Below are 40,991 nucleotides of genomic sequence, written 5' to 3' on the forward strand. Positions count from 1 at the left end.
CGGTCCCCGTACCAGCTCGCGATCGGCGCGATCAGGTCCCACGCCCAGAAGGTGAGCGTGAAGCCGATGGTGGCCATCACCACTCCCAACGGCGCTACGCCGCTGCGCGGCGCCGGGCTGGCTGCCTGAGGGGCAGCCACCTGCGGTGACTGTGGGGTGGCGGGGTTGAGTTGAGGGGTGCGGGTGCGGGGTGGGGGTTGATTGTGGTGCGGCACCCGCCTGCGGCGGGTGGTGGTTGCTGTTAAGTGGGTTGTTTTTGTGGGTGATTGATGGAGTGTTGGGTGGGTGGGATTCCGGGGTGCGGCCCCTGCGGGGCCGACTGCGCGGGTGTGCCCTTCGTGGGTGTTCTGTCGGGGCGCGCCGGGTGGTGTTCCTCGGGACTTCAGGGCTCTGGAGAGGTATTGCTCTACGTGATGATAGAGGGAGGTGCAGATTAAAGGCGTGGTCTAGACCGTTTAAATGTGAGGGTGAGCCGGGTCCGGGTGCCGCACCTGCCCCGCCACACCGGGAAACCCGAACCACACTGGCCGCCAACCACCCAACTCACACAGTCATATGACGAAAACGCAAAACCCAGACCCCCAAGGAGCCCTGGCACGCCATCAACACCCCATACAGAAAACGCATAAGACGAACCACCACACACCCCTCCCCCGCCGCTCAACACCAGGGGCCGCCAGCCCCGCCCCACACCACCCCCCAGACCCGGCACAGCACAGCAGCCGTGACCGCCACAGACACCGCAATGCCCACCCTCCGAAGAACAGGGCGCAGCAGCAGGCTCCCGGGCCGGCGGACGGGCACCGGCACGCCTCGCTGCCGGATGGGAGGCCTCTCTGCCCACCCCGGCAACACGGCCGACCCCCATCGCCAGACCATGGTCAGTCCACCGGCTCACAGCCCACCCATCCACCTGGGACAACAGCCTGAGAACCTCGCAAGACCCCACTCACCACCACCCCCACACCACGAGGCAACATGTCCCCTTGGCGTCGGCCCCCGAAGGCCCAGCAGGCCGTCAGAGACACCAGGCAACGGGGCGCAGGCGCACCGACGGTACACCCGCTGCCGACCGGACAATCACCGGTCAACAGAGCCCAGACGCCGCCCGGGCGCGGAAGCCGGAGGGAGCGGGAACCTGCGGCTCTCCGTCGGCACAGGGCAACGGCGGCAGTCACACGAGCGCAGCACCATTCAGCATCAGGAGCCGCTCCATCGTGTATACGGAAAACGCATAATGCATACACAAAATGCCCCGTATGCAGAAACTGCATCACCTGCACAGGAACTGCAAGGCCTCAGGGCGATAGCACGGTGGTAAGAGAGGCTCCGCGGCTGTCATCCAGCCGGCACCACAGCAGCCGGCCCGGCCCCGGGCTCAACCGTCATACAGCCCAGCAACCCCCACAGACACCGGGAACCGCCCCACGCACCGCCAACACCTCGAGCATGGTGGGCCATCCCCGCGCAAGCGAGGAACAGACTCTGCGGTGCAGCCGGCTGTCGGCATTCGCTGCATCCCCGCGGCCGCGGGGAGCGGCCGGGATTGTTCGATGGCTGGCACCCTCTGCAGGGACCACCCCCGGGGGCTTCGTTGTCCATCCCCGCGCGGACGGCCCATCAAGCGGCCCTCTCGGCGCCCGTCCCCTTCAAGTACACGACGTTGCCGCTGGCAGAGTTACCGGAAGAGGCCTGCGCTCTCGCAGCAGCGATCGCCTCAACAGCGGACTGGTGGGCCCTGGCCCATCCCGCACCGTACTCGTGCGCACGACCTGCGGCCTGAAGCCAGGGCTCCAGTTCCACTAGTTCGAGTACGTAGCAGGCTCTCAGGAACGCCGCGGTCTGGTGGGGGTCGACGGGAAGGGTGTCGCCCGCGATGACGCGGCGGGCGGTGCTGGTGGGCAGTGACCACGAGCCCGCGATTCGTTGCATCTCCCCGGGCGTGGGGTAGCCGGCCCAGATGTGTTGCCGACGCAGGGCACGGCTGAGACCTGCCCGGGAGGAGATCAGGGTCGGGTCGGGGGCTTTGTGGACGTCGTACGGCGCGCGGGTTGCACGGCGAGCCCGAATCCACAGTTCCAGGCCTTGGTGGAGGCCGCTGGTGAGTCCGCCGCCGAATTCCTCGTCCTTGGTGAGGGTCATCAGGATGAACTCCTCGACGGTTTCCCAGGAGGGGACTTTTTCACCTGCCGCGGCGCGCTTGAGCGTCGCTGCGGACGGGGTTTCCTTGGTCTGCGGCAGCCGCGCCATCTGTTCGTAGGTGAGCCCGGCGGCGGCCTTGCGGCGGCGCAGGAAGTCCGCGAGCTTCGCGCGTGCCGGAACGGCGCGGTTGACCGGCTTCTCAGGGCGGCCCATTGCGGTCGCCTCAGTTGCGCGAGCTGAGGTAAGCGCGCACGAGGCGGCTGGCGCGACCGGCTCCTCGGGGCCTGCCAGCAACCACCACCGCAACGATCGTGGTCCCGATGCCGCCGGCTCCGCCGATGAGGAGCCGGACGTCCTGAACGATCATGCCGAGGCTGGCGAGGATCGCAGCCGTGACGATGCACGCGATGATCACGAGTGCATGTGGCATGCCGAATCGGCCCGGGCCCGCTGTGGAAGCGGTCCCGCCGCCGTCGATCGTGAGTGCATCTGAAGTGTTCGCCAGTACGGCGTCCGCGCCGGACGCCGTCAACTTGGTGGCCGCGGCGTTGGTCGCGCCGCCGAGGAAGCGTTGTTGCAGGTAGGGCTTGAAGCGGTTGATGTGGCCGTTGGGGCGGCGTTCGCGTGCGGAGGCGAGGATCTGGTCGAGGTCGGTGGTCAGGTAGTGGCGCACCGTCTTGCGGTCCCGGCCCAGGCGGTCGGCGATCGTGCTGATCGTCCAGCCGCGTTCGCGCAGCTGGTGGATGTCTGTGTGCCACTGGCGGACTCGGGCCAGGAGCTGCCCGCCTGGTGGGTCGCTCGGCTCCGGTGGTCCGATCAGCGCCGTCAGGGATGCGGGGTCGGACGGCGCCTGGCGCTGGTCCAGATCGTCGATCCCGGCGTCTTTGCGCAGGCAGACGCGGTGCTGGTGGGCGGTTCGTTCGACTGCACGGACGAGCGAGTACAGCAGGTGCCACCTGCCTGCGACCTGGATTGCGTCGGGTGCCGCGCGGGCACCGGCCCGGCCGCCGAGGGCCAGCCCGATCGCCTGCACCATCCGGGCCAGGGCCGTCGTCCGGCGCCGGTACCGCGCGGTCAGGCTCGAGACCTGTTCCGCCATGGTCCGGCGGGAGCACGGGCCGTTGTCGCGGAAGAACCGGCGGACCCGCAGACGCAGCAGCACCCGCCGACCGTCCAGCGGGCGGTCGGCCAGGCGCCTCATGTACGTGCTGTGTACACGCGACGCCGACCCGCCGCACGACGGGCATGACACCGTCGGCTGCCGAGCACGCGGGGCGATCCACACCACGCCTCTCCCTGCTGAAGTTCAAGAACCTCAGCGTCCTGGGCCGCTACGGCATTGAAGGGAACTGTCGGGAAGATCGGAGGGCAGGGCCAAAAGAGCGAGAAGAAGGGGCAGGGGTGGGATGTTCCGGCCCGGTCGCTGTCGGCGCTGGGGTGCGAACTTCGGGTCATCGCGGAGCTGTGAGTGAGGTCAGTAGCGCTCGGCCAGACGTTGGTAAGCGGGAAGTCCCCCGATCCAGTCCCGCATGGAAGCAATCATGGTCATGGCAGCACGGCGTTGTTGGAGATCCAGCTCGAGCCGCGGCAGTTCGAGGTGGAGGTCCTGCTCTGCCGCGAGAAATCCGGCCACGGCTTCGTGTACGTAGCTGACCGCTTGGGCCATGGCCGCGGCGAGGGAGGAGCCGTTCTCGTGGGCCAGCATCATCACCAGGTTCGTGGATTCGCGGGCCGCGAGTTCCTTGGGCAACGAGTAGATGTCATTGATGAAGTCCACTGCGTCCGTCGAGGTCCTGACGCAGCGCCGGTAGGCATCGCTGGCCCTGACGATGTCAGGGACCTCGCAGTTCAGGACGATCTCGTTAAGGTCGTACAGGAGCGGAAGAGCGCCGTTGACACGACGCCGGAGCACATACGCTTCGACGCTCACCCATTCTCCGGCGTCGTTGGCATGCCGCTCCTCCAGCAGAGAACCGATCAGCTGGTTGAGTGTTTCCCCAAAGCGTTCACGCCAGGCAGCGGAGCCGCGCGCGCAGGTCTGATCGAACAGATCCGCGAAGGCGGCAACAAGGGCGTCTCCCGGAGGCACCGGCCGGGCGCCCAGTACCTCCTGCAGTCCGCGCGTGGTGACCGTGAAATCGATGGTGCGATCGACGGAGGTGTCATCGAACACCAAGCACCATGCGAACCAGCGTGTCATGAGAGACAGCCCGCTGCGTGACGCCTCCGGAACGCTCACCGCGGCGGCTAGATCGGGCGCCGAGACGGACAGACAGTCTCCGGCTTTGGGGAGGTCGATCAGTCCGACCCGCTGGATCCACCAGCGCACGTCCTGCGCGCAGTAGTCGCGGTAGGGATTCATGCGGGTGGGGAAGGGCAGAGCGAGATCGGGAATTGCCACTTCCTCCGATGCCCACGCGTCCCACGGGCCCCGGTCAACGACCACGGTCGAGCCTCCTACTCCTCTTCATCCGCTGCGGAAGATCTAGGCGACGACGTAAGGACTGAGGAGGGCGGCGGTGCCGCATTCTGATTGGCCATCATGGCCGTCCTTCCGCCGGGGCTGCTGGTCGGGAGTGAGGGTGGTGGCTGCGGGAGTGGTGACGCGAAGCCGTAGCCCCCGCGGCTGGAGAATGGTCAGTGGCCTGGGGGCGCGGAAGGCGGCTCGGCCGGGCGTTTCCAGGTGCCAGCGGTTCACGATGGCGGCCAGTGCGAGGACGGTTTCGGCGAGCGCGAACTGGTCACCGATGCATTTGCGGGCGCCGGCTCCGAAGGGCACGAAAGCATCACGCGGCGGTGCCGGGCGTGTCGTCCCGGTCCACCGCCCGGGGTCGAACAGCTCGGGATCGGGATACAGGTCGGGGCGGTGCTGGATCAGGTAAGGGCTGAGCACGACGGTGGTCCCGGCCTGGACGTGATGGCCGCCCAGGGGCGTGTCGGTGGTGGTGGTGCGCATCGAGAGCCAGACCGGCGGGTACAGGCGCAGGGTTTCGGTGATGACGGCGCGAGTCAGGGGCAGTTGCCGGGGGTCGGCGGTGTCCGAGGCGCGGCCGGCTTCGCGGCGCAGTTCGCGTTCGAGGTGGGGGTGGGTGGCGAGCAGGTGCATCGCCCAGGCGAGCACCACGGCGGTGGTCTCGGTACCAGCGAGGAAGAACGCCGTGGCCTGGTCGACGCACTCGGCGTCCGACAGGCCCTGCCCGTCGCCCTCGTTGTCGCGGGCACCCAGGAGCGTGGAGAGCATCGGGCCTGCATCGCCGCGGCCGCGCTGTTCGGAGACGTAGGCGGTGATGGTGGCGCGAATGCGTCCGACGGCCCGGCGGCAGCGGAGGTTCGCAGGCGTGGGCAGGGCATTGGCCCAGGACGGCTGGATCGCCTGGCGGTAGGCACTGGCGACCAGAGTGGCGGTGTCGCAGGCGAGCAGATCCCTGCTGGCGGGATCCGGTCCATTGCCGAACAGGGTTGCGATCAAGGCCTTGGAGGCGAGCTGCTGGGTCTCGTGCAGGACGTCGATGACCTGACCCTCGCGCCAGGTGCTGACGGCCTCGGCGAACTGGACGGTCATCGTGCGTGCGTAGCCGGGCAGCAGAGCGGGGTGGAAGGCGGGTTGCACCAGCCTGCGCTGGCGGCGGTGCTCGGAGTGCGGGCAGCTGATCAGGCCGTTACCGATGAATTCCCCGATCCGTTCGTAGAGGGGGCCGCCTTTGTCGAAGGCTTTGTCGTTGACCAGGACCTGGTGCAGCAAATGGGGGTCGCCCAGGACGAGGGCGGGGTGGGGGCCGATGCGGATGGCGACGAGGTCGCCGTGCTGCGGGAGCGAGCGCAGGAAGCTCAGTGGGTCTCGCAGCAGCGGCACGGCGTGTCCCAGCAGCGGCAGCGCTCCGGGCGCGCGGGAGATGGTGGCGGGTGTGTCGGCCATGGTTACGGCTGTGCCTCCAAGCTCGTGGTGCGAGCGAGGCCAGTGCCCGCCCTGTGCCCGGCAGCGGGGACGGGCAGGGATGGACCTTGAGGGGGTGATCGGTCCGGGCCGGCCAGACGGGCGGCGACCGTACGCAGAACGTTCACCGCGGCCGGGGGCAGGGCGGCTTCCTCCAGCGCCCGCAGGGCACGGCGGCGGCGCTCCTTGATCATCGTCTCGACCTCAGCGCGGGCGCCGGTGCCCTCCAGCACCGCGCGGATCCGCGCCACCTGCTCTGTCCCGAAGGCCGCCTGCCGGCCGCAGCAGGCGAGCAGCTCGCGCTCGACGGGGGCGGCCCGGCGCAGAGCCAGGGCCATTAGCGGGGTGTGCTTGCCCGCCTGCAGGTCCTCTGCCTCGGGCTTGCCGGTTGCGGCCGGGTCTCCGAACGCGCCGAGCAGGTCGTCGCGCAGCTGGAACGCCTCGCCCAGCGGCAGCCCGAACGCTGCGAGCACCGTGCGCACCTCGGCGCCGGCGCCGGCCAGCACCGCACCCAGCTGCAGCGGACGCTCCACCGTGTACTTGGCGCTCTTGTACCGGGCGATGCACAGCGCCACCTCCAGGTCGGCACTCGGTTGGCCGGTGGCGAGCAGGTCGAGGTATTGGCCGTACATCAGCTCGGTGCGCATCTCGTCCAGCAGCGTCGCTGCGGCGGCCAGGTGGCCTGCGTCCAGGTCAGCGGTGTGCAGCAGTTCGTCCGACCACGCCAGCGCGAGATCTCCGAGCAGCACGGCCGCACCCACTCCCAGCCACGCAGCGCCGGGACGGTCCGGGTGGCGGGCGGCGACGGCCCGGTGGGCGCTCGGGCGGCCCCGGCGGGTGGCGCTTCGGTCCATGACGTCGTCGTGGATGAGCGCGAAGGCGTGGAACATCTCCAGCGAAGCGGCCGCCTGCAGCACCGGGCCCTGGTCGCCGCTTCCCCCGCCCGCGTGCCAGCCGGCCATGCACAGCACCGGGCGGATCCGCTTGCCGCCGCAAAGGAGCAGCTCCCTCAGGACGTCGGTGACCTCCCCCGGAAATCCCTGTGCGGCCGCCCAACGCGCCTTGGCATCCAGGAAGGCGGCCAGGCGCTCATCAACGGCGCTCCGCACACCGGCAGGATCGAGCACTGAGGCGGGGAGCGGGACTGTGGTCTTGGACAATGGTGCCCCCTTCGACCGGCAAACGGCGGGCACACTCCCAAACCGGCTCAACCTGCCCCTTACCCTGGAACAGGACACGGCTCGCCTGACCGTGCAGGGCGCACAGAAGCGGTCCACCGCCCCAGAAGGCGCCGGGAAAGTCACCCCTGCGCCGGTGCGCGTCTCACACAAACGGTCCTTTGCCCGAGCAAGATCAAGGATGGGCCGCCGAACCCTTGCTGATCTCGGATCGGCTCGCACAACCCGTTCTCACTCAAAAGTAGGATGAGCCCTTCTGAGACTTGCGTTGTGCGAGAGTCCGGTCCTGTGACGGGCCCTCAGCAGCCTTCTCCGGCCGGCCACTCAGACGCGGACGACGTCGAACGGCACCCCTGTCCGAGGTGCGATGCGCAGCCCGGCTCATCGTGCCGCTCGCGCTCCGGCGCGGTCACCTCCGCCTACCACAGCGGCCGCTTCACGCTGGTGCCCCGGCCGAAGAAGGCACTGCGGGTGCCGACCCCCGCCGGCCGTCGGCCGGGCCAGCCGTGGCGGCCCGGCACCCCGCCCCCCGGCGCCGATCAATCCGGACCTGCCGAGCACGGACATCCGCATCGCCTACGCCCGCTGCTCGACGCTCGGGCAGGAACTCGGCTCCCAGCTCGACGCACTCGCGGGGCACGGCATCCCCCGAGACAAGGTCTTCAACGAGAAGATCAGCACTCGTATCCGCGTACGGCCCAAGTTCGAGGAGGCGCTGCGGACCGCGCGGGAGGTCAAGGCCCACGCCCCGCACTGCCGGGTCGTCTTCACCGTGTACGCGATGAAGCGGCTCGGCCGCGACGCAGCCGAAATCACCGCGCTCGCCGACCACCTCACCGCCCACGGCCTCATCCTGGAGATGCTCGCCGGGCCCCTGCCCGGCATCTACGACCCCACCGGGCCCGGGAAGTTGCTCTTCGCGTTCTTCGCGGCGATGGCGGAGACCGAGCGAGAGAACATCCGCGAGTCCACGCTGGAGGGGCTCGACACCGCGGCCCGCAAGGGCAAGCACGGCGGCCGGCCCCCGGTCATCACCGACGGCATGCTGCACACCGTGCTGCGCCGCCGCGCGGGCGGCGAGTCAGTCAAGCAGATCCAGCCCGGCCTGATCATCCCCACCGGCAAGTGCAAAGGACACAACCCCTCGGTGGCCAGCCTCTACCGGACGCTCGCCGAACACGCCAAGCGCGAGGCGTACCCCGAGGCCGTCGAACAGGCCCGCGCCGACTTCACCGCCCTCCAGGGCGACGACATCCCTCGGCCCGTCCAGACGCCCCGGCACTCAGCTCATGACCATGACCGTTCTCAGCGCCAACTGCTGTACCGATGTTCTCCGAGCCCGGGATGCGCCCGCCTCGCGCGGAGGGCTGTTCGCGGCGGACCCCGTACGAGATGCTGGCGGCGGGGTACCGACTCCGCGGCCTCTGACGCCTCTACTGTGCGTCCCGTGCCGCCGACTCGATTCCCCCTCTCTCCCCGGCTCCGCCCGCCCGTCCCGGCCGGATACCAGGCCTGCACCGAGGGGCATCCGGTGGCGACCGAGCCGCGCAGCCCCGCGCTTGCCCGGCTCGACAAGATCTGGACCGGGCGATATCACCTGTGGGACCCGGGCCATGGAGTCTCCAACGTTCCCTGCCCCCGCATCTCCAGGTGTGAAGGGCTGCCCGACGAGTACCCCGGCGAGCCAGTCGTCCCGGCGGCGGCGTCAGACCCGCCGCGTCACCGGTCTTACGGGCAAGATCACCCCGTGGCGGGTTTCTGGCGTATCCGGGTCATGCACATGGGGCCGGTCGGCTGCGACACCGCCGGCCGCCCCTGGTGATCTTCCCGGCGGTCCTCTACGAGGCGGCGGCCGCGCTACGGGGCGGACGCCCCACGCCGGAGCTTGTCGGCCGCGCGAACCCGATGGAGGTGGATGAGCGCGTCGTAGGCCCGGCCGAGGGCGAGGGACGGCAGGGGATCGGCGATGAAGGTCGAGCCGGCGTCGTAGACCGGCCGGGCACGGTCGAACCAGGCGCGCGCCGCGGCGGGCACGGTCCGCAGGTCCAGACAGAAGTCCCGGTACCCGACCCGGTCCAGGAGGTGCTCGTTCATCCCGGGGCGGGCCGCGGGGACGGTGACCGGCTTCCAGTCCCCGTCCAGGGCGGCGTCCTTGGTGAGGAAGGAGCCGCCGGCAAAGGAGAAGCCGATCGCGGCGTAGCCGCTGCCCAGGGTGGTCGCGCAGCACGGAGCCCTGGGTCCGCGGGTACATGTCCGGGTGGGTCGAGAGGTATCCGACGTGGCCGTTGTGGGCCGACAGCAGCATCCTGTGGCCGGTGTGGCGCTGCCACCACAGCACGTTGTCCGCCATGGCCCGGTCGCGCAGCTGCTCGGCAGCGGTGACCGAGGCCGGGTCGGCGAGGTCGACGGTGGCGAAGGCGAAGGTCTCCGCGATGTTCCGGGCGTGCCGCACCGTCCATGCGTGGTCGTCGTCGGCTGTCCGGTGCCCGGCGACCAGGTCGAGTGCCTCCTGGGCGCGTACGGCGTTCGCCTCGCGTTCCGCGACCGGTGTGCGCAGGTAGTCGAAGATGTCGTCGAGGGGGCGCAGCCCGGCGTACAACTCGGTCAGCCGGGACAGGGCTTCCGGCCGAGTCCTGCCGACGGACGACAGCACGCGCTCGAAGATGTGGTCGCCGAGCTTCGGAGCCCCGAGGTCGTCCCCCATGAAGTGGACCCGGTGGCCGGGGCGGCGGCGGTTGTGCTCGCGCATCCAGGCGATCAGACTGACGAACTCCTCGCGCTCCCAGGGAGAACCGGCCAGCGTCTTAGTCGCGATCCGCCTCGGATCGCCGGGGCCGCCCTGGAGGTACTCGTCGATCCTGAGCCCTGCCGGCCAGCTCATCTCCAGGGCGAAGGTGGTGAAGCCGCGCTCCTCGACGAGGTGCCGGAAGACGCTTTCCTTCATGGCAAAGAACTCGTGCGAACCGTGCGTGGCCTCGCCGAGGCCCACCACCTTCGCGCTGCCGACCATGGCGCTCAACGCCCTCAGGTCCCCGGCCCGGCCGCCGGGCTTTGCGGAACGCAGCGGGTGAGCGGCCCGTTCCAGGGACCGTACGATGCCGGTCTCCCGGTGCTCAGAGCCGGAGCCGGCGGGCACGGCCGAGGCGGCGGACCCGGCAGATCGGGTCGAGGACGCTCGGACGGCCGGTGGTGCGGCGGACGCGGGAGCGGTCACCGCCGTGGCAGCCAGCGCTCCCGTGAGCGCGAGGAACCCTCGCCGACCGGTCGTCCCTGTGTACTCCTGCATTGCGATCACTCCTTGCGCACGACGGCTCCCCGACCCGATGAAGTGATCTTCGTGTGCCGGGGCGCGGACTGCGCTGGGGTGCCCCACCGGCTTCTTCGGGGGACAGCCCCACCGCGTTCGCACCCGCTGGCGGGATGGCCCGGCGGATCCCTGACCAGCAGGGTTGATCGGGCACACCAGGATTCACGAGGAAGGGAACCTCCCCTGTGTTCAGCTTGAAGCCGGCCGGCCGCCGCGCGGCGCGCACCACTGCCGTCGGCGCGCTCGCCGTCGCGACCTGCGCCACTGTGATGGCCGGCAGCGCCGGAGCGATCGTCAACGGGACCGATTCCACGCAGCGTTATCCGTTCATGGCGTCGATCCCCGAGTCGGCCCCGACGCAGGGGGTGAACGACGGCAACTGCGGGGCGTCGCTGATCGATCCCCAGTGGGTGCTGACGGCGGCTCACTGCGTGACGGGCGAAGGCCCGGTCCTGGAGGGCATCGTCCGGATCGGCAGCGAGACGCGGAAGTCGGGGGGAACCGTCCGGGCCATCGAGCGGACGGTGGTTCACCCCGGCTTCGTCAGCGGTGACGGGAAGGCAGCCAACAAGCACGACATCGCGCTGGTCCGTCTCGACCGCCCGGTCTCTGAAAAGCCCATCAGGATCGCGGAGCGGGCCGGACGGCCCGGGACCCCGACGCGCATCCTGGGGTTCGGCACCACCGCCGACACCGAGTTCAGGTACGCGGAGCGCCTGCAGGAGCTCGAGACGCGTACGGGTGCCGTCGGCGAGTGCGCGCCCGGCTACGCCGACCGGGCCCGGCTGTGCACGATCAGCCGGGTGCCCGAGGCCATGGCGTGCTTCGGGGACTCCGGCGGGCCGCAGCTCCAGAAGGGCAGGTACGGGCGGTGGGAGCTGGTCGGGGCCACGTCGGGCCCCGGCGCCCCGGGGGTCGCCTGCTCGGCCGGTCCGGGTCTCTACGTCAACGTACCCGTGTACGCGGACTGGATCCGCGCGGCCCTCAGGCACGCCTCCTGACCCCGGTCACGGCTTCCCCTGGGCACGACGCAGCCCCGGGCTCCGTCAGACGTCTGTCGGGATGGAGCCATGGTGCGGGGCGCCGGGAGCCGCCCCCGGCGCCCCACACCATGGCAGACCGTTTCGCTCACGGCCTATGAAAACCGACTCTCGAACCACGCCGACACCCCGCCGACACCACCACGGCCGCCCGCCGCCGCCCGGTACGAGCCTGCGCTCTCGCCGCGTCCACGGCGGCCCTCCTCGTAGCGCAAACCCTGACGGAAAGCCCCGCGGCCGCCGCCACCCCCGACGCCGCCCAGGGCCCGCGGGGCGTCGCCGCCGTTACCTACAACCTGGGTGACCAGGCCCATCGGCTGCCCGGACCCGGCGAGCACAAGGTCGAACTCGGCGCCGTCACCCAAACCGCCCCCTCCCGCGCCCGCTACGTCACCGTCCCTGGCCCCCGCGGCGAACCCGGAGCCCTCGGGGCCACAGGGACCGAGAGGCCCCCAGGCGACCGACGCTGAGACGACTGCGGCACGCTCGAGAAGATCGCCGCACACGCCACAGCCCCCGATCCGCACGACGACCACGCCTGGCCGTCGACCAATTCCACCCGCTCGCCGCGCGCGGGCCCGCGGTCTCGATCCCCGGGCGGTCGCGACGCAGATGACGGAGCCGACGTCGGAGTCGACGTCGGAGTCGTTCGGCTTCGACCTCGCCATTTTCAGATCCTGGCTTCTTCCGGCGGAAAGGCACTGATGTTCCCGTGGCCGCAATTCATTGCCGCCACGGCGCCCTCGTCGAGCTGCTCGGCCGCCGGCACTGGACGGGAGCAGGACGCCCGGCGGCTCTCACGCCAGGCGCGGCTACCGGGCGGGGGTGCAGGGGACGACAGTGGTCTCGCAAAGGGCCCTCGGCGTAGACCTTCAGGGCGTCGGCCTCGCCCGGGTCGCCACCAAGTTCCAGCGGAGCCTGGTGGCGACCCACGCGGAGACGTACCGGCAGTGCGCCTCCGGCAGCGGCAGCATCCACTCCCGCGGGCCCTGGTCCGCCTTCGACCGGTTCGTACAAGCGGTCACCGCAACGAGCAAGGCCGGCACTGGCGGGCGCGAAATGGGGCCGGCGCCCCAACAACAGCCCGCCCCGCCCGCTCAGCCAGCCCCACGGGGCCGGTTCGTAACTCACCACGGTTTTCGTAACTCACCACGGTTGCGGGGCAATCCTCGGCAAGACCGAGGAGCGCCTGGCGCTCGTCCACGTCGGCGGCCAGATTCCAGCGCAGCTGGTGTGTGCGGGGCGGCGGCGTTCAGGCTCCGATGCCCGCCGAGGAGACGCAGGAGTAGGCGTTGAGCCGGAAATCACCCCGCCGGGTGCCGGACTCGCCCGGCCCGGCTTGACCCGCGCGGGTGTCATGGGCGAGTCATCCGGGTGGGATCGCCGCACTACAGGGCGCGTCTGTTGCGGGGACGGGCAAAGACGGTGCGAACACGCCCCGCCGGGGCGCTGTCTCCATCGTCCGTCCCGCCCAGGAGTAGATGTGATGTCCTCAAGGCCGACCGACTCGGCCGGCCGTACCAGCTGGTCGCTTCCTTGCCACTCGTCAGCCGGCCGTGGCCGGCGGAGCCGAGCGCTGACCACAGCGGTCGCGGTGGTCTGCGCCGGGTTCGCCCCGGTGACGCTCGCCGGCACCGCCCACGCGCAGGGCAGCTGCACCACGAGCGGCACCACCACCACCTGCGTCTTCACCAACCCCGGCGAGCATACGTTCGCCGTCCCCAGCGGCGTGACCAGCCTGTCCGTCACCGCCACCGGCGCCGCCGGCCAGAACGGCAGCACCCCGGCCAGCCTCGGCGGCACAGGCGCAACAGTCACCGGCACCCTCACCCCTCCCACAGGGATCACCACGCTCTATGTCAACGTCGGTACCGGTGGCGGCCATGGCGGCGCCACCGGCTTCGGCACCTCCGGCGCCGGCGGCGGCGCGAGCGACGTCCGCACCTGCAGCACCACCACAGCCGGCTGTGTACTCACCGGCAACACCAGTACCGATCCCCGTCTGATCGTGGCCGGCGGAGGCGGAGGCGGCGGAGCCGCCAGCGGCTTCGCCGGCTTCGGCACCGGCGGGGCGGGCGGCGCAGCCGGGGATGCCGGGCAGGCCGGCGGAAGCCGCGGCCCCCAGAGCGGAGGCGGAGGCGGCGGTGGCACCGCCACCGGCGGCGGGGCAGGCGGTACGGCGTGCAGCGCCGGCGCCAACGGCGCAGCCGGCGCCGGTACCGAAGGCGCAGGCGGTGTCGGCGGCGACGCGGGCATCTCGGGAGGCGGCGGCGGCGGGGCCGGCTGGTTCGGCGGCGGCGGTGGCGGCGGCTGCAACCTGGAAGGCATCAACAACCAGGGCGGCAGCGGAGGCGGCGGAGGCGGCTCGAACCGCGTTCCCTCAGGCGGCAGCTCCGGTGCCGGGACCGGACCGGCACAGGTGACCATCACCTATGAACGGCCCGTGACCTGCGCGACAGTGAACCCAGCGGATCCGCCTGCCGGGTACACGGTCATCACCGGCAACGACCGCAGCAATGTCCTCATCGGTACGAACGGCAACGACATCATCCTCGGGCGCGGCGGCGATGACGTCATCGAAGGCCGCGGCGGAAACGACGTACTGTGCGGCGAGGCCGGGAACGACGTACTACGCGGCGGCGACGGCAACGACCGCCTCGAAGCCGGCACCGGCAACAACGTCCTCGACGGCGGGCCCGGCACCAACACCAACATCAGCGGACCCGGAATCAACATCTGCACCCGACCCGCCTGCACCACATGACACCACCACCTACCCCACCGGTCCCCGCAGTGACGTTATGCAGGCCCGGCGGGGGGTGACGACACCTCGCGCCACCCCGCGGAACCCGCACGGACAGGTGCAGACAAGTACAGACACGTGGGGACGGGTAGGGACGGGTAGGGACGGGTGCGGACAGTCTCAAGTCCCTCGCCCGGTGACCGGGCCGAACCCGCCCGGCCGCCAGGCCAGACAACCCCGTCGACCACCACGTCCACCACGTCCACCACGTCCACCACGTCCACCACGTCCACCACGTCCACCACAGCAACGAACCGGTGCCGTACACCGACACGACCACCCGGACGCAACAGAGGCCGACATACCGCAAACGCCGCCGCACCCACTCCGCCTGACACGCGGCGCAGGCAGATCCCAGGCACATACGCGCGCCGAAACCGAGGCAAGGAGGCATGCCCACCCCACAGGCCCCCACCCACACAACCAACGGCTATAGCGGCGTAACGGCCAACACTCAGACCCGACCCAGGCGGGGAGCAGGAGATCGGCGGCATGCTCACACTCGTGACCCGAGAACCATCCCCACACGAGCAGGGAGCATGGAGCAGGATTCATAGGCTCGATGGGCCCGTAGGTGGTCCACAACATCAAACGATGTATCGGGACCGTCCTCGTACGAGTGGGGAGCAGAGGACGCTCTCCTGGGGCAGCGCGTACAGCTCGCGACCATTCCCGCGGGAGCGGGGAACAGGAGTAGGGGGCGAGCTTGCCCACGGCGAGCTTGGGACCATCCCCGCGGGCGCATGGACCGCTCCGGTCGGGGGAAAGCCGGCCGGAGCGGTCTACGCGGGAACCACGAACCCGCGAGTGGGTCGCTGGCGGTCTGCGGCTGCCACGCGAGTGAGGACGTCGTCTGTGATGTCCCGACCGTCGTCCGGGTCGGCCACTCGCCAGGCACCCGCACGATGTGTCGGGTCCACGGGCTCGAGGACGCCGCGGATTCCGTACTTTCGCATCGAGTCGTGCAGAGACGAGACCTCGCTCGCGTCCATGGCAGCGCTCCTTACGTCGGCAGGCTGCCGAGACTATTCGCTGAGGTCGGGCAGTGAAGTGCAGTTGCCGGGGTTGATCGGGCCACACCCGCCAGGCGGGGTGTGCCGGAAGACGCCGACCAGCTCACCGACACGGCCGGTCCAAGGTTCGGTGTCGGGAGAGCCGCAGCTGCGGCCGTCCCTGCGGGCGGGAGGCTGTCCGTCGTGTCTGAATCAGCCGACACCACCGACGTGGATGACCACAACAGTGCTCCAGGGAACCGTACTCCGCACTGCCCTCCGGGCGCGGCCGGCCGGCAAGCAGGACGATGAAGCCCATCGGGTGCCGCAGCCCGTCCGGATCACCCTCCATCAACCGCGCGGCCGCGTCGATCGCGACCTCCTCCCAGGCGATCTCGCCCGTCACCCGCGCTCCAGGCCCAGCGGGGAGCCAACCTCGTCGGGACAGACACCGACGCAGGCCTGCAGGTGACGATGAGGGTGCTGCCTGGCGCGGTCGCGTAGCAGGTCCCACGGACGCCTTCGTGCCCGCTAGTCGTACAGGGCCGAGGCGGTTGCGTGCTGGGCCGGCCACGGTCGCGTCGGGCGTGCTGTCCAGGAGCGCGGTGTGAGCAGCGGTGAGTATGCGGACGTTGCGGGTCGGCCGGTGATCTCGTGGCCGCCCCGCGTACGGCAGCAGTCGGCCGGCGTGCGGCTTCTTCGCGGGCGACCGATGAGTCCGCGGGGTGGGCGGAGTCCTGCCCTGGCAGGCCCCCGTCACCCTGACGAAGGAGAAGCCGTGACGCAGGACGTCTGGCCGCTGGTGCACGCCGAGCGGGTCGCACTGATCGAGGACCTGGCCGGGCTCGACGACGAGCGGTGGCGGGAGGAGTCCCTCTGCGCGGGATGGACCGTGCACGACGTCACCGCCCATCTGGTCGACACCGCCCTCACCACACGTACCGGGTTCCTGCTCGGCCTGGCCCGGGCCCGCTTCGACTTCGACCGGCACAACGCCGCCGGGGTAGCACGCCAGCGCGGTAACGACCCCCAGGAAACCCTGTCCCGGCTCCGCATGGTCGCGACGAGGACATCGACCCCTCCCGCCCCGCTCGACAGCCGCCTCGTTGAGGAGATCATCCACGGCGAGGACATCCGCAGACCCCTGGGCCTCAAGCACCACTACCCCACCGCAGCCGTCACCAGAGCCCTGCTCCACCAGACCCGCACCACCACAGCCTTCGGCGGCGCCAAAGAACTGCTGCGCCAGGTCCGCCTGACAGCGACGGACACAGAGCTGGAGATCGGCAACGGCCCCGCAGTGACCGGCCCCGCCCTCTCCCTCCTACTCGCCGTGTCAAGACGCACAACAGCCCTCGACGACCTCACCGGGCCAGGCATACCGACACTGGCCACAGACGAACAAGCTCGGCACCTACCTCCGCCCCGGCGTCCTCGCGGTCGATGAGGTCGGCTACCAGCCCCTCGAACGCGCGGAAGCGAACCTGGCCTTCCAGGTCATCTCCAAGCGCTACGAGAAAGGCTCGATCATCCTGACCTCGAACAAAACCTTCCATGAGTGAGGCCAGGTCTTCGGCGACGAGGTCCTGGCCACCGCGATCCTCGACCGCCTCCCCCACCACTGCGAGGTCGCCCCGATCAACGGCACCAGCTACCGCCTCAAGAACCGACTCGCCGCCATCGAACGGGACCGAAACGACGCAGCCTGAACAAACATCCGGTCCGGCGACAGGGAAAAAGCGTGCTGCCGACAGGACTCAGGACATTCCGAACGCCCTCACGCCCGTTGCTGCGAGGAAGACGACACCGAGCACACCGGCAACGACTCTCATGACGTCGGGCGAGAACCTTGGATCAACCCCGCCACCAGGTGACTTCTGCACCATCAGGTCATATGCACGCATCCCAATGTTCCGGCAGTCGAGCGCGAAAACCATCGCGCCAGCACCCACGACGCCTCCCCAGATCAAGCTCAGCCAGTCACTCATGGCTCACTCCCTGCCCCCAGCGGATTGCCCTGAACGGAGCATCCCAGATGCCTGCCTCATCCCTCCAGGAGCAACGACCCATGGGTCGACACTGGCGCACTTATCTCCGTACTGCGTGGAGCACTGAGAGAAGTACGCCGACAGCTGGTGGCCGCGGACGATGGTGGAGTCGACCGCAACGACCCAGTCAAAGTCGCCTTCGGCGTCGGCCCGGGCCAGCAGGCCGGTAAAGACCTTCTCCCAGGTCGTCGGATGCCCAGTTCCGGGTTCTGGCACACATTCCGTAGGGGCAGCGGTCAGGAGTGCGTGGGATTGGTGTCGTCCCATTTCCACCCGGTTTGAGGGAACTGATCCAGCAGTGCGGAGAGCGACGCAGCCTGGCGGATGGCCGATGACCAGTCCTCCGCGGAGACGTCGAGTGTCACCAGAGGCGGGGCGTCCTGGCGGAAGTCGTAGGCAAGCAGCTCGCGGCTTCCGTCTCCGCCGATGACGACGGCGCCGGGGAAGCGCTTCTGGAATTCACCGGCCTCGTTGATGCCGATGAGCTCGTCCAGCGCGTCGATCACCAGGAAGTCGTCAGCGGGAGGAACGAACTGGCTCAGACTCCCGGTAGTACTCAGGAAGTCCCGGTAGTCCTGGGGAAAACGGACTCCGAAGTGGTGCTCGACCCGCACGATCTGGGCATCGTTCGAACTCATGAGGAAGTTCTATCAAGGACAGAGCGGGTGACGGCGGCCGGCTTGTGCCGCGGTGAGGAGGACACGTTTGCGGAGTAAGGGGAGCTTGGCTCGTCCGAACATCTGGCGTTTGATCATCTTAATGTGATGGACACGGCCCTCGGCGGGGCCGGAGTTCCAGTGAGTTCTCAGGCCCTGGACGACGGCGTCCCAGTCTTTCTCCAGACCTGTGGCGAACGCGTGCAGCCGGGACAGGTCCGCGGTGCGGGTGGCGGCGATCCAGTCCTTGAGGTGCTGGCCGGAGCGGCTTTGAAGGATCTCCGCGAAACCGCGGACGTGCGCGTGAAGGGCCTTCAGCTCAGGGCAGCGGGCGAGGACAGCGGCGAACTGCTCACGTTCCTCGTCGCCCAGGCGCTCGGGGTGTCGCATCATCCAGCCGGTGACCCGGCGGATTCCCGGTGGCGGGGGTGGGACGACACGGATGCGGCGCCGGCGCCTCGGTCGCAGGTAGTCACTGATGATCTGGTAGCTCCCGCGATGGCCGAGGGCTTGGAGTTCGGCATGCAGCTGGATGGCGTTGGTGTGTCCTACGGCCCAGCGTTCGTCCAGGTGGGACTTGTAGGGGTCGAGCTGACTGGGCCGGGGCTGATGCCGACCGGTCAGCAGCTGTTCGGGGACTGCCGCGCGGGCATTGCGGCGGACGGTGTTACCGCCGATGCGTAGTTCTCTGGCGATCTCGCGGATGCCGTGTCCCTGGGCCAGCAGGGCGCGGATGGTCGCGTGGCGCTCTCGGATGCGGGCCTCGATCGGCGACATCGCTTTCGTGGCATCCACACTGTCGCCATCGTTCGTCGGGCCGTCAGGGCCGGCGGCTGACGTCTTGAGGCATTTGATGGGGAGCCGGATGCTGGCTTCGACGGCGGTGCCGAGGTTCTGCCAGAGGTGGAACCGGTCGGCCACCTGGACCGCGTTCGGGGCACCGGTGCGGGCGCCATCGGCGTAGCAGCCGGCCCGGTCACGGCAGATGATCTCGGCACCGGGATGCTCGCGCAGCCAGCCCGCCAGGGTGGCTGCGTCCCAGCCGGTCAGCAGGTCGAGAGACTGGCCAGTCTCGCAGTCAATGAGGACGGTCCCGTAGTGATGCCCGCGGCGGGTGGCGAAGTCGTCGACTCCCAGCACGTTCGGGACGGCCCAGGCGGGATCGGACAGGGCCATGATCGCCCGCAGGAGCGTTGTCCGGCTCACCTTTATGTGCAGGGCGGCTGCCAGACGGGCACCGGCACGGCCGGCGAGCGCAACGGCAACCGCCTCCAAGAGGCGTCGGGAGGAGGGGGTTCGACGCCCATAGCGAAGGGTCAGCCCATCGACCTGTTCGGCGAACGTACGACGCGTGCAAGCGACGTTCTCGCAATACAGACGTCGCACCGTCAGTTCGATCACGACTGGCCGATCACCGACTGGCGTGTCCTCAAGGCGCCTCACGTACACGCTGTGGACTCGAATGGACACTGCCCAACACGCGTGGCAAGCGACCCCGATCGGCTGCGTTCTCGCGACCAGCCGGACCACCCCGCACTCGAAGAACACCCGCTCCAACAGCAACGCTCTGACATGCGGAAACAGGTCACCAACGAGGTCATGACACCGCACCACGGTCCCAGACAATGCGACACCACCAAGGCGAAACCTTGCAGATCGTTCTCACGGAATGTGTGCCAGAACCGCTCTCGTGTACAAAGCCAGACGGGCGCACGGCAGCGAGCATCGGCACTCAGGTGAAGCTTGGTCGTGAACCCACCGCGCGAGCGGCCCAGGCCCTCACCTCCAGCACCACCTCCACCAGGCGGGCGACGAGACTCTGCCACGGCGTATCGTCCTGGCGTTCTGCCGGAGCGTCCCCCTTTGAAGAGGGAGCCAGCGGCGGTGCGGTGCGGGCACCGGCGGCATGCTGATGGGCGCGCACAATGGTGGCGTCGACTGCGATGTCCCAGTCGATCTCCCCGGCCGCATCGGCCTCGGCCTGGACCTGCTGGAGCAGCCGTTACCAGGTTCCGTCGGCCAGCCACAGGCGGTGGCGTTCATAGACGGTCTTCCACGGGCCGAACCGTTCGGGCAGGTCACGCCACTGAACGCCGGTCCGAACCCGGTGCACAATCCCGTCGATCACCTGCCGGTGATCCCGCCACCGGCCGCAACGACCGTTACTGACCGGCAGGAACGGCCGCAGCCGTTCCCACTCGGCATCCGTCAGATCACCCCGACCCATGACCATGTGAACGACTCGACAATGGAGTAGTCACATGATCAGCCGGACGGCGACAACCTTGCCGGCCTCGGCCACCGGGGCCGCGTGGTCATCGGCCGGAATGGCTGACAGCACTTGGTGCTCGGCCCGCGAGCCATATGGCGATCTGCTTCTGCAACTCGCGGTCAGCGAGACGATCGTCCCAGGTCGCGAACCAGTCCAGCTGCCGCAGGATGTTCTCCGTACGATCCGGGTGCCGCACCGCGACGACGTCGACACCGATCTCGCCCGTCGAGCAGCTGATGTACACACTGCTGTCGAGGGCCATCATGCCGAAGCCAGGATGGCCCACGCGGATGCCGAGGAACGCCGATGCCGCACCCCGGCCCATGATGTCCCAGCGGTCCAGGAGCCGGACCCTGTTCCAGGCCGTCGGTGCGGCACGGCGGCCCCAGTGCAAGTCCTGCAAGGCCGCTCCGTGCGTGCGGGTGCCCTGGGGAAGCATGACGAGGAACTCGCGCCGGTGGTCGAGGAGACCTGACGAGACCGCCAGGTCGTACCAGTCCTCGTTAAGACGTTCGACGAGCCGCGGGGTCTCGTACCGGTGCGAGAAACCGTCGACGATGTCCTCGCGGCCGTATCCCCAGACGACCGGCATCGTGCCGTCCGGCACGGCGTCCGGGATCACTTCGAGCCCGGCCCGCCGCAGCGGCCGGTACATCTTGCGTTCGCGCTCCTGGATACCCACAGGTCAGTGTTCTACCAGGCCCGGCGCGCCAGAATTCCCCGGGACAGCGCCTTCCCGTTCCTCGACCTCCCGGCTCGGACCGGTGCTCGGATCAGCCGCGTGATCGGCCGGACAGGTCCCAGCCGCCGGGGCGCGGTCCCAGCTGTGGCTGAACGCGGACATAATCACTGACGGTTCGTAACTGACTGCGCGGTACAAATAAGTACGCGCCACGGCATCACCCAGACCGCACCGACCGCACCGCATCCCGGGGGAATCATGCTGCACACCCGCAAGGCCGTCGCCGCCGCCATCGGCCTCGTAGCCGCGCTCTCGCTCACCGCCTGCAACGGCGACGACAACGCGTCGGGCAGCACGCAGCCCAGCCCCACCGCGTCGGTGGACAAGGCGGGCGGCACCGGCGGGGCGGACCAGGCGGACCCGAGCGCCGACACCAGCACCGGCGGAAGCGACCAGAGCGCCGGCACCAGCACCGGCGGGAGCAGCCAAAGCGCCGACACCAGCACCGGTGACAGCAGCGACGGCAAGGTCGACATCTGCCGCACCGACAAGCTCGAGGTCGCCGCCGCCGACAACACCACGGACAAGACGGAAGGCGTCGTCACCGTCTCCTTCAAGAACAACGGCAGCAGCAACTGCCGCATCAGCGGCTTCGCGGGTGTCGACCTGAAGACGTCCCAGGGCGACACCTTCTCCGTGGACCGCAACGGCGAGCAGGCCCTGCCGCAGATCCTCAAGGAAGGCGAGACCGCCGCCTTCAACATCACCTTCCCGGTCAACAACAGCGGCGGCTCTGGCGTGCAGCCGACCCACATCGTGGTAACGCCCCCGAACGAGACCAAACACGCCACCCTGAAATGGCCGGCCGGCACGCTCCCCGTCACCAACGGCGAGGACACCGGAAAGCTGCAGATCAGCCCGGTGGGCAAGGTCAGCAACTCACCAGCCGGCTGACCCCACCCCCACCCCACCAGCCCCCACTCAGGAACTGCTGCGGGCAGGCACCACCGTGATGCTGAACGCGTGCGCCCCCAACCCCCTCCGCCACCCCGGAGAACAGCAGCGCAAAGTGCTCCTGCCCACGTGCGGTCCCGATGCCTCCCACGTCGAACCGGGAAGCATCAGGTCACCCCAGGTCACCGAGCGGACGGACGGCCGATCGGCCGCGGCACCCGTAAGCGGGCCATGACCTCGGGGAACGCGGGTGCGTCACCGGCCTGGCCTGGCATGAGGACGAACGCGAGCGGACGGCATCGACTGTCAGCGGCGAGGTGGACCTTGGTGGTCAGCCCGCCGCGGCCGTCCGAGTGCATGGTCGTCCGGCTCGCCGACTGGGGCCCCTTTTGACGGGCCCCGGCGGCGTGTTGATGAGCCCGGACGATCGTGGAATCGACCCCGAGGACCCAGTCGAGGTCGCCTTCGGCGTCGGCCTGAGCCAGCAGCGCCGTGAAGACCTTCTCCCAGGTGCCGTCGGCGGCCCACTTCCGCAACCGGTTGTGAGCACCCCTCCACGAGCCGAAGTGCTCGGGCAGATCCATCCACGGCGTCCCCGTGCGGTACTTGAACGCGATCGCGTCGATCACCTGCCAGTGATCACGCCACCGGCCACCCCGCCGAGGCGTCCGGTCCGGCAGCAACGGCTCGATCCTCGCCCACTGGGCATCCGTCAACGACACGCCCGATCAACGCTCAGATGATCTGAAGACTACTGCTCAACTTCCTGGTGCTGCTGAGCATCTCGAAGTCGCCGCACGTGCCTGGTGTACTGCCCAGCCTGCGACCTTTGGGCGCGTTCGATCGAAAGCACCTGGGGATCTGCCGCACGCTCGTATAGCTCAACCTCGAAGGAGTCCGCGTCGACCTCGACAAGCCGGGCCAGGGCATCCCGATCCTGCTCAGCTGTCAGGCGTGCTCGAACCTCGCCCCTCCACACCTGCCCGCTCGCCTCGGCTTCGTCCATCTCGCCAATATATGCGCGGACAGCAGCGTCGGAGTCCGCCTCCAAGATCCGGAAGAAGCGCCCTAGGTCAACGAGAAGGCAGCAGCCAGGACGGCACCCGCGAAGAAGAAGCGGGCAAAGAAGACCGCAGCGAAAAGGTCTACTCCGCGTCGGCGGGAGTCGGCCCGCCGGCAGAAGGACCGGATCGCCGTCCGACGGCTACGGGATGGCCTTGTGCTTCTTGAGGCACGCCACGTCGTAGGCCTGGACGGTGATCACGCCCGCCTCTCCTTCCTGGGGAAGCTTCCGGTACTCGACGTGCATCTTCCAGCCGCGCTGTGAGAGCCAGACCTCCGCCACGCCGATCACCCCGCCGCCCTTGCGGTCGGTGCGTGGCGCCGTCTGCTGCCAGGCCCGTTCACGCAGCTCACCCACCAGCCCCTCGAAGCGCGCTACGTCGACTGGGGTCTCGTCTTCGCTGAAGCCCTTGAAGTGCACGCCGCACGTCACGGGCGAGTCTGCCGGGCCGCGGTCCTCGCTGTAGTCCGGGGCATTCGCAGGAACACCCGCGTCCGCGACCGCAGTGTCCACGTCTGCCCGCACGACGCTCTTCGTCAACGGCCCAGAACCCTGAGGCCGAGGCGAGGCCGGCGGCTTCGCCTCGCCCGCCCCCGTATCGCCCGAGCCGCAGCCCGCAGCGGTGATCATGACGGCAGCCGCCGTTACGGCGGCCCACCTCGTCCCACGCACAGTCATCCCCTCCCAGGTCACAGAGCCAAGAGGGCCCGCGATCCAGGCAGGAGTGTGTCATGAGGCACCCGCTAGCCGAGGAGGAGGTTCCCGACAGCGCCAGCAGTCCCACACGGCAGCCGGTCAGGGCCGTGGCGGAAGTGGGGCTTGGCTCCAGCCGAGGATGCCTCGGTCGCCGACGGGGCGGCGGACGGCGCAGGCCTGCATCCCCTCGCCCGTACGCGGCGCGCTTCGCCAAGGGTGAGCGGGCAATGTTGCCTGCCAGCCATGTGGCAGTCCCGATATGCATGCTGTCCGGCACGCGACGGCCGCGCTCCCGCAGACACGACACACCGCACCCACCCGGGGCCCTTCGTGCGCTGCAGCTGGCCACTTCCGCGACTACTACCTCACCAAGCACCTTCCGCTGGTCAAGGATGGGTCCGGCCCGCTTGCGTGGCGCTACAACTTCGACGTGGCGGCACTAGAGGGAGAAGCGCCGTATTTCGCGATCTTCGGAGCCGACTTCGCTGACGCCGCCTCCATGGACGCGGCGCTGGCCTCGCCGCACGGCGAGCGGCTGGCCGCCGATGTCGCCAACTACGCCGCCGGCGGTGTGGGCATCATCCACTATCAGGTACTGGACGGCACTGGCTGAGGCAGGCGGGCGCTTCGGGACGCGTTCGGTCGGCCGCTCAAGGCCAGGCCCAGCGGGTTCGCCCTCGCGGCGAGGACGAACCCGGTAGATCGGAGTGCCGCGGACAGCCCGCGGTTCACCCCCCGTGCTGGACACGATACGGGCCCGCGGTCCCGTCGGCCGGCCGTCCCCGCACCCGGCCGGACGTGGTCGCCGGGGACAGGGCCTACTCGTCCCGCGGCAACCGGTCGCGCCTGAGGCAACGCGGCGTCAAGGCAGCGATCCCCAAGAAGGACCAGGCCGCCGACCTGGCACGCAGTACATGGTTGTTCATGGCCCGCTGGGCGTGAGCGGGCCGTTGGGGCTGTACGCCGTGAACCGAGGTGCGCCGTCCTCAGGAAGGGCTTCGCTCCCGGTGATCCAGAGGTACGACGCGCGCTCGGCAGGGTGCCACAGCGCGTCGTACCCGTCGGGTCCGGTGACGCGTACAGCTGTTGCCACGGCCCAGGTGTCGGAACCGCCCTTCCATAGCTGGAGGTAGACCGGGCGGCCGAAGGCCGCCGGCACGCCCATGACGTACGTGTCCCGGGTGCCCGCCTCGAAGTCGTTGTGGTCAGGAGTGTCCAGCGTGATCCACGGGGACGTGCGGCCCGTCTCGTCGGTGAGCCGCGCCTGAACATCGCTGTCCGTTCCCGCTCCTGCGCCGTCAGCCGTCGTCACGGTCATCTCGTAAGCGGCGGGACCCGTACGCGTCGCGTCGGGGGAACCGGTGCCCGGCACAGGCGCCGCAACGGTACGTCCTGTCGTAGCGGTCAGCACAGCGCCGACCGAGAGACCACCCACTGCGGACGCCGCGAGTGCCGCTCCCACCCACACGCCCCGGCCGGACCTCGCTCGCCGTGCCCATCGAGAGTCAGGGCCGGACCGTATCGGGCTATCAGGCATCGGGGTGATCCGCGCAAGCGCCCGGGTGACCTCGAGATCCCCGCCGGAACGCCACGCTTCCGCACCCGCCGTTCCAGGCGCGAGCGGTGGAATGAGCTCGGTCGCCTCCGGATCCCACCAGGACCCCTGCTCGTCGGCCGGGCTGCCGTTCCAGGTCACCGCTGTGTCTCCCCATCCTCGGTCTGACCGGACCGCGGCACACTAGACCAACTTCCCGGGCTGCGAACCTGGTGATCAGCAGGCGGACACGTCAACCCGCGCCGGAGCGCGCACCAGGGCCGGACCGGCGATCCGCAGAGCAGGAAAGGGCCAACCCGAAGGAATCCGACGCGCTCACAGCCACGCCGCAGGCTGCATCCCAACCTCGCGCGCATCATCCGAACCATCAACTGGCTAGCGAAAGCAAGAGGGCGCCGATGCCCGCGAAAGACTCGAAGTCAGAGCCCCTGTCGACGCCGGCGGCCGAGCAGGAGTCCCCAGCCCACGGCAGATGAAAAGACGCGGGATGCCCATAAGCAGGCAGGAGTGCCGGTCACCCCACCCGGATGAGTTGCTTCAATGTCTCGGGGTCCAGACTGACGAGCTCGGCGGGCGCACCCTCGGCCACGACCATCGTCTGCGCGTCCCACCACAGTGAGCCGTGCTCGAACATCGAAATGCGGTCGCCTTCGTGCCCGGGGAACTGCACCGGGTCGAGAAACCCCTCGTCCGAGACGGGATAGCCGAGACGGCCCTGGCAATGGTCGAGTTCGACGTAGCGCAGGAAGATACCTCCGTACACGATGTGCGCCCCGGTCTCCGGCATCCAGAAGACACCGCCGGACAACTTGCCGTCCAGGCTCGCGAATGCCCAGCGACCCTCACGGTGCGGATCGGTGTCGTACTGACTGTCCAGCGGACCGGAGAAGTTGGCCACCCACCATGCCGCCCGGGAGTCGTGCGCCTGCACCTCAGCAATCTTGGCACCGAGCGGGTCGGACGTCTCCTGACGCTTCGGCCAGGGAACCAACGGGAAGGCCAAACCCTCCAGCGAGCACTTGGTGATGTTCTCGTTGCAGGCGTGGGCGGCCTGCGCCCACTGTCCGATCATGGCGTTGACCTGCTGGCGTGCCACTTCCAACGCGGGCAGATCCGGGTCGATGTACTGCTCCGGATGATCCAGGATGTGCTGCAGCTGACTGCGGGCCTGGATCGCCTGGAGGACATTCTTCCCGCAGCTCTCGATGGTGTCTTGCCGTGCCAGAGTCTCCACCCATGTGGGTCCGGGCGGCATCGGCAACTCAGCCCACGGCTTGATGGTCGCGGTGTACGGGACGCCGGCGTGGAGCACGGTGTTCGAGAAGTTCCGGTAGAGCTCGATGGTCTCGTCGAGGTTGGTCGGGTTCAGCACGCCCCGTCCGCCGGAGACGAACGCCTTGATCTCCAGTTCTGAGGACTGCTGCGCGTTCTGCACTGTCGAGGAGAACGAGGCGGAGATGTCGCCGCCGGCCATGAAGCTCCCCACGGAAGCATTCAACGAACCGGACAAAGTGCGCTTGGACGACTCATCGCGGGTGTGGAACATGTACAGCACGGTCAGTGACCCGCCCGTGTAGATCTCATCGATGTAGCAGTCACCGAAGCTGCGGCGGAACGACTCCGGGTCATTGCGGTAGATCGTCTCGGCCTCGGGCTTCAGCCGCGCGCCGATCATGTGGCGCGGAGCGTTTTCCGCGCGGGCGTGCATGACGAGATAGACCGAAGCGTCGTTGACCGCATGCTGCTCGGCGAACTGCATCCGCACGTCCCCGCTGGCCAATCCGTAGCGCACCGATGCTGACACCGACACCTCGAGGGCCTCCACCAGCTGCTGCTGTGTGGTGATGACTTTGAAGTCTGCGCTGGTGTTCTGACCATCCGCCGCATCGGATGTGCCGTCGAAGACGATCGCCTCACCGCGGGTCTGCTGCAGCAGACTGTCGACACCCATGCCAAAACGGCAGCTTTCTTCGAGCGAGAGCCTCATGGCCGCTCGCCTCCGTCTCATGAGCCGGAATGAGAGATCTGCGTTACGCCGTGACAGTGAGCGACGGATTCCCCGGTCCCCGCCAACCGCTGACGCACTGTCACCCTCCAGAGAGCGCTCCACACCTGCGCTGAAGTCCCCCAGCAGAATTCTTCAAGGCCGGGTTTAGGCGTGACCTCTCTGATGCCCGTCTTGCCCGCCAAGAAGAGGGCGGCCTCATGGCCAACGCCCGCACCTGAGCACTCGATGGTGTACGTGTCCGGCACATCCGCGACCGGGCGGAGAGCCACACCGGGCCCCGTGACAGGAGGGTTCGAGGAAGGGGGCGAGCGATGACTTCTGTGCGCACGAAACGGCCTGTGCACTCGTCAAAGGCGAAATGGAGGGTCGGACCACCTCCCCTCTCTCCCCTATTCCAAGACTGTGCCTCTTACCACCTGAACGCAACACGAGGGTTCAGACACGAGCACGCTCCGTAAGCATGCGGAGGGTCTGGAAGTGGGGGGTCGCGTAAGCCCACCGCTCGCCTACTCCCATCCCGTCTGCCGTCGACCCACACTCCGTGGAGCAGGCGCGGTGCCGAGCATCCAGGTGCGGTGCACCTCTGCACGAACGACCTGAACACCCGGTGCAGAGAAGCGGTGTTTACAGACCGTCGCAGCCCACAGGCCGGTGCCCGCCCCTGAGCTGAGATCTCGATCGTGCAGAACTCGCAGGCCAGGGCGACGTGTTCGAAACTGGCGGTGAGGCCCCGTCGACGCGACGATCGCTTCCGGCTCCCCGGCCGCCTTCAGCACGGCCAGCGGCTCGTCGCCGACAAGCGTCCAGGAGCTCGCGTAACTGCCCCAGCGGACCGGCCAGACCCTCGGGCAGCGGCACAGACCGTGCGGCCACCTCCTGCATGTGTCCCTCCCTGTCCTCCAGGGCACTCCGGAAGCAGCGGCCCTGCCGCAGATACGAGATTCCATGCGCTGTAGGTTGACCTGCCCAAACTCGGAAACTGATGGGGTGGGCGGATCGATGGTGCGATGGAAGCCGGGCAGAAGGGGCACGCGTTTCCTGGTGTGTGCCGGGGTCCTGGCCGCAGTGGCGGTGACCACAGTGGCCTGCTCCGCCGATACGCCGGTGGAACAGACGCCCGCCTACAAAGAAGGCCGGGAAACGGGCCTCGCGTTCTACGAGGAAGGCGCCTGGCCGGACATCACCCGTTCCAAGGCCGAGGATGAGTGTCGTGTCCCCGCTGAGCTTGATGGTCTCGCAGGCGCGGAGGCGGACGACTTCATCGACGGCTGTGTGAGCGGGCTCCTCGATCACTGAACGGCTCCGCCGCCGGGTGTCCGATGCTCACGCCGCACCGTGGTGCCGGCCGTGCACCCGGATACACTCTGAACAGCACACTCCACTTGCCCCTGCATTGGGTAGATCGCTGCTTGCTGATGCACGGCTCGTGCTCCTCGCCGGCGAGGAGCACCCGCACACCCCACCGCCCCGAACGCGACGTACCGATCGCGGTCAGCGCGGCGAGGTGCTCCCCAGCCAGGAGCCGGGTGCCGCCGACCCGCACGTCGAGGTGCATCCGGATCTTCACGACCCTTTCCCCCGGGAACGCGCTGGAAGTACAGAGTCGATCCGGGCAGACGGACCAGGCGTCCCGCTTCTCGACCGGCAGCGAGAGCGCATACGCGTCCCAGGCCGCGACCCCCTCCCGCGGGGACGGGGGACGTACCCCTGACACCGGCCTCGACGTCAGACCTTCCGAATCCGGTCGGCGATTTCCGGCCTTGCCGCGAACCCGGCCGCCTTGTACGTCGCGACGCCGCCGACGTTGGAGCTCGGCGTGCACACGCGCACGCCCGACGAGCCCATCTCCCGCAGTGCAGCCGCCCCGGCAAGGGTGACCGCCCGGCCATAGCCGCGGCCGCGGTGGTCCGCGTGGACGCCCATCGGCTCGACCAGCCCCGGCTTCCCCGGGCCGGCCGACCAGACCGTCACCACCGCCACGGGGTTGCCCCGCCCGTCGTAAGCACCCAGGCATCGGGCCTCGGCGTAGAACGGTGCCGCGGACATCTCGTACAGGTACGCGCGCGTGGGCCTGGTGGTGCTGAACGCGGACCGCAGGACGTCGGCGAAGTCCTGCGCCTGCTCCAGGCCGATCGTCTTGATCCGCGTGCCGGGGTCCTCCACCGCTTCGGCAAGGTCGCGGAACAGCGGCGTCCACGGCTCGTCGACACCCCAGCCCTCCTTGGTCAGCAGGTCGTGGAGCAGCAGGCCCTGCGGCGCCTCGATCGACACCGCTCCTGCCGGCAGCACGCCGCGCTCGGGCAGCGAGATGTCCTCGACAAGACGCCGTGCCAGGTCCTCGTCCCGGAAAGCGCCGGGGGCGACCGTCATTCGCACCAGCACCGGCGTATCCAGCATCCCGACAGCGAGGATCCGTCCGTCACGGCTCCAGGTCCGGACCGCCGCAGCTGTCCCGGCCGTCCCGAACCGGTAGTTCCAGCCGATGTCCCCGGGATGCAGCTGCATCGGCGCTTCGTCGTGCTGCCACTCCCGCAGCGCCGCCACAGCCTCGCGCACCCCGCCGGCCGTCGGCGTACTCAGCGCAATCGTCATAACCGGGATCCGACACCCCCTCCCGGCGGCGTGCAACCGATTAACGAAACAGCCCAGCGGTCGATCACGGCCCACGACGCGTGGTACCGAGCGACGGTGACAGTCGAGGCGGCACCCGCTGGTCCGGCGAGCTTCCTGGCTCACTCTGCGGGCGCACGCGGCGCCTGGCCCACCCCGAGTACGGTGACGCCGACGCCGCCGACGCCCTCGCGGTGATCGCCCTGGCCACGCACAGCTACCACGACGCCCGGTGGGGGACGGGAGGCTTTGTCAAAACGTCCAGAGGACCGCCGGCCTGTCCGCCTACAAGGGCCAGACGGTGAAGCTGGAGTTCGCCGGCACCGAGGACACCTATCTGTCGACCGTCTTCCTGGTCGACCAGATCGCCATCGCCTGACCTGGCCCCCGTGCCCCTGCGCAGCGACCGGCTACGACGGCGCCGCCGCCGCCCTCAACGCCCCGCTCTGCACGTGCTATGCCAACGGCCATCGGCTGATTCGTGAATGCCGCAGGCGCACGGTGGCGACACCGTGCGCCTGTCGCCGTCCCGGTCCCACTGACTTCCGGGGAGGTTGCGAGCAGGAGCTCTCGGCCCTTCAGTGACCTGCTCCCTGTTACCCGTGGGGAGTCGCCTCCCCGGTCGCCGTCGCCGTTCTGGCAAGTCGACTATCCGGCTGAGCAGTCCAGCAGACGCCCGTCGTTGGTGCCGAGCAGCAGCCGTCTCGGCCCGGCGATGGTCAGTGCTGTCGGCACAACGAGTACTCCGGCGACGGTGAGGTGGCGACGCCAGCGCACGGTGCCGTCGCGGAGATCGAGCGCGATGATCTCGCCATCGTCGTCGGTGACGTAGACGGTCTCTGTGTCGCAGTCGAGGTCGGTAGCGGGACGGTCGGTCGTGAAGAGCCAGCGAGCTGCCCAGCAGTTACCTCACGCCGTAGGACGAACGAGTGGCCGTTGTACACGGCGCCCGCAGTTCCCCTTCGAAGAAGCAGCCGCCGTCGTAGCGACCCGTCAGCAGACCGCGACGCTCGTCGGCGACGGTGAGTACAGGATCGCCGACCTCGGCGAAGGGACGGTCGCCAAGGATCCGGTCGATACGGGAGGTCAGGCTGGTGATCTTCTCGATGACCGAGGGATGACGGAAGTGCCGAGCCTCGCGGTCTGAACTGAAGAGCGTGACGGGGAACAGCACGAACGTGGAGCCGCGCCAGCGGGCCGGACTGGTCGAGCGAGCCCATCGGCACTGGCGCCCCATCGTCGCCCTGCGCTTCCTGCCCGACCTCGTCACGTGCCTGACCCGCAACGCGCTGCGGTCGGCCGACTGATGTGTCCCCGAGAAATCGCTGCGCCGGCAGCACGACCTCACACGAGAGGCCACCCTGGACGCCCTGCTCCGCGAGGGCGAGGACCCTGACGGCTCATCAAGCCCGACCGGCCCGCGCTGTCCCGGGTCACCCGTCTCGCCGCGACACTGACTACCAGCTAGGTATTGAGGCCGCCCCCGCCAGCGCGGGGAGCAGCAGCCCATGTGAGCCTCACGGCGGAACGCCCGTTCGGTCAAGCGCACTGCGCTGCCCGGCGTCGGCATCGTACGCTGGCGGCATGGACTCGGCAGCAGGTGGTTTAGCCGCGCACGGCGATGATCAGTTCAACCGGGAGTCGCTGCTCATCGAACTCCTGCTGTCACGGGCCCTCGGCGACGGAGAACCCCACCGGAGCGAGTCCCTGAACGTCCAAGCTGGAGCCGTGCGGCAACGCGCCGACGTGATCGCGGTCCGCGAAGGTCCCCTCGCCGCCAGGGAACTGCTGTGCCAGGAGGCCGACCGGTACGCCCAGTGGATGCGCGCGGCCGACCTCGGCCTCCTGAGGGCCGGCGGCGCGGACGACCACCGGCTGTCCGAGACCCTGCATGCCCACTGGTCACATCTGGCCCTGTCGGCTCTTCGGTACGGAATGGAGGCGGGCGTACCGCCCGATGTACTCGCGCACGAAGCATCCCTGGTCCTCGCCGTCGGCCGGGGCGACGTGGAACGCACCGCCACGAGTCACGTGTTCGACTATGCGTATCGGGCACTGGGACGACCGGAGCTCGCCCTGTCCGTTCTCGTGCGTGAACCGGCTCCCACCGGTCCCGCCGAACACCTCCTCCTCGTCGTTGGCGTGGCGCGTGCGGTGTTCGCAACCGGCCGGACCCGGTACCTGGCCGACCTGCTCGCGATCGACGCCTGGCCCTGCGATCCCACGGGTCTGGGTCAGGCCATGGTGTCCCAACTCGTCGACCGGGCCATGCCCACGAAGGAGGAGCTGGCCGCACGCCAGCGCACCCGTCAGAGGGCCTACGAGAACAGCGACTGGGCCGCTCTGCGCGAACTCGTCCTGTTCGACGTGATGTGGTTGCAGGACGACCCGAAGCTGTGGCTCGCTCTGTCAGCCATCCTGAAGATGAACGGAGCCCGGGGACAGGCCGACCTCGCCGCCGCTGCCGCCCGGTCGATGGCGGAACGGGGGCCCCGATGAGTTCCGTCTACAGCAAGTTCTTGGCATCTCACGCCGCCACCGGTCTGGCGCTCATCCACCTGGGTGAGGACACACTCAGCTTCCCGCACCTCGTGGAGCCCGAACTCCTCGTGCCGCTCCACTACGTCCGCGACGCCCCGGTCGGCTCCACCCTGACCTGGGAGGTACTGTGCGTCGCCGCTTGGGAGGCCGTCGACCCCGTCGGCCGCTACGGTACGGGGCCGGCCTTCGGGGCGCAGGTCCTCGCCGCGCTCGGCGGGAACCCGCACCGGGCCGAGGCCGACCCGCGGCGCCATCTGCGGCTCGCGCTCAGTGCGCTCGAATCCTTCCGCGACGAGGACCTTCCACGGCATTCGGGCCGCGCCTACCTGCAACTGGGCAACGCGCTGCGCTCGTACGGCCGGCCATCGGATGCTCTGGCGGCATACGAGCGCGGCCGTGCTCTGCTGGAACGCGCCGGCGATGACCACGGACTGCACTCCGCCCACGCCCGGCTGTCCGTGGCCATGGCGGGGGCCGGACTCGTCGAGCAGTCACTGCTCCACGCCGAGTGGGGGCAGCAGGTGGGGCTGCGAGTGGCTTCGGGCGCGTCCTCCCCCGGCCGGACCCACACCGCGAACCTGCTGCACCATCGCAAGGTGCGTGCCTTGACGCTCCTCGGGTTCTGTACGGATGCGGACGAGGCCCTGAACAACTGGCGTCACACGGCTGCCGGCGGATACGTCTTCGACCTCCTGGAGACGACGGCCCAGCTGAGGCTCCAGCAGGGTCGGGAGGAGGAGGCCCTCGAAGCGTTCGTGAGCGCCATCGACCATCGGTTCACGATGCTCGAGCCGCCCTCCTTGGCAGGCCGCAACCACTATCTGACCTACAGCGCTCAGATGCTCAGCAATGCTTTGGGCCTGGCGTGGCACACCGGGCGTCTCGACCTGGTGGTCGGCATCCTCGCCGCCCTCGCCACGCACAGGCCGCCCCCGACGGGCGCCCCCGTTCCGGCGAACGCGGCACTGAGGGCTCTCGACGCGCAGGTGGCGGAGCTCGCCCGAAAGGCCACGGGCGCCACGGTGGCGGGCGACCTCGGCGCCCTGACCGCCCATGACGACCGCGCCCGCATCCTCCTGGAGAACCGGGACGAGGTGATGCACGGACTGGCCGGTGCCTCGGGACCTCGGCACCGGACGACGGTCGAGGAGCTGTCCCTCAGCGTGCCCGCGGCAGTCCGGCCCGGCGAGCTCCTCCTGATCTACACACTCTCTTCCACGGGCCAGGTCGGAGTCATATCGGTCGCCGACGGCGCGATGGAGTACCGGACGGTCGCCCTTGGCCGTGTCGAGGCCGAGGAGCTGGCAGCCGCGGCGCACGAGGAGTGTGCCCGCCGAACCGAGCCGCACCATCTCCACCGTCTCGGCGAGGCCCTGCTGCTGCCGGTCCAAGATCTCCTGGCGGGCGCCGGCCGGGTCCTGGTGATGGCCCAGGGGGCACTCGCCGACTTCCCCTTCCACGCCGCGCCGTTCCGGGGCCGCCCGCTCGTGGCGAGCGCGGAGGTGAGGGCACTGCCGTCCCTCGCGCCGCTTCGCGCACCCGGTACCACCGCACCCGACCCCGGTTCGGGAGAGCCGTCGTACCGGGCCGTCGTCGCCGCGGTCGGACAGCCGCGCTACGAACTCGTGCCCGCGCTCCCTGCCCTTCGGAGCGAAGCCAGGGCCGTGAGCGAGGCGTTCCCGTCGACGAGGGAACTCTACGAGGACGAGGCGACCGCCGGTGCGCTGAACGCTGCCCTGAGTACCTGCGATGTGCTGCACGTCGCCGGGCACGCGACGTTCGACGCCGCGCGCCCGAACCTCGCGCACATCCTTATGGCAGACCGGCCACTCTTCGCGTTCGAGGTCGCCTGCGCCGCGCGCGTCCCGCGCTTGGTGAACCTGAGCGGCTGCCGCGCCGGCGCCGAGCGGCGGGGTGTCGGTGGCGAGGGCGAGGGCCTGGCGTCCGCGTTCCTCGCCGCGGGCGCCGAAATGGTGGTGGCCCCCCTGTGGCCAGTGCGCGACGATGCCGCACTGGCCTTCAACACTGCGCTGTACGCAGCCCTTGCACGGCCGAAGGCCCAGTGGGGGGCGGCCGTACACAGTGCTCGGCTCGCCGTGCTCGCACGGCCTGAGTTCGCTCATCCGGGGTTGTGGGGCGCATTCACCGTGTCAGGAAGACTGTGACGAGAACAGCCGTGGGAACGGATCTACCGGATGGGGATGGGCATGGAGATCGCAGGTGCGGGCACGTGACCGAGAACGGGCGCGCAGCACACCGGAACGCCGAAGAGCAGCGTGGAAATGAGCGCTCGGAGTCCCCGGAAGGAAGCGAGATCGCGAGCGGCGATGGCCTGCCGCCCGACCGTGACTCCGCGATGCCGTCGGGGCTGCCCGGGCACCCGCTCACCTCGTTGCTGTTCAGCTGTGTGGCACACGGTGAGGACAAGGCTATCGAGTACTACGACCCGCAGGACCCGCCGGTGTGCAGCCACGGTGACCTGATGGTTCGCAAAGCCCGGTGAACACGCTCCTGGAGACGGGTCTCGGTGCCGCCGAACGTCTGTTGGGCTCCCGGTTCATGCTCGCGGTGCTGCTGCCGGTGCTACTCGCGGTGGGCGCCACCGCAGCTGTAGCTCTCGCGGCGACGGGCCGCACCCCGCAGGACGTGCTGCTGGCATGGCAGGCCTACGGTGCGGCCGCCCAGCTCCTCGCAGTGGTGGTCGCCGTACTCGCACTGGTGGGGACGGCCTACGTGCTCGCGTTGTTCCATCTGCCGCTGCTGCGCACCCTTGAGGGCTACTGGCCGGAGGGCGGCGGCGTCGGCGCCCTGGCGGATCGCCGCTGCGCGCTTCAGCGCCGCCGCGCGACGAGAGCCTGGCGCAGGGTGGATGCACTGCACGCGGCGCAACAGCCGACGCGAGCGTCGGCGCTCGCTTCACGGCTCCTGGCCGCCTACCCGCCCAGATCCCGCCTGGCCAACGGATGCCTGCCCACCGCGCTGGGCAACCGGATGCGCGCCGCCGAGTACTACGCCCTGGAGCGCTACGGCATCGACTCCGTGATCATCTGGCCCCGCCTGTACCCGCTGCTCCCACCCGAGTCCGCGGCCAGGATCTCAGCCGCCCGTACCGGCCTCGACGGCCCGGTCAGCGTGCTCGCGCTCGCATCGCTCTTCGGTACCGTCTGGCCGTCAGTGCTCTTCGTGGGAGGGGATCACCCGGCGCTCGCGACCCTGACCTTGCTCGGCCTGCCGGTCGCCTGGATCGCCTACCGCGCGGCGCTGCAGGCCGCGTCCTCGTACGGCACGGAGATCTGTGTCGCCTTCGACCTGCACCGACACCTCCTGCTGCGCCACCTGGAGATCCCTGTGCCGGCGGATCCTGCCGCGGAGCGGCTGCTGTGGGACGACCTTGCCCAGTTCTACCACCGCAACGTCCCCTTGCCCGCGCAGCTGTCGCCTTCGTCGGCACCGGCAGCAACGCCGGCCCGGGTCCAGCAGGACCCGGTGGGCACGGCTCCCGTGACTCCGGGCCCATCCGGCCCGACGGCGAGCCTCTGACGAGGCACGTATGGGGTGACACCGCCGCCTGAGGAACCCGTCTGCTCCGGCACCCCCTCCGGGGTGCCGGAGCAGACGGACGGGCGACAGTCGCTTCCGGCTGTTTCCGTGGTTACAGGGTGCGGGTCAGCTGGTCGGTGAGCAGCCGGGAGAAGCGGGCGGGGTCGGGCAGGTCGCCTCCTTCGGCGAGCAGCGCGCTGCCGTAGATCAGCTCGGCGATCTCCGTCAGCGCGGGGGCCTCGGCGTCTGTGTCGTGTGCGGTGCGCAGGGCGGTGATCAGGGGGTGTGTGGGGTTGAGTTCCAGGATTCGTTTGACGGTGGGAATCTGCTGGCCCATGGCCCGGTACATCTTTTCCAGGGTGGGTGTCACGTCGTGGGCGTCGCCGACGATGCAGGCTGCCGAGGTGGTCAGGCGTGAGGAGAGTCGGACCTGCTTGACGTGGTCGGACAGGGTGGTCGTCAGCCAGGGCAGCAGGGCGGCGAAGTCCTTCTCGCGCTGGTCCTTGTCGCCGTCGGTTTCCTTCTCGCCGTCGGCGGTTTCGTCGAGGTCGACCTGGCCCTTGGCGATGGACTGCAGTCGATGGCCGTCGAAGGCGGGGACCTGGTCGACCCACACTTCGTCGATGGGGTCGGTGAGGATGAGCACCTCGTAGCCCTTGGCGGCGAAGGCTTCCATGTGCGGGGAGTTCTCCACCATGGCACGGGTCTCGCCGGTCAGGTAGTAGATGGTGTCCTGGCCATCCTTCATCCGCTCCACGTATTCGCGCAGCGTGGTCGTCTTCTCCGGGTCGTGGGTGGAGGGGGCCGACACGAGCTCGAGCAGGGTTTCGGTGTTGTCCGTGTCCTCGAGCAGGCCTTCCTTCAGCGCCCGGCCGAACTGAGCCCAGACCTTGCTGTAGCGCTCTGCGTCCTTGGACTGCATGGTCTTGATGGCGCCGAGTACCTTCTTGATCAGGCGTCGGCGTACGCCTTGGATCTGGCGGTCGTGCTGGAGGAGTTCACGCGAGACGTTCAGCGACAGGTCGTGGGCGTCTACGACGCCCTTGACGAAGCGCAGGTAGGTGGGCATCAGCGCTTCGCAGTCGTCCATGATGAACACCCGCTTGACGTACAGCTGCACGCCGGACTTGGACTCGCGGGAGTACAGGTCGAAGGGTGCCTGTGAGGGGATGAAGAGCAGCGCCTCGTATTCGAAGGTGCCTTCGGCGCGCATGTGGATCGTGTCGGCCGGGGGCAGCCAGTCGTGGCTGATCTGCTGGTAGAACTCGGTGTACTCGTCCTCGGTCACCTCGCTGCGCGAGCGGGCCCACAGCGCCTTCATCGAGTTGAGCGTCTCGGGGTCGCTGGTGCCTTCGCCGTCGGGGGCCATGCGGATCGGCCAGCGGATGAAGTCCGAGTAGCGCTTGACGATCTGCCGGATCGTCGGCTCGGAGAGGTAGTCGGCAAGCCCGTCCTCGCTGTCGGCGAGCTTGAGGTGCAGGGTGATCGAGGTGCCGACGGGGAGGTCTTCGGCGGCCTGGACGGTGTAAGAGCCCTCGCCGTCGGACTCCCACTGGGTACCGGAGTCCGTGCCGGCGCGCCGGGTGCGCACGGTGACCTTGTCGGCGACCATGAACGCCGAGTAGAAGCCGACGCCGAACTGCCCGATCAGGCTCTCGGCCGTGGCGGCGTCCTTGGATTCCTTGATCTTTTCCAGCAGGCCGGCGGTGCCGGACTTGGCGATCGTGCCGATCAGCTCGACGAGATCGTCCCGGGTCATGCCGATGCCGTTGTCACGGACGGTCAGGGTCCGGGCGTCCTTGTCGACCTCCAGCGAGATGTGCAGGTCGCCGATGTCGGTTTCGGCGATGGTGCCGGACAGTGATTCCAGGCGCAGCTTGTCCAGGGCGTCAGAGGCGTTCGAGATCAGCTCACGCAGGAAGATGTCTTTGTTCGAGTAGATCGAGTGGATCACCAGTCGGAGCAACTGACGGGTCTCGGCCTGGAATTCCAGCGTCTCAACGCTGCTGGCCATGCTGGGTCCTTTCAACGGAAGGTCAGGAACGGATGGGGCTCGAGAACGGGAACCGTCGTCGGCCTGGCACGCAGCGGGGCGCTCTGCGTCCGGATGATGACTCTGCATGTGCGAGTCAGTCCTCGTCCGGGGCTGTCGTCGTGCGGCGGGCGTCGAGGGCGTCAAGGGCGTCGACGAGACCGGTGTGGCGGGCGTCGAGGTAGCGGCGCATGCCGGCCAGGGGCGCGATGAGCTCGGCGGCGTCGGCGGCGCCGAGAGCGGCGTGCAGGGCGGCCTGGGCCGAGCGCGCTTCGGGGGTGGAGGGGGCCAGCGCGGTGAGCTGTCCGGCGAGACGGCGCAGGTCGGCCGCGTGGGCGCGGGCCCAGGTGGCGGCGGTGCGGTCGGCGGCGCGGCGTTCGCGGGTGGCTTGCACGCGCTGTTCTCCGGTGGTGCCGGCCGGACCGGGCCGGCCGCGCAGGTAGCGGCGTTCGGCGGCCTGGCGGCTGGCGACGCCGAGAGGGTGGGCTAGGTCGGCCCAGCTGGCGCCCGCGTCGCGGGCGATTTCGATCAGACCGGTCTCCCAGCCGGCAAGCTGCTCACGCACCTGCCGTAGCAGCAGCAGGGAAGCCAGAGCCTGCTCGCAGCCGGGTCCGGAGGCCTCGGAAGTGTCGTTCTGGGCGCCGCGCAACGCTTCGTCTATGGCCGCCAGGGCTGCCGCGGCGGCGATGAACGACGCCGGACCATGAACCTCGGCACCGGTCGCGGGCGACTGTTCGGCTGCCATCACAGGCACCTCCCTCGGAGTGTCATCGGATCGCTGACATGTTGTTTGTCATCCAATGGATGACATGTTACAACAGGGGCAGTGCAGCGCATTGGCAGCAACCACTCGAACCTGCTGGAGGTGTTTCACGATGTTGATGCGCACTGACCCCTTCCGTGAGCTGGACCGGATGGCGCAGCATCTGATGGGCCCGGGCACCTGGTCGAAGCCCTCGGTGATGCCGATGGACGCCTACCGCGCGGGCGACGAGTACGTGGTGGCCTTCGACGTCCCCGGCGTGACCGCGGACATGATCGACATCGATGTCGAGCGGAACATGCTCACCGTCAAGGCCGAGCGGCGGCCGACGGCCAAGGCCGACGACGTCAAGATGGAGCTGTCCGAGCGACCGCTGGGCCTCTTCTCCCGCCAGATCGTGCTCGCCGACACTCTGGACACCGAGCGCATCCAGGCCGACTACGACGCCGGCGTGCTCACGCTGCGCATCCCGATCGCGGAGCGCGCCAAGCCCCGCAAGGTCTCGATCGGCGTCGGCTCCGGCCGCAAGGAGATCCCCGGCTGACCCTGTTCCCGGTGCGGAGGACGGCCACCTGAACTCTTACTCCCCCGGCCTCCGCACCCCCGTGTCATCCACGACGCGAAGCGGTGGTGGCTGATGACTTACGGCGCGCCGCGTTCCTCGGCGGGGTGAAAGGACACGGCGCATACGACACCGCGGAGGAAGCCGAGCGTGCGTCACGCATGATGCCCGCTCTACTGGGCACCCACCAGCCCGGCTGGATCGGCGACCAGCTCGCGGCAGATCTTCCGGAAGGCTTCGCCCTGACCCTGGCCAACACGCCGCAGAGCGCCGAGCGCTCTCCCCCCGAGCGATTCGTCCGTGCGGCCGCCGCCCGGCGCGTAGGCGCCACAGACCAGACCGCGAACGGAGACGTCAGCGCCGTGCTGTCCACCGCCGAACCGGCAGACGAGGAGCTGACGGCGCAGTTCGTGCTCCGGTTCCCCGCCGGCCACGACCTCCCCTGGGCCCCCAGCCCATCCGACGACGACCGGCAGTGCCGTGCCCGGCGCTCCCATGGCTCCTGAAAGGCAGGTCCCTCAGTGATCACCGACCCGCGCGTACCGCTTGCGCACCAGCAGCCGCGCTCGACCGCATACGAGCAGATGCTGGAGAGGGTCCGATACGAAGGCGCCTACCCCACCCTTGAGCGGGCCGACGAAGCCGTCCGCCTGGTCCTCGCCGGATTCGGACGTCAGCTGACCGGCGGCGAACGCGACGACCTGGCCGCCCGTCTGCCCCTGGAGGCCGCACGCGTCATGACGGCGCAGATCCCCGAAACCACAACGCTCACCGGCTGGGCCTTCGTCAAGGACCTCGCCGCCCGCTCCGGCGGCTCCCTGGCCACCACCCGCTGGGACACCGGCTCCGTCTTCGCCGCCGTCACAGCCCTCGCCGACCCCGACCTGATCACCCGCATACTCCACCAGCTCCCCACCGGCTGGGCCCTGCTTTTCGGCCGAGCCGAACTCGCCCCGCCGCGTAGGCAGCGCGTCCCGGCCGGGCCCGCAGTACGCCGTCCCCCGGCCTGACAGAGACGTCCTCACGCGCGCGAGGAGAGGGAGCGGAACAACGGCTACTCGTGCGTCACTTCGGGCCGGCCCCTCGCAAACGACATGGCCGCACCAGCCCTGCGCGAGCTCGCCGGTCTGCCCCGTCATGCGGACCCCCAAGACATCCGTGACGCAATTCGAGCATGCTCTTCAGGAATCCGGGACAGATCTGCCCCACCACCACCTTGCCCGTCGGAACCCCGGCGACCGGCGACGTGATCGGCCGCCGGCCCTTCGGCGTCTTCTTGACCATGGACAACGCCCCGGACGCGATCGGCCTGGCCGAGATCACGGCGATACGCCGGGACGCAGCGGTCCCACCGCCGGGAACCCCACGTCCGTGGCGAAGCCATCTGGCTCGCCGACCACTCAGGTGAGGATCAGTTCGACGAAGGCAGGGCAAGCACCTGATCCTGGACGGCACTCTTCCCGGTGCATCACCCGAGTCCACTCGGGAGGTCACGCACCGCGGAATCAAGGCCACCAGATACGCCCCGCCCTGGCCATCTACCGACGGTGGGGGGGGGGGCGGGCCCCGGCCCCGGCCCCCCCGCGGGTGTAAAGGGGCGGCGATGCGAGGGG

At 69.3% G+C, this 40,991-nt stretch carries 36 protein-coding genes and 5 pseudogenes; 18 read left to right on the plus strand and 23 right to left on the minus strand.

All coding sequences use genetic code 11. The annotated features are described in order from the left end of the window. Positions 1-1,620: 1,620 nt before the first annotated feature. The 5 genes from ABTY59_RS35905 to ABTY59_RS35925 form a co-directional block, all read right to left on the minus strand. A complete protein-coding gene (locus tag ABTY59_RS35905; protein ID WP_352023349.1) occupies positions 1,621-2,355 on the minus strand; it encodes a helix-turn-helix domain-containing protein in 735 nt (244 codons plus the stop codon). Positions 2,356-2,365: 10 nt separating this feature from the next. Next, entirely contained in the window at positions 2,366-3,430 is a 1,065-nt protein-coding gene (locus ABTY59_RS35910; RefSeq protein WP_352023350.1) for a transposase family protein, read from the minus strand. A gap of 186 nt (positions 3,431-3,616) precedes the next feature. Next, positions 3,617-4,588 (minus strand): terpene synthase family protein, encoded by a 972-nt coding sequence (locus ABTY59_RS35915; RefSeq protein ID WP_352023352.1) that lies wholly within the window; start codon positions 4,586-4,588, stop codon positions 3,617-3,619. Between the two features lie 39 nt (positions 4,589-4,627). After that, complete coding sequence (locus tag ABTY59_RS35920) at positions 4,628-6,058, minus strand: cytochrome P450 (protein WP_352023353.1); 1,431 nt, start codon at positions 6,056-6,058, stop codon at positions 4,628-4,630. A gap of 2 nt (positions 6,059-6,060) precedes the next feature. Continuing rightward, positions 6,061-7,236 (minus strand): polyprenyl synthetase family protein, encoded by a 1,176-nt coding sequence (locus ABTY59_RS35925; RefSeq protein WP_352023354.1) that lies wholly within the window; start codon positions 7,234-7,236, stop codon positions 6,061-6,063. Positions 7,237-7,621: 385 nt separating this feature from the next. Between ABTY59_RS35925 and ABTY59_RS35930 the strand changes: the two genes are divergently transcribed. Continuing rightward, complete coding sequence (locus ABTY59_RS35930) at positions 7,622-9,076, plus strand: recombinase family protein (protein WP_352023355.1); 1,455 nt, start codon at positions 7,622-7,624, stop codon at positions 9,074-9,076. 35 nt (positions 9,077-9,111) lie between these two features. On the opposite strand, the gene ABTY59_RS35935 is transcribed toward ABTY59_RS35930, so the two are convergent. Together ABTY59_RS35935 and ABTY59_RS35940 are read right to left on the minus strand one after the other, a co-directional pair. After that, the gene (locus tag ABTY59_RS35935; RefSeq protein ID WP_352023383.1) at positions 9,112-9,630 is read right to left on the minus strand and encodes an erythromycin esterase family protein; all 519 of its coding nucleotides are present in this window, start codon (positions 9,628-9,630) and stop codon (positions 9,112-9,114) included. Continuing rightward, positions 9,515-10,540: pseudogene (locus ABTY59_RS35940) on the minus strand (erythromycin esterase family protein); the annotation flags it as partial. The pseudogene ABTY59_RS35940 and the gene ABTY59_RS35935, both read right to left, overlap by 116 nt. A 206-nt stretch (positions 10,541-10,746) precedes the next feature. Here ABTY59_RS35940 and ABTY59_RS35945 point away from each other — a divergent pair. Further along, on the plus strand, positions 10,747-11,562 hold the full coding sequence (locus ABTY59_RS35945; RefSeq protein WP_352023356.1) for a S1 family peptidase: 816 nt from the start codon (positions 10,747-10,749) through the stop codon (positions 11,560-11,562). 911 nt (positions 11,563-12,473) lie between these two features. Here ABTY59_RS35945 and ABTY59_RS35950 read toward each other — a convergent pair. Continuing rightward, a complete protein-coding gene (locus tag ABTY59_RS35950) occupies positions 12,474-12,626 on the minus strand; it encodes a hypothetical protein (RefSeq protein ID WP_352023357.1) in 153 nt (50 codons plus the stop codon). A 593-nt stretch (positions 12,627-13,219) separates the two neighbouring features. Between ABTY59_RS35950 and ABTY59_RS35955 the strand changes: the two genes are divergently transcribed. The 3 genes and pseudogenes from ABTY59_RS35955 to ABTY59_RS35965 all read left to right on the plus strand — a co-directional run. Beyond that, on the plus strand, positions 13,220-14,365 hold the full coding sequence (locus ABTY59_RS35955) for a calcium-binding protein (RefSeq protein WP_352023358.1): 1,146 nt from the start codon (positions 13,220-13,222) through the stop codon (positions 14,363-14,365). Positions 14,366-16,174: 1,809 nt separating this feature from the next. Next, positions 16,175-16,843 carry a maleylpyruvate isomerase family mycothiol-dependent enzyme gene (locus ABTY59_RS35960; RefSeq protein ID WP_352023359.1) on the plus strand — a complete coding sequence of 223 codons (669 nt, stop codon included), beginning with the start codon at positions 16,175-16,177 and terminating at the stop codon, positions 16,841-16,843. Beyond that, positions 16,794-17,105 (plus strand): annotated as a pseudogene (locus ABTY59_RS35965) (ATP-binding protein); the annotation flags it as partial. The gene ABTY59_RS35960 and the pseudogene ABTY59_RS35965, both read left to right, overlap by 50 nt. A gap of 48 nt (positions 17,106-17,153) precedes the next feature. Here ABTY59_RS35965 and ABTY59_RS35970 read toward each other — a convergent pair. The 5 genes and pseudogenes from ABTY59_RS35970 to ABTY59_RS35990 form a co-directional block, all read right to left on the minus strand. Further along, the gene (locus ABTY59_RS35970; RefSeq protein ID WP_352023360.1) at positions 17,154-17,384 is read right to left on the minus strand and encodes a hypothetical protein; all 231 of its coding nucleotides are present in this window, start codon (positions 17,382-17,384) and stop codon (positions 17,154-17,156) included. A 296-nt stretch (positions 17,385-17,680) separates the two neighbouring features. Continuing rightward, a complete protein-coding gene (locus tag ABTY59_RS35975) occupies positions 17,681-18,082 on the minus strand; it encodes an SMI1/KNR4 family protein (protein ID WP_352023361.1) in 402 nt (133 codons plus the stop codon). Positions 18,083-18,094: 12 nt separating this feature from the next. Then, positions 18,095-19,714, minus strand: a complete 1,620-nt coding sequence (locus ABTY59_RS35980; protein ID WP_352023384.1) for an ISL3 family transposase — start codon at positions 19,712-19,714, stop codon at positions 18,095-18,097. Positions 19,715-19,791: 77 nt separating this feature from the next. Then, a pseudogene (locus ABTY59_RS37745) lies at positions 19,792-20,327 on the minus strand (IS5 family transposase); the annotation flags it as partial. Between the two features lie 88 nt (positions 20,328-20,415). Beyond that, positions 20,416-21,054 carry a hypothetical protein gene (locus ABTY59_RS35990; RefSeq protein WP_352023362.1) on the minus strand — a complete coding sequence of 213 codons (639 nt, stop codon included), beginning with the start codon at positions 21,052-21,054 and terminating at the stop codon, positions 20,416-20,418. 258 nt (positions 21,055-21,312) lie between these two features. On the opposite strand from ABTY59_RS35990, the gene ABTY59_RS35995 reads away from it, so the two are divergent. Beyond that, complete coding sequence (locus ABTY59_RS35995; RefSeq protein WP_352023363.1) at positions 21,313-22,008, plus strand: DUF4232 domain-containing protein; 696 nt, start codon at positions 21,313-21,315, stop codon at positions 22,006-22,008. Positions 22,009-22,190: 182 nt separating this feature from the next. On the opposite strand, the gene ABTY59_RS36005 is transcribed toward ABTY59_RS35995, so the two are convergent. From ABTY59_RS36005 to ABTY59_RS36015, 3 genes are all read right to left on the minus strand, one after another. Then, positions 22,191-22,730: an IS5 family transposase gene (locus tag ABTY59_RS36005; protein WP_352023364.1), complete on the minus strand. Its 540-nt coding sequence runs from the start codon at positions 22,728-22,730 to the stop codon at positions 22,191-22,193. Positions 22,731-22,759: 29 nt separating this feature from the next. Continuing rightward, entirely contained in the window at positions 22,760-23,014 is a 255-nt protein-coding gene (locus ABTY59_RS36010) for a hypothetical protein (RefSeq protein WP_352023365.1), read from the minus strand. A gap of 198 nt (positions 23,015-23,212) precedes the next feature. Next, positions 23,213-23,611, minus strand: a complete 399-nt coding sequence (locus ABTY59_RS36015) for a hypothetical protein (protein ID WP_352023366.1) — start codon at positions 23,609-23,611, stop codon at positions 23,213-23,215. Between the two features lie 415 nt (positions 23,612-24,026). Here ABTY59_RS36015 and ABTY59_RS36020 point away from each other — a divergent pair, with 415 nt between their 5' ends. Continuing rightward, positions 24,027-24,380 carry an EthD family reductase gene (locus ABTY59_RS36020; protein WP_352023367.1) on the plus strand — a complete coding sequence of 118 codons (354 nt, stop codon included), beginning with the start codon at positions 24,027-24,029 and terminating at the stop codon, positions 24,378-24,380. A gap of 96 nt (positions 24,381-24,476) precedes the next feature. After that, positions 24,477-24,667: pseudogene (locus ABTY59_RS36025) on the plus strand (transposase); the annotation flags it as partial. Positions 24,668-24,689: 22 nt separating this feature from the next. Here the strand turns inward: ABTY59_RS36025 and ABTY59_RS36030 are convergent. Beyond that, entirely contained in the window at positions 24,690-25,079 is a 390-nt protein-coding gene (locus tag ABTY59_RS36030; protein ID WP_352023368.1) for a PLAT/LH2 domain-containing protein, read from the minus strand. A 757-nt stretch (positions 25,080-25,836) separates the two neighbouring features. Continuing rightward, on the minus strand, positions 25,837-27,309 hold the full coding sequence (locus ABTY59_RS36035; protein ID WP_352023369.1) for an LGFP repeat-containing protein: 1,473 nt from the start codon (positions 27,307-27,309) through the stop codon (positions 25,837-25,839). Between the two features lie 1,020 nt (positions 27,310-28,329). On the opposite strand from ABTY59_RS36035, the gene ABTY59_RS36040 reads away from it, so the two are divergent. Continuing rightward, positions 28,330-28,626, plus strand: a complete 297-nt coding sequence (locus ABTY59_RS36040) for a hypothetical protein (protein ID WP_352023370.1) — start codon at positions 28,330-28,332, stop codon at positions 28,624-28,626. 429 nt (positions 28,627-29,055) lie between these two features. On the opposite strand, the gene ABTY59_RS36045 is transcribed toward ABTY59_RS36040, so the two are convergent. Continuing rightward, positions 29,056-29,922 carry a GNAT family N-acetyltransferase gene (locus ABTY59_RS36045; protein ID WP_352023371.1) on the minus strand — a complete coding sequence of 289 codons (867 nt, stop codon included), beginning with the start codon at positions 29,920-29,922 and terminating at the stop codon, positions 29,056-29,058. A gap of 250 nt (positions 29,923-30,172) precedes the next feature. Here ABTY59_RS36045 and ABTY59_RS36050 point away from each other — a divergent pair, with 250 nt between their 5' ends. Beyond that, complete coding sequence (locus tag ABTY59_RS36050; RefSeq protein WP_352023372.1) at positions 30,173-30,319, plus strand: hypothetical protein; 147 nt, start codon at positions 30,173-30,175, stop codon at positions 30,317-30,319. Positions 30,320-30,588: 269 nt separating this feature from the next. Here the strand turns inward: ABTY59_RS36050 and ABTY59_RS36055 are convergent. Next, positions 30,589-30,810: pseudogene (locus ABTY59_RS36055) on the minus strand (outer membrane protein assembly factor BamB family protein); the annotation flags it as partial. 34 nt (positions 30,811-30,844) lie between these two features. Next, positions 30,845-31,114 carry a hypothetical protein gene (locus tag ABTY59_RS36060; RefSeq protein WP_352023373.1) on the minus strand — a complete coding sequence of 90 codons (270 nt, stop codon included), beginning with the start codon at positions 31,112-31,114 and terminating at the stop codon, positions 30,845-30,847. On the opposite strand from ABTY59_RS36060, the gene ABTY59_RS36065 reads away from it, so the two are divergent. The 5 genes from ABTY59_RS36065 (at position 31,098) to ABTY59_RS36085 (ending at position 36,021) form a co-directional block, all read left to right on the plus strand. Next, a complete protein-coding gene (locus ABTY59_RS36065; protein WP_352023374.1) occupies positions 31,098-31,247 on the plus strand; it encodes a hypothetical protein in 150 nt (49 codons plus the stop codon). The two genes, ABTY59_RS36060 and ABTY59_RS36065, sit on opposite strands and share 17 nt — an antisense overlap. Before the next feature lie 277 nt (positions 31,248-31,524). After that, positions 31,525-32,439 (plus strand): hypothetical protein, encoded by a 915-nt coding sequence (locus tag ABTY59_RS36070; protein WP_352023375.1) that lies wholly within the window; start codon positions 31,525-31,527, stop codon positions 32,437-32,439. A gap of 20 nt (positions 32,440-32,459) precedes the next feature. Continuing rightward, positions 32,460-34,646 carry a CHAT domain-containing protein gene (locus tag ABTY59_RS36075; RefSeq protein ID WP_352023376.1) on the plus strand — a complete coding sequence of 729 codons (2,187 nt, stop codon included), beginning with the start codon at positions 32,460-32,462 and terminating at the stop codon, positions 34,644-34,646. Positions 34,647-34,711: 65 nt separating this feature from the next. Next, on the plus strand, positions 34,712-34,984 hold the full coding sequence (locus ABTY59_RS36080; RefSeq protein ID WP_352023377.1) for a hypothetical protein: 273 nt from the start codon (positions 34,712-34,714) through the stop codon (positions 34,982-34,984). Then, on the plus strand, positions 34,981-36,021 hold the full coding sequence (locus tag ABTY59_RS36085) for a hypothetical protein (protein WP_352023378.1): 1,041 nt from the start codon (positions 34,981-34,983) through the stop codon (positions 36,019-36,021). The genes ABTY59_RS36080 and ABTY59_RS36085 overlap by 4 nt, the downstream gene beginning before the upstream one ends. A gap of 112 nt (positions 36,022-36,133) precedes the next feature. Here ABTY59_RS36085 and htpG read toward each other — a convergent pair whose 3' ends face one another. Together htpG and ABTY59_RS36095 are read right to left on the minus strand one after the other, a co-directional pair. Next, a complete protein-coding gene (gene htpG, locus ABTY59_RS36090) occupies positions 36,134-38,035 on the minus strand; it encodes a molecular chaperone HtpG (RefSeq protein ID WP_352023379.1) in 1,902 nt (633 codons plus the stop codon). A 115-nt stretch (positions 38,036-38,150) separates the two neighbouring features. Further along, a complete protein-coding gene (locus ABTY59_RS36095) occupies positions 38,151-38,798 on the minus strand; it encodes a type III effector protein (protein ID WP_352023380.1) in 648 nt (215 codons plus the stop codon). A gap of 130 nt (positions 38,799-38,928) precedes the next feature. Here ABTY59_RS36095 and ABTY59_RS36100 point away from each other — a divergent pair, with 130 nt between their 5' ends. From ABTY59_RS36100 to ABTY59_RS36110, 3 genes are all read left to right on the plus strand, one after another. Then, the gene (locus tag ABTY59_RS36100) at positions 38,929-39,360 is read left to right on the plus strand and encodes an Hsp20/alpha crystallin family protein (RefSeq protein ID WP_352023381.1); all 432 of its coding nucleotides are present in this window, start codon (positions 38,929-38,931) and stop codon (positions 39,358-39,360) included. 125 nt (positions 39,361-39,485) lie between these two features. After that, positions 39,486-39,884 carry a DUF2267 domain-containing protein gene (locus ABTY59_RS36105; RefSeq protein WP_502995469.1) on the plus strand — a complete coding sequence of 133 codons (399 nt, stop codon included), beginning with the start codon at positions 39,486-39,488 and terminating at the stop codon, positions 39,882-39,884. A 15-nt stretch (positions 39,885-39,899) separates the two neighbouring features. Beyond that, entirely contained in the window at positions 39,900-40,388 is a 489-nt protein-coding gene (locus tag ABTY59_RS36110) for a DUF2267 domain-containing protein (protein WP_352023382.1), read from the plus strand. Positions 40,389-40,991 lie beyond the last annotated feature (603 nt).

Origin of the sequence: Streptomyces sp. NPDC096079, assembly GCF_040303145.1 — a bacterium.
In the GTDB taxonomy this organism is placed as follows: domain Bacteria; phylum Actinomycetota; class Actinomycetes; order Streptomycetales; family Streptomycetaceae; genus Streptomyces.

Coding starts and splice junctions, on each gene's coding strand:
- ABTY59_RS35905 (WP_352023349.1), bottom strand. CDS start 2,355: ATGGGCCGCCCTGAGAAGCCGGTCAACCGCGCCGTTCCGGCACGCGCG.
- ABTY59_RS35920 (WP_352023353.1), bottom strand. CDS start 6,058: ATGGCCGACACACCCGCCACCATCTCCCGCGCGCCCGGAGCGCTGCCG.
- ABTY59_RS35930 (WP_352023355.1), top strand. CDS start 7,622: ATGCGCAGCCCGGCTCATCGTGCCGCTCGCGCTCCGGCGCGGTCACCT.
- ABTY59_RS35970 (WP_352023360.1), bottom strand. CDS start 17,384: ATGAGTGACTGGCTGAGCTTGATCTGGGGAGGCGTCGTGGGTGCTGGC.
- ABTY59_RS35975 (WP_352023361.1), bottom strand. CDS start 18,082: ATGAGTTCGAACGATGCCCAGATCGTGCGGGTCGAGCACCACTTCGGA.
- ABTY59_RS35995 (WP_352023363.1), top strand. CDS start 21,313: ATGCTGCACACCCGCAAGGCCGTCGCCGCCGCCATCGGCCTCGTAGCC.
- ABTY59_RS36010 (WP_352023365.1), bottom strand. CDS start 23,014: ATGGACGAAGCCGAGGCGAGCGGGCAGGTGTGGAGGGGCGAGGTTCGA.
- ABTY59_RS36020 (WP_352023367.1), top strand. CDS start 24,027: ATGCATGCTGTCCGGCACGCGACGGCCGCGCTCCCGCAGACACGACAC.
- ABTY59_RS36035 (WP_352023369.1), bottom strand. CDS start 27,309: ATGAGGCTCTCGCTCGAAGAAAGCTGCCGTTTTGGCATGGGTGTCGAC.
- ABTY59_RS36040 (WP_352023370.1), top strand. CDS start 28,330: ATGGTGCGATGGAAGCCGGGCAGAAGGGGCACGCGTTTCCTGGTGTGT.
- ABTY59_RS36045 (WP_352023371.1), bottom strand. CDS start 29,922: ATGACGATTGCGCTGAGTACGCCGACGGCCGGCGGGGTGCGCGAGGCT.
- ABTY59_RS36070 (WP_352023375.1), top strand. CDS start 31,525: ATGGACTCGGCAGCAGGTGGTTTAGCCGCGCACGGCGATGATCAGTTC.
- htpG (WP_352023379.1), bottom strand. CDS start 38,035: ATGGCCAGCAGCGTTGAGACGCTGGAATTCCAGGCCGAGACCCGTCAG.
- ABTY59_RS36095 (WP_352023380.1), bottom strand. CDS start 38,798: ATGGCAGCCGAACAGTCGCCCGCGACCGGTGCCGAGGTTCATGGTCCG.
- ABTY59_RS36100 (WP_352023381.1), top strand. CDS start 38,929: ATGTTGATGCGCACTGACCCCTTCCGTGAGCTGGACCGGATGGCGCAG.